Genomic DNA, 45843 nt, shown 5'->3' with positions numbered 1-45843 from the left:
AAAGACTGTTAAGAAATTGTTAAGAAAATTTTACTATCTCTTTAACGACTGATCTAGGATCTTGCGTAGACCCAAAGGGGCTTGTCATTAGACATCATTAAGTAGTGTGCCGAAATTTAGTAGATGCTCCCGTCTGCTGCTTAGACTTCACGCCCTTGACGAAAGCGCATTGCAACATTCCAGCATTCTGTTACTAATTGATGCCAAGGCATTAACGTTGCCATATCAATTCCGACTTGTTTATCAGTAGCATTAAATAGCATCTTCGCCGTATTTAGTTCATCCTGCGCTTGCTTAACTCGCAAGAGCAAGTCAGATTGCTCTTGGTGACTCATAAATGATAGTTGCTCGGTTTCGAGTAAATGGCGTGATCGCGTAAACCAATGCTGAAAATCTTCCAGCAGGGGGTCTAAAACCGTTTTCAACAACTCAGTCCCTGGTAAATTCGAGTCTGACATAAATGAGAAGGATATTTCAAACTTGCTTACTAATATTAACGTTATTTATGTTTCTTAACATATTTTTGATTTCTTTCATAATTCAAAGGATGTAATAAATTGTAACAAATAACACATAATTGATTATATAGTCTTGATATCGGGTTTGTACAGTTCCTTTGGAGAGGCATCTATAGGCATAGCTGACACCGAGTTGCAATTCATAAGATAATTTAGTGATCGCGTTGAATCCTGAATTTGACAATCAGGTAAGCAATCAAAAATTTATCTTTATCCCTGATTAAAAATTAATTCAGTAGTTGGAACATAAAGCCGGACTGGCAAAAATCAAAGTCGTTATAGTTGAATAAGCCTACAGATTCAGATAAATCACCTTTTGTAATCACTTCGCCAATGGTTCAGCAGCCAATGTCGCTAAAATCATCGAATCAGTCAGAACCCTCAGAACAAGTTGAAAAAATTTATTTACCGCGTACCAGCGAATCGGACAACTTAAAAAAGATTCGCCACACTGCTTCCCATGTAATGGCAATGGCAGTACAAAAGCTGTTTCCCAAGGCACAAGTTACAATCGGCCCTTGGATTGAAAACGGTTTTTACTATGACTTCGACAACCCAGAACCATTTAGCGAAAATGATCTCAAAACCATCAAGAAAGAGATGGTGAAGATTATCAATCGCAAGTTGCCAGTTATTCAAGAAGAAGTCAGCCGCGAAGAAGCCGAACGCCGGATTCAGGAAATTAAGGAACCTTATAAGCTAGAAATCCTGGCAGATATCAAAGAGGAACCAATCACAATTTACCACCTGGGAAATGAATGGTGGGATTTGTGTGCGGGGCCTCATCTGGAAAATACCAGTGAATTAAATCCGAAGGCAATTGAACTAGAAAGCGTTGCTGGCGCTTATTGGCGTGGGGATGAAACCAAAGCCCAACTGCAACGCATCTACGCCACCGCTTGGGAAAGTCCAGAACAACTCACTGAATATAAGCGACGCAAAGAAGAAGCCCTACGGCGAGATCACCGGAAACTGGGTAAAGAACTAGGATTATTTATATTTTCTGACCAAGTGGGGCCGGGTTTACCTTTGTGGACACCCAAAGGTACTCTGTTACGGAGTACTTTAGAAGACTTCCTCAAGCAAGAACAGATAAAACGGGGTTATTTACCTGTAGTAACACCTCACATCGCCAGAGTAGATTTATTTAAAACCTCTGGACATTGGCAGAAATATAAAGAAGATATGTTCCCCTTAATGGCGGATGATCAGCAGTCAGCTGCCAAAGAAGAGGGCTTTGTCTTGAAGCCGATGAATTGCCCTTTTCACATCCAAATATATAAGAGTGAGTTACGCTCCTATCGGGAACTACCTTTGCGATTTGCAGAATTTGGTACTGTTTACCGCTATGAACAATCAGGGGAATTGGGCGGCTTAACGCGGGTGCGCGGTTTTACTGTGGATGATTCTCACCTGTTCGTCACTCCAGAACAGCTAGATAGCGAATTCCTCAGTGTAGTGGATTTGATTTTGTCGGTGTTCAATAAACTGCAACTGAAGAACTTTAAAGCTAGACTCAGTTTCCGCGATCCAGCTAGTGATAAGTACATCGGTGACGATGAAGTTTGGGACAAAGCCGAAAGTGCAATTCGCCGTGCAGTTGAAACCTTGGGGATGGAACACTTTGAGGGAGTTGGGGAAGCGGCATTTTATGGGCCAAAACTTGACTTTATCTTTAGTGATGCCCTAGATCGGGAGTGGCAATTAGGAACTGTGCAGGTAGATTACATTTTGCCAGAACGGTTTGATTTGGAGTACGTCGCTGAAGATGGTGTTCGCAAACGCCCAGTAATGATTCACCGTGCGCCTTTTGGTTCACTGGAACGGCTAATTGGGATTCTAATTGAAGAGTATGCAGGTGATTTCCCTTTATGGTTAGCGCCATTGCAAGCTAGATTACTGCCAGTGGGTGACACACAGCTAGACTTTGCTAAAGATGTGGTGACGAAAATGAGAGCGTTGGGCATCCGTGCAGAAGTTGATACCAGTGGCGATCGCTTGGGTAAACAGATTCGGAATGCAGAGAAAGAAAAAATACCCGTGATGGCAGTGGTGGGAGCAAAGGAAGTGGAAACCAACACCTTGAGTATCCGTACCCGCGCTTCTGGGGAATTGGGAGTCATACCCGTAGATGAGGTGGTAGATAAGATGAAGGATGCGATCGCTAAGTTCGAGAACTTTTAAAATCTAACCGCAGACGCACACTAATCACAATTGGTGTGCGTTTTGTTTAGTAGGTATAGAGGCTAGTACCGCTGCGCGGAAGTCAAAAGTCAAAAGTCAAAAGTCACGCATAATTGTATTTCGGGCTTTTGCGCCATTTGAAATGGTGAACCAGCGCTGCAGGAGGGAAACCCTGCCGCAGGCGACTGGTGAACCCGAAGGGTATGTTTATTTCCGCCGTGTTGTACTAGCTGGTAGGTTTTGGCAAAGGTGCAATGTCTACGACGAGCTTCTCTACGAGACGCTACGCGAACGCTTACGTAATGTATTTAATATCACGTTAGTTCCACGAACCTCTTCCTGCCTTGAACTAATTTCAAGTCTGTGCTTGTGGAAGTCGGAGAGGGACGGTTTTGCGTAATAAAACCTCTTATATCATGTCCGCTTGATTACTTATTAAACCCCAAGAACCCCACCCCACCAAAGCGTAGCTGTCTCCCCAAGGCTCATTAATGAAGTTTAAAGACTCGTTAACGGAGTTGAAAGACTCATTCACGAGTATCAAAGACTCGTTGACGGAGTTCAGAGGTGTATTCATCCAGTTCAAAGACTCGTTTCAATTTTAACTCTTCACTGCATCTGGAAAATCAAAAAGTATCACAGACAACAAAACCTTTCTCAATCACTGCACCCAAGAAAACTTTTTGAGTTATTCAAGATTGATAGGATTGATTCAAACACTTGTGGAATCTGCTTTTCCTAAACAGACTGGATTTGCATAAATTACTATCAACAATTTTTGACTGACATCATGAACCGCTTTACCTCTATCTTGCTCGCTGGCTTGATAGCATCTGCATCAGCTTTGGGTATTTCTCCAAAAGCTGATGCTAATGCTAATACACCAGTGGATTATCTTGCTGGGTTAGATAGCTACGGCTATCAACACAACGATGATGGTAACTACGAACTTCACAGTAGTCACCACAGACATGGTGATTATTACCGCGAGAACGACCTTCTCAACATTCGTTACAATGACCACCGCTATGAGCGCGATTATAATCGCCGTTATGAGCGTGATTATAACCACCGCTATGATCGCCATAATATTCGCAGAATTCGTGATCAGAACTACCGCTATGAGCGCGAAAATTACTACCGTTATGAGCGCTATAACAACCTTCGCAACATTCGTGATCATAACCGTCACCATGAGCGCGATCGCAACTGGGGTTGTGGTTAATTCCTCCGCCTTCATTTATTAAGCTTGGTTCCAGGTCAAAAGAGGCAGGGGAGCTCTTAGCAGGGGGCAAGGGGGAGAAACTGAGACGGAGCTTGTACTCCGCCCCAGATGAGCACTCTCTTATGAGCGGGGCTTCATACCCATGTTCCGCAACGCTTGTCGCAGAGGGAAAACAGAAAGTCGGCGGGAAAGCCCACTCCTTCAAGGGTGGGATGAGCTTAATTACGAATTACACCCTTGGGCGCAACAATTGCACGAAGGTATCGCTCACAGTATGGTCTTTGGTATCGGCGGCATATTGAACTAATTTTTCGTCAACGGTTTTATCCTTGAGGATGTTAGCGATGTCTTTGACGTAGGGTTTGGCTGCCTCCCCCAGATTTCCCAATGCTGATGCTGCACCTCTACGAACATAATTGTCAACGGTTTTATCCTTGAGGATGTTAGCGATGTCTTTGACGTAGGGTTTGGCTGCCTCCCCCAGATTTCCCAATGCCGATGCTGCATCTCTACGAACATAATTGTCAACGGTTTTATCGTTGAGTATTTTGGCAGCTTTTTGAGCAATATCCTCTGGTTTTTGAACCACCAATTTCAAATTTTTTAGATCATATTCATTGAATTTATTAAAAGCGAGTTTCTTTACTCCGTCATATCCATCATCAAGGGCAGCAACGATACTGTTAATCTGCCACGCTTCTGGTTCGGGCTTAGGCTGTTCTTTTGCACTTACCAAAGGCAGGGCGAGGAGGAAAGTCAACACCAGGGTAAAGAGAAAAAGGAAAAAGGGCAACGCAAATGCATTAGTATAATTCGTAATTTCTTTAGTAATAAAAGCTGTTTCTGCCCTTTTCTTGGTAGGGAAAGAGAAGGGAGTTAGGTTTTTACTAATAAATCAGGAACCGCCACAGTTATCTTTTTACTGTCTGATAACTCAACCTAGCTAGAAATGGAATATTAATGTAAATACTACAAGAATTTAAAAAGATACGCCCAAAGTATAATAATGAGCTTGCTTGAGCGATGGTGCGATGCCTACTCAAACCACTGCACGAGATAATAACAATACCTCGTTCGATTGTTGGCGATCGTCAATGTCCTTTGATAACCTCTGCAAACTACTGTCCGAAAAATATCCAGAACGTTTTGCCAGTTGGGTTTTGGGTACACCACAAACTTCCGTCAAAGTCCTCAAAACCGAATTGAGCATTGAACCAATTTGCGCTGATTATGTAACATTTTTACAACTACAAGGACGCATTCTCCACCTGGAATTTCAAACCAAACTAGAATCTACGCCACCCCTACCTCTGCGGATGCTAGATTATTGGGTACGCTTGTATCGTTTGTATCGTCTACCAGTAACATAAGTTGTCGTATTACTGCTTCCCCCTGCACCAGAAACGGTAATTGAAACTGCCTTTACAGTCGAAACTACTCATCACGAATATCGCGTGATTCGCTTATGGGAAGAAAATCCTGAACCATTCCTCAACGATCCAGCTTTGTTACCATTAGCACCACTAGCCGCAACCACGCAACCCCAAGCTTTGTTACAACAAGTTGTGGTAAAAGTTAATCAACTTGAACCAAGACAACGACCAGAAATTTCCGCTTACACCCAAATTTTAGCGGGGTTAAAATACAATCAAGACTTGATTCGACAATTATTTCGGGAGGGTATGATGCGCGAGTCAGTAATTTATCAAGAAATTCTCGCTGAAGGCGAACAACGCGGCGAACAACGAGAACGAGCGCTGATTCTCCGTCAGCTTACTCGAAGGGTGGGAGAATTACCCCAAGAGGTGCTAGACCGTATTGAAACTCTCTCCTTAGAACAATTAGAAAATCTCGGTGAAGCATTGTTAGATTTTCAGGCGATTCCCCAAGGGGGAACGGCAAAGCCGAACGCGGATTTAGAAGCCTGGTTTAGTACATTAGACATAGGAGTAAAAAAGACGTAGGCACTATTTATGAATTGTGCCTATCAGGGATTTCGGGCAACGCATAATTAATTTCACTCCTATGTCTATTATATGAATTTTTCCATTTGAGCCAATGTTTGATAGCGCTAGGGGAAAAAATAGTTTCAGAAGAATAAAAACGGGTTGAGCTTGTCAGATTGCCACATTAAAGTTCAATTAACTTGAAGCCCCAAGGTTTGAGAGCCGCTTCAGCTATTTTTGTATTTACACCTTCATAAACCTCCCATTCCAAGGGATGCTCTTTCGGATGTCCGTCGCCGACATTACCTGCAACTTTGATTATCGGACAGTTGGCGATGCGATCGCGCTCCAACCCTTTTGGCACTACTAACTCGATTTTGTGACCGACAAACTTCGCTGTACTTTCATTAGCTATAGATTCACGGATTAAACAAATATCACCAGCAGTCCCCCAAGTAGTTTGGTAGATGTGGAAAAACGATATATAGGTTGTTGGTTTGATGGATCTTTTTAGAACTTTCATTATCTGTAATCCTTATACTATGAGTGAAAAATCATATGAGTATTTTCTATCACGTTCGTAGGGAAGAATGTTTTTAACTCACATTTTGCACCTAGCCCAGGCAATTAGAAACCGCCTGGTGGAATATATGTGAAGCTCAAAAGACGATAATTGCCCACATACTAACTCCCAATCTAATCACTGCTAGGTGTTGCAGCATGAGCGATCGCTTCGCTAACCCCTTTGGTGTACGTACTGGTTGCCTTGCTCGTTCCTAGTCAGAGACTAGGAATGCCTAAAATGAAGCTCTGCCTCCCACAAAAGCGGCAGAGCCGCAATGAAGGTGCATTTCCAGGTAGAACCTGGAAACGAGATAGCCTTGGTGATCTCAAAAGACGATAATCGCCCACATACTAACTCCCAACCCAATCGCTGCTAGATGTTGCAGCATGAGTGATCGCACTGGTTGCTTGGCAATCTTTTGCGTTAATAATATAGTCAGCAACACTGAGAAAATTATCGTCGCACCTTGCAAAAAGGCAATCACAGCCGGGTGAGCAACCAATATTGGCAATTGTTCACCACTCAACCCAAGAGTAGCAAAGGTCACAGGTAAAATCCGCCCGCCTTCGCCTAAGCCTAAGCGCAGATAGTGAGCCAAATTTCCTCCTAAAACTAATGGTAGGTAGCCATAGGCAAGCTCTACAAATGATTTTGGTTTCCGGTTAAAGTTCAACAGTTTCAGTAAGCCATATACAGCAAAGGTAAAAATCGCTGGGATAATTAACACTAGCAGCGATAATCCCAAGTGCTGCCAAAAGTTAGTTAAATCCAGTTGTAACCCCAACCAAGATTGCAATTCTGGCAAGCGATGCAGATATATCCCACCCAACAGCAAAAACAATAATGCTACTTCGTAGGTACGGGGTACATGAGTTGTCCACAATTCAATACCAGGGGGACGCAAGTTAAACTCAACGGAACGATGGGGACAGGCTTTCAGACAAGTCATGCACAGTACGCAATCTCGGTTATCTTCCAACTGCGCTGGGTGGGAATATAAGGGACATCCATTAGTTTCCAGCCCTTCACCCTTTTGCGGCCCGCCTTTATAGCACTGATAAGTGGTGCAAGTGGCAGAGCAAATACCTTGCTGTGCGCGGAGTTCTGTCATTGAGAGTTTGGCAAATAAACCATTCATCCCACCAATGGGGCAGAGATAACGACACCAAAACCGCCGCTCAAAAATGGCAGAGAAAATCATTGCCCCAGCCGTAATTAACAGCAGTAAACATGCGCTAAGGTAAGCAGTATTTTCTAAATGCCAGAGTTCTTCCCATAAAAAAATCAGGGTAAATAATCCAAAGAGAAACCATCCGCCCCATTTCTCAGCTTCTTCTCTCGGCCAGCGCTTGAGTTTTCGAGGCCACAGCCATAAAGATAACTTTTGGGTAATTTCCCCGTAAATCATGAAGGGACAAACAGAACACCAGATACGTCCTAAAAAGGGAAAGAGAAATAAGAAGAAAGGCCACCACCAAGCCCAAAATAGATTTAATACGAAATTGCGATCGCGGGTTTGCGGGCCAATAAATAAGACTGCAACAATAATTGCAAAAGCCGTTGCAGTAAAACCATAGTTAATGCGATCGGGCCACCAGGGACTACGTAAAAACCGCCGCAAACGAGGAGAGGCATTTAACAGATTTACCCGAAATCGTTTTTTCTTAATTTCGGCTGGCCAGAAAATTTCTTCTGTTAATTCATTGGCACCTTCCGCTTGCACGATCGCCCGTTCTACCAGATTTTTCAATTCTTTGAGGTTGCCAGGAAAATCATACGACTGGAGGCGACGCACAGCTTCTGGAGTGATGTGCGGTTTCGGAACGCCTCTAGCCCGAATGTAGAGACTAGTATAATATTCAACCTGTGCCTGAACATCGGTTTTCCGCACTCGTAGCGGCGGTACTTTAATAATGTGACCAACAGAACGTTCAATTGTCGGCTGAGTTTTTTCTGAAACAATCAGAATTCTGGCTTTACTGGGGCGAGGTTCAGGTGCTGGTTCTCCAGAACGAGCCACGGGGGTATATGTGCCAGTTTTGAGTAAGTGCGTCACTGGAGGTAATAATTCTTCGGGCAATTCTTGAATGTTGTTGAGAACTAGAGTTCCTTCCCCCAACCATTCCAACAGTCCTGCTTTGCCGCCAGCGCGACCGAATAAATCTGCACCACTAGTTTGGAGAATACCACAATTTACTTTAATAATTGGTTCTCGCCGTTTCGGAGAACCAAAATGGATTAGGGCTGCTATGTTGTCTTTTTCTAACCCTGGTTCTCCAAAAATATCCACTGATTTGCGGTCAGCAGCCGCTTCTCGAATTTGCTCCCGCAGCCGCACCGCATAGCGACTTGTACCGATAATTCCGCGTTGCGCTTTGGTAACTAAATATGGTCGCAAGGCAATGGAACGTTCTTGTTCGTAGCCAAGTGCAGATGTCACCTCAGCTAACTCTTGAACCAATTGGCGGGAAAAAGCCAGAGCAATTTCGGGGTATTGGCTGACTAATTCACGGAATTTATCACCAGGCACAACCCACAAGTGACATTCGGTTACCGTAGTAATTGTGAATGGAGTTAATTCATCCAACAGCAATTCTTGAAGTTGAATCACTGCTCCAGGGAGGAATCCACAAGCTAAGGCTGCGTTGGTTTCATTGGTGCTATTGCTTTCGAGTTGACCTTCTACAAGAATATAAAGCGCTTCTGGAGGAGTGCCTTCGCTAACTAAGTCAGTTTCGGGTGGCACAACTTGTTCTTCAATTACTTGAGCGATCGCATTTAACACCTCAGGCGAGAGAATTCCTAAAGTCGTCCGTTCTTGTAGCCATGTAACTGTTTCTGGAGATGTCATATTAAGTTCTCCGTGTAGGCTGCTGTATAAGAAGAATTATCTCTTGAAAGAGGATGTCAAAATATCTGTGTTCAGTTGTTATTAATACACAATGTACAATATTTGTTGTTGCTGTTAAGCTAAAAACCTTTGTATTACACTCGTATTAAGCGTAAACTAAATTTGCACAGTGACAAAGGCTGATATCAAGGTAGCAGCAAGGTAGATTCGTCAAAACGAACTCACAACAGAAAGCAAAAGTGTGGGTAAATGAAATCAATGACGCTGTTGCATCCCTTGATACCTTTCCGGCGAGATGTGCCTTGGCTGCAATTGATGATGCCTTTGAAGAAGAAATACGGCAACTCCTTTACGGAAAGGGAAAGGGAGTATACCGGATTCTTTTTACCATTTAAGATCAAACCGTTGTAGTGCTTTGTGTGCTTCACAGCGCACGAGATATGAATGCAGAGTTATAGCAAGACTATTAAGGGGACGAATTATGACAATTTATCTAGACTCAGCGATCGCATCGGAAGCTGAAGTTGTTAAGCTTTGGGGATGGGTGAAAGGCATTACCACAAATCCCACGCTGTTGTCTCAAAGCGATACTCCACCAGAAACCACGCTCAAAAAATTGGTTGGCTTGACTTCTGGTCCTTTATACTATCAACTTGTGGCATCTGATAAAGCTCTTATGCTAGCTGAAGGTAGAAAAGCTTTCGAGATTATTGGTTCACAAACAATTTTGAAGATTCCCGCAACACCGTTAGGTTTTGAAGTGGTGGCGAGTCTATCACCAGAAATTACCTGTTCGGTAACAGCAATTTACAGTGCAGCACAAGCAGCAGTAGCACGGGAAGCAGGAGCTAAAATTGCCATAGCTTATGTAAATCGCGCGACTCGGTTGTTAGGTGACGGTATTGCTTTGGTGCGGGATATGGCTAGGGTACTCCAAGGCAGTGATACTAAAATCTTGGCAGCTAGTATTAAATCTCCCGAAGAAGCAGCCGCCTCATTGCAAGCCGGAGCGGATCATTTGACTTTACCATTGGCAATGTTGCAAGCGATCGCTACTCATGAATTTTCAGAAAAAACGGTTGAAGAATTTGCTAAAGGAGGTATTGGCTTAACAATTTAAGTTTTTGTGCTAACGACAGAAGTTAGTTTAGTAACGACAACTTGTTGTGTGATAACGACAGAAGTTAGTGTGGTAACGACAACTTGTTGTGTGATAACAACAGAAGTTAGTTTAGTAACGACAACTTGTTGTGTGATAACAACAGAAGTTAGTTTAGTAACGACAACTTGTGCATTATTACAGCTATTTTCAGGTAAATAGACTACATTCTACGGGCACAGCATTGCTGTGCCCCTACGAAAGATGTGGTTCAAATACATAAAACTGCTGTAACGACCAGCTAAACCTTTCAGTCCTACTTTTTTGAATTAATTATGAGTTTGTCAGATATCCCTAATCTCTGGGTTCCCTTGGTACTTTTAGGTTTAATTATTGTCGCTGCTGTATTTTTCAGTCGCAGCAAGTGATTACTAAGGCATTACAAAAGTTATGTCAGGTAAAGTAGGAGAGCCTTCTGCTGCCTAACAGTACTTTGGTAGTAATCAACAATTTCGTTGTAGTAATCTGTCATCCAATCCAACATTTCTCCTTCAGACCAGTCAATCCAGGGAACTGGTTCTGATTTCTGTGATTCTCGGATGAAACGATTCTGAAACCCCTCTTGTGAAAGTTCTAATAACCCATCAAGAATTTGTCCAACTTCATCACCTGATGATAGATACCGAATCGGCCCATAGCCAGTTTCATCACTAATTTCTGTGCCAGCACCAAAGGCATTAACTAAAGGCATACCATCCCATGCAGAGTTTTCTATTACTAAAAATGGCAGGAAATCTTTCTTATATCCTTTATCTACGATCAATTCTGGAATTTTCCCTTGAGAGGTAGCATAATAGCCAGGAACATACCCAGCTAATAGAAACGTTAATTCCAGCCAATCTTTGTGTAAATCTAGTTCGGGGTTTTCCCATTCAGTAAGAAACTGTTGTTCTAGTAATTGCCAGTCATAATTTTTTTTCCACTGTTTGCGATTTCCAGGAATGAACCTGCTTAAACCCTGACTTTTAGGCAATTTACCAAATCGCGCTTTCACTTCTTGTTTGGTTTTTTCATCTCCTATCCCATAAGTTGATTTTACTAACCATTTAGCATCACGAAATGCAGAAACAAGAAGTGGATCTTCTCTAAGCAATTCAAGTGTTGATTTAGAAATCTGTTTAATCTTACCTATGATTCCCATAAAAGTTTGTTGCAGCGCTTAACAGGCAATTGCAGGTAAAAACCGCATCAATTGGGGCGTTGATCCATCTCCCGATTTGGTGGTAGAGATAGACATCACCAGCTACACGGATGTGAATGACTACCTGTCTTATCGAGTACCAGAAGTTTGGTTGTTGAGGAAAAACCAGCTTGTGATTTACAGATTGCAAGGCGATATCTACACTGTTGAAACCAGTAGCCGCTATTTCCCTAACATCAATGTATCAGAGGTAGTTACAGGTCTTTGAAAATTGCCTACGAACGTAAGGATATTAAAGATGGAAAGATTTGAATTCAGCGTAATATGACTGATGTAGATATTGCGCGGGAATTAGTAGAAATTGGTGTGCCGAAAGAAAATACGTCCGTATACAGGGTATGGAGTAGCTTAAGGGAAAACGACCATAGCATATTGTCGTGCAGACAATCTTCATCAATGGCGGCTACTTGGTACGATAAAGTGCAGAGTGTTACAACTTACTCTCAAGTAAATAGAAAAGGAATGCGTATATGGTAAAAGGGAGATTAGAGGCATTCAGTGATGGGGTGATTGCCATCATCATCACTATTATGGTGCTGGAAATCAAAGTGCCGCATGGGTTCAATTTAGCCGCGCTGCGTCCCCTAATCTCGGTATTTCTGAGCTATGTGCTGAGTTTTATTTTTATCGGCATCTACTGGAACAATCACCATCATCTATTACAGGCAGTCCGGCACGTTAATGGGCATATCCTTTGGGCTAATCTGCATCTGCTGTTTTGGTTATCGCTAATCCCCTTCGTCACTGGCTGGATGGGCGAGAATCACTTTGCTGCTATGCCAGTTGCCCTTTATGGTACGGTATTGTTGTTGGCTGCGATCGCTTACTTCATTCTTACCCGCGTCCTCATTTATCACCACGGTACGGATTCGGCTCTAGCGATCGCAGTAGGTGGAACCTTTAAGGAAAAAGCATCGGTGGTGTTTTATGCTGTGGCAATTCCACTTGCATTTATGAACTCATGGTTTGCCTGTGCATTGTACGTTTTAGTTGCGGTCATGTGGCTTATCCCTGACCGTCGCATTGAAAAGACTCTCATTCCCTAAACGTATTTGTTCAGTATGTGATTGTATCGCCCTACAATGCGATTGTATCGATTCACAATGCGATTGCATCGACTAGCAAAAACAAACCCACCCTTTTTTTTACCTTGCCCTATCTAAAAACCTTGCCCTAATCACACAGAGGTATCCTAATACGGTTCGGATAAGCTGTTGAGGCTCTTGAGGAAAAAGAGTTATTGAGCAATAATTCTTTCTCAAAAACTGCTTAATAACTGCTCTTCCTCTCAAAAACAGCTGGCCTCAACTGATAACTTTCTTGGAGGGTTGAGGTTGGTTATCCCTCAATACGCTTGAGTTAAGCATTTTTTCTCTCCTTCTGCTTCCCCTGCTCACGTTTTGAAACAGACAATATCGCATTCATGAACATAGCTTTGATCATCTCACGCGGTTCCACCGTTTACACGGATGTTTTGCCCAGTGATCCACCTAGCTTCGTCGCTGGCAAGAAATGCTACTACGTCGGCGATTTCTTCCACCTCTCCCAGTTTACCAAAAGCAGCCATTTGGGCTAAATGGTCTATCTGTTCTTGTGTTTTGCCTTCTCGGAATAGTTCTGTATCGGTGGGGCCAGGAGAAATAACATTGACTGCGATCGCTTTTGCACCCAATTCTTTAGCTAGTACCCGCGTGATTTGTTCAACAGCACCCTTGGTTCCTACATAGGCACTATAAGTTGGCAGCATCATCGCCGTGGTTGATGAGGAAAAATTGATAATCCGTCCCCCTTCTGCCATGTGTTGCGCGGCTTGTTTGCAAGTAAAATAAGTGCCTTTGACGTTAATGGCAAAAATCTTGTCAAAATCTTCTTCACTCACCTGACTAATTGGTTTATAAAAGGCAATTCCGGCGTTATTGACCAAAATATCGACTTTACCGAAGCGTTCAAGTGTTTGCTCAAATAACCGTTGGATGTCGGGTACTTTGCTAACATCAGCTTGGATAGCGATCGCTTGTACTCCCAACTTTTCAATTTCCGCAACAACTTCCTGTGCTTTGCCTGCATTACCCGCATAGTTAACGACAATAGATGCGCCGTTCCCAGCTAACTTGAGTGCGATCGCTCGTCCAATTCCCCGCGATGCACCAGTGATAATTGCGACTTTTCCAGCTAAAGATGCCATAGATTAATCTGGTTTTATTTTGGTTCACCAAAGTAATTATCTGCTGTTAAAGTACTGTACCAAGATTAAATTTAGCGATCGCTGATATAGGAATCCGATTTTATTTCTAAAAATATACTGAGACTGAAAAGTCCGTTTTATCAGGGTTTTATCTGAAATTTTGTTCAGAAATTAGATATGAGTCCTATAGAAGGGACTATTTATAGCGCTTCTCAGTATCTCAGTCCAAAGAATGCTGCGTTGATCGAACAAACAGCAAATCAAAATCCCGCCAGTGACTTCAAGTAACCGTCAGGCGGGAGAAATGAAAATACTTTGCAAGAGCAGAGGATACGTGCGCTCTCTTCATGGCAGATTAAGGTTTGATGCGACTTGGCGAATATTGTTGAATATGTTGAGCTAAATTGGATGCCTGAGCGTTCTTTGATCTAAACCCAATCGCCCTACCGAACTTGACAGAATTTCAGTGCTGATAACGCAGGTATTGTCTTGACCATAATCTACAAACATCTTTTATAAATTGTCTGTCTTCGTTAACCAAAAGCTCATCTGGTTTATCAAATCTGCGTAGATTAAATTATTTTAAGAAGGGATTTTGTGAACCTATCCCTTCAATCATAATCGGCGGACATGTTGGCTCAGATAAGCGTGTTCCATTAAATGTAAAAGTAGTGCCGTTGGAATTGATAGCATTACCACTTATCCTCCGATCTGGAATAAAGTCTCCTGTTACTTCACCGCTAAGTGCAATACTTACTTCTGAAGTTGGTTGTGTGACTGCTTGCCAATTTCTCTGATCCTGACCTAGATTTGTACGGCTATAAGTAGCGTCTAGTCCAACAAAGCGTAGGCTGCTACCATCGTTGTTAAATTCAAAACAAGCAGTAAAATTATCTCCCAGACTTGAATTAACATTGACATTGTAACTTTTGCCCTCCACTCCAGCTTGTACTGGCGCAGCAAACAAGATTATTTGTCCAAGTAAACAAGTTAAAACTAAACTACACTTAGATTGGATGACTTGCACTGACATAATTGTTTATCTCCCTTAATTAATAAGTTAATTGTTTACCTTTACCTATTGGTGACAGGTTAAAGTCATTAACCATTTGTCAATAAGTAATGGGGCTTAAAATTCGTCAAAATCCAGGTTAGAAACGCAAATTTTCAGCCTGCGATGCCGTTCGGATAGCGTATAGTAGAGAAGGCTAGCTACGCTTACGCGTCACATTTAAAAGTATCGTTCATCCTTGCGTTAAAGCTTAGTATAAAGCTTAATTAGATACTCGATAGCATAGATAATTTACAGCGTAATCACTATTAATAAAACGAGTTATATCTTAAATTTTCATGAATGCTCTCTCTTAGGAGAGAGGTCAGAGTGTATTGCATACAAAAGATAAGCGCTATAGTTAACGCTCTTGGGTGAGCATTGGTAGGAGACAAGATTGAGAACTTCTCCCCTACTCCCTCATCTCCCCACTTTCCTTAATTAAGATTCTGGAACGATCGCAACACCATCCCTGAGATTGAGCAACCCTGAAATAATAACTTTATCTTCTGGCTGTAATCCTTCAATAACTTGGTAATTATTACCTTTAATTTCGCCTAGCTTCACTCGCCTTTGCCGAGCTACTTGTTGGGATACACCTTGGGGAGATTTTTCGGTTTCAACTACATAGACAAAAGTGTCCCCAGCTACACGAGTCATTGCTGTTGTGGGGATTAAAACTCCGGGGCGCTGATTCCAGAACACTCTAGCCCTTACTAATTGATCTGCACGTAGCTGACCATTAGGGTTGTTAAAAAGTGCTTTGATCAGTATTCCTTGTGTTTGATTACTGGCATTAGGTGCAATGAAATATACCCTACTTCTACCAAGCTTTTGACCTTGTGTGTTCATGACCTCTACTGGCATTCCTTTACGCAATAGGGCCCCTTGCTGTAGTGGCACTGAGATATTGACTTCTAAAGGTCGATTTTGTGTGATATTAACTAATTGTGTGGAAGTATTAACTAAATCACCGACTTTCACTGTGATGTTGCCAACTGTACCACTAAAGGGAGAGGTAATTTTGTCATACTGAAGTTGGACTTGTTGTTTTTGAGTATTTACATTACCTTGCTGCAAGGATTTTTCAGCCTGCAATATGGTGGTTCGTTGTGCTTGAATTCTGGAATCAATTGCATCAAGATTAGTCTTAGCATTGGCGAGGCGATCAGCAAACTGATTGCGAGTCTGCCGAGACACGGCTCCTTCCTCAGCTAGGGTGACAAACTTTTCGTAATTCTGCTGGTACAATTGCACATTCGCAACGTAGGATGGTCGTTGTGCTTCCAGAGATTTGAGTGTAGCGCGGGCATTTTCCAGTTGTAGTATAAATGCTTGAGGCACAGCATTGCTTGGAGCGATCGCTGCTTGTGGCGTAGAATCTACTTGGAGAATTGCCGTTCCTGGTGCAACTGGATCTCCCGATTTGACAAATATCTGGGTAACTTGGCCCTGAATCCTCGGTTGGAGCGTGAGTGAGCGTTGAGACTTTAGGCTAGCAATAAAATCTGAACTTTCTTCAATTATGCCGCTTTGTACTGTCGATATTTTTACTCTTACCCCTAGAGGTTGAGCATTTGCAGTTGAAGGTGCTGAATTTTGCGGAGTGAGCAAACGCCAAGCTATAGCTGTTCCGCCCCCTAACAATAGTAGTGCAGGTAAAAATAACCAAAGCCACCGCCGTTTTCCAGAAGGTGGCTCAAATGAGTTTTGCGGAGGTTTATCTCCAAAATCAGTTTGAGGCTCAGGGGATGTCATGGCTGATGAGGAACTTAAGGAACAAATTAACTAGAATTCAATCAAAATTACATCTGTTGATATTGAAATTACTGATTTGGCATGAGGTTTTGTGGCTAATTATGTGTTATCTCATCCAAATATACAGTTTTGATGATTCTGTCTAAATCTACCGAAAGGTGAATCCCTAATTTTCCATCCACCTATCATGGACAAGGTTTGGTGATGCTGGCATACCTATCTCCAAAAGCGATCGCTGCAACAGTGGTAGGGCAGTGGTGAGGTAGCGAGATGACTTGCTCTTGAATTGGCGAGGTAGGAGCTTTAGCTGAAATGTCCAGATTGTAAGGCTTCTAAATACTTTTTGGTTTACTGAATCTTGTAATAATGTAAATTTTTATTTTAAGAACGCATAATAACACATGAAAATATTAAATATGTTTTTTAATAAGTTGATTATTTTCAAAGATTAATTTATTATTCACCCTCTCCAAAAGGTTGATTTTACGATTTTTATAAAAATTGGGAGTTTATCAAATATGCAATTAAAAGCTATCGCAACAAATTTAATAAAATTTAATCGGATCGCTACACTGCTAGCAGTTGGAATAACAGTTTCTATAGGATTACCTGCATTAGCGGGTGTTTTATGGACTCCAGGAAAAAGCGGAACTTTACCTCGTAATGCTGTTGTAGGTGGCAGTCAAAATGGAACTAAACTATATGTTTGTCAAGCTATACATGATGGGGAGTATACACCTGGAAAGATTGCAGCACCAAATTATAAATATTGCTACATTCCGTGGGGAGGTAAAGAATATCATTACACAAAATATCGTGTACTAACAGGAAATAACTGGAAATGGATAAATTTTCAAAGTTCGTGGAAGAAGTTGCCTAATGATCGAGTTTGGGGGGGCAATGAAGATAATGGTAAAAACACATTATATGTTTGCAGAGCCATCCTTTCTACGGGATATGCACCTGGGAAATACTATCCACCAAACAAAATCTGCTACGTTTCATACGGAGGACTAGAGTACCAATATAAAAGCTATTTCCAAATACTAACTGCAAAATAAACTGGTACTTGACAACTTTTATTGAAGATGGAGAGAAGAAAAATGGCATGAGCAGATCCTCAAAAGGTCAACTCCAAAGATCATGCCAGCAAGAATTGTCGGCCAGTAACGCTATTTCAGTCCCTACCATACATTTAGGGACTGTAAAATCCGTGAATGCTGGACGCTACAAACTGGCTGCATATTTGTAGGTGAGAAGTCGATAAATATGATTTTTTATGGCTTGTGAGAAATCCAGGTTTGGTTCAACTCACTGTAATAACTGTTCCCACACTCTCATTCGCTAATCTATCCACTGCACATACAGCATAAGTTCCCGCTTGTTGGACGGTAGCGAAGGTTGTGCCAGCAGACAAAATTCGCTGAATTGTCCAAGTATCGCCAGTTTGCCGATAAAGTGTCCAAGAACGAACTGGCTGATTATCACCAGGCTGCCAACTCAGTTTGCGGTTATTGACTTGTAGTCCAATAGGTGGAGGGGGTGGTGTTGTATCTTGCCAAGACAAAGTTGGCGGGAGCGCAGGTTTATTATAAAGCAGACTTTGGAATTTATCAGCAATGCCCTGACTATTTTCCGTCAAAACAGCGAGATTAAAGAAGATATTCCCCAGTGACAACTGTCCAGCTTGGCTACGACTAATTTTCACCTGCTTTTCAATCTCATCACTCTCCCGACTCTTGTTGCTTGGTTCTGTCAAATTATTACCAGCGTAAACGTGTCTTTGCTTTGTATTTACCTGTGTCCACCACTTTAGCAACGCTGAATAACTTTGTTGTGGTTGATCTGTGCGCCAATAAAGTTGAGGCGCAATATAATCAATCCACCCTTGTTCTAACCATTTCTTCGAGTCAGCATACAGCACGTTGTAAGCATCCAACCCAGTAATACCAGCGGGTTGTCCGGGGCGATAAATCCCAAAGGGACTAATACCAAATTTAACGTCGGGTTTGGTTGTTTTAATTCCCTCCCAGAGGCGCTGTACCATTTTGTTAACATTGTCCCGTCGCCAGTCGCCAAGGTTGAGTGTACCACCAGCTGCTTTATATGCAGCATAAGTTTTGTTATCAGGGAAAGACTGTCCCTCGATAGGATATGGATAGAAATAATCATCTAAGTGAATGCCATCAACATCGTAGCGCTTCACTACGTCGATAATTACGTTGTAAGCTCTGTCTTGAACTACTTTCAGTCCTGGGTCCATCCAGCGTTGAGTTTTCCACAAATAAACGCTTTCTGGATTGGTAACTGCTATGTGGGGACGGACAGTTTTGGCTGGGTCGGTGGAAGTGCTAGCGCGGTAGGGGTTAAACCAAGCATGAAGTTCAATATTGCGCTTGTGACATTCTGCGATCGCAAACGCTAAAGGATCATAAAATGGTTCTGGTGCTTGACCCTGAGTTCCCGTAATCCAAGCACTCCAAGGCTCTAATTTGGATTCATATAAGGCGTCTCCCTCCGGTCGCACCTGAAACATAAGGGCATTGAAGTTTAACGCTTGTAATTTACTAATAATCTCGCTAAGTTCGGCTTTTTGTTGAGCAACAGAAAGTCCCGCTTTGGAAGGCCAATCACCATTCCACACAGATACTACCCACGCTCCCCGGAATTCCCGGCTATGATTTACCCTTACACTACCGACAGGTGTGGGTGTAGGTATTGGTATTGGCGTTGGTGTGGGTGTAGGTGTCGGCGTTGGTATCGGTGTAGGTATTGGTATCGGTATTGGCGGCTGCACTAGGTAACTAGAAGCAATTTTTTCTGCTTCACCTAAATACACCAAAGCTTGATAAATAATCACTGCCACATCTGCACGGGTGGTTGCGAGATTGGGATTGAGTAATTTCACATTTGGGAAACTAACCACCAATCCAGCGCTGGTGGCAATAGCTATGTGATTTCTACCATACTCAGGAATCTGAACAGAATCTTGATAAATTTCTGGGAGTGCTGAGAGAAGGTCAGGTTTTACCTTGGTGGCAATTTCTAAGCCTCCTACCAAAGAAACTAAGACTTCTACTCTAGTAATTCGGTTAGCGGAACGGAAACTTTTATCAGGAAACCCGCTAAGAAATGCTTTTTCGTAAGCTGCTTGAATGGCAGCTGCTGCCCAATAATTAATAGGTACATCAACAAAGGGGACATACTGCCGTTTCTTGGAAACTTTCCCAAATGCGTTGGCAATGATGGCGGCAAATTCAGCGCGGGTGAGTGAGTTATCGGGGCGATACGTGCCATTAGGCAACCCACTAACAATACCACGTTGGGCTAAGGCTGTAATAAATGAGCGTGCCCAATGGTTTTGAATATCCGAGAAGGGAATAGCAGTAGATACCATTGTTGATTGCAGCTAGATGGCCTTGATTTTGATTTCCTTAGTTAATTTAGCAATTTTGTTGGCGTAGGCGTAGCCAGCCGTAGGCATCGCTGCTGCAATGTACTTATGAAAAACTCCACGCCACTTGCAAGATGGAGTTTCTCGCCGCTTTCAATAAACTTTGACTATTGAAGTTTGGGTATGGGACTTTGGGCATTGGGTTTTGGTAATTGCTTTTCCCCATGCCCCATCTACTAAGTGCCTTTTGCAGTTTGGTCAGAAGGATTCAAAGTAGAACGCGCATTCAACGCCAGCATCACACGTGAAATGCCAGTGAAAAGAATGCTGACACCGACTAGTATACCTAGCAGCCAGGGCGCATCAAAGGGCCACTGGAACCAAATCATTGCGCCTAAGACCAGCGTAATAATACCATCACTTAGTATCCACGTCCAGTTTTGTTGCGGACGTAACTGGAATGCCAGAATTAACTCAAATGTGCCTTCAGTTAGCAAAAAGGTACCAAGCAACAGAGTTAATGTGAGAACACCTGTAAAAGGATAAACAAACAACATCACGCCCGTTGCAATATAGAGTCCGCCCAATAAAAGTTTCCAAATAAAACCTCCTCGCTGGCGGGTTTGAGTGGCGTAAACTAGTTTTGTAAATCCCGCAGAAATCAAAATCACTGCAACCCAAGTCTCGGCGAATATAGTCGAGATACTAGGCAGTGCGATCGCAACAACCCCCAAAACAGTCAGCAGAACACCAGTTATCAGCGACCCATTAACATCCTTGTTAATATCTCTAGAAACGTCAGTTGTCATACAAATTTTTTCCCTATGCTTAGACTCAACTCTACATTTAGATTAGGGAATTTATAAGTTACAGGGTATGAACCCTAAGATAGACTCATCAGTATTAACTTAATCCTGCTCATGATTAAAATTTCTGATTATTGATGTGATGCACCAAATCAATCATCTAATGATAACTGTATTGTCTCTAAGTAACCCTCATAAGAGTTCTGCAAGATTGCTTAGGCGTTCATAAACTGAGATCAGACGATCTCCTTCAAGTTCAACAGAAGTATTTGGATAATTCTGAATGGCTCCAAGCAGTGTAACTTCACCATTTTGTTTAATAGAAGCACTTAAAGCGCTTCGCAGGGCTTGCTGATTTAGTTGTCCTGCGGGAGGGTGAACTACCTCACCAATTTGGTCTACCAAAATGGGCCCAGCCCAGCTAGACAGTAAGCTATTTAAAAAGGCAGGATCGGCTTTGATTGGGGCTTTCAGTGCCTTACGAGCTAATGCGGGGTCTTGTTGGGCCGCTTGCAAATAAGCTGTTAACGTCGAGGTAGTCTTGCCAGTTTCTGTAAACTGACTTAATTCTTTAACAGATATTTGCCCCTGAAAAGTACCATATTTTAAAACAACTTGCTCGGCAGCATTAGCATTAGTACTTAAGAGCAGAACAATAGTACTTACGCCTAAAGCTACTGTTTGAGTGAGTAAGTTAGTAAATTTTCTATTGTTTAATCGATTGAAAAGTTGATAAATCTGCATTCTGTTGAACTTTATAATGGTGTGGAGCGTACATAGGCACAAAATGCCCAAGCGTTATATACTATTTTACAAAATCTCTGCTACAGATACATGATCAGGGGCGTACAGATGTACGACCCTACAGCCAATTTATTTGTTGCAAAGATTTTTGAAAATGGTGTTATAAAGCTTTTTCATTAGGCGAAGGTGCATGAGGTAGTATGGAGCGTTCTTCGTCTAAGGTTGGTATAGGTATGCCCAAATGCTTCCTTGCAGATTCTTCAGCTAGCTTTCGGTCTTGCTCGTTATCGAACTGACTCTCATCTAACAAATGAGAGTTTTTTGCCGCTTCATCTCTGCTTGGTCGATAGCCATTTTTCCACCTGTACTTCCAGTCCATAATTTTAAAGGCAGATATACTGCAATTTGATTTCCTAGTTCTTTATAGTAAGCGCTTAATGAAAGATGATACTCCCGCTATAGGTTGAAGAGGCTCATTCAGAGGGTACAAATTTAACATCATTAGACCTCTTGCAAAAGTTCCAAATGCATGGGACAAATGAGGTTAGAGTTGGGTAGCACAAATGACCTACGAACAAGTGAAAAGCTTAAAGCTAGAAGACTTTAAACGCTTGTGTGGTGTACGCTCGGAGACTTTTAACCAGATGTTAGAGGTAGTGTAAGACATAAATTTAATTGTTGGTTTTAATTACCCAACCAGGAGAAAGGTTATCAAGCGATCGCGGTGTAGATGTTGCTTTGATGGTAGGATTTTGAGTTGTATTGAAGCACCCGGGAGAGTTGAAGCGCCCGTATTTGACTGAGTTTGAGGAAAGGCTTTTGAGTTTTATAGAGCTTGAAAGTGGAATTAGTAACCCACAAATAGACTAAATATTGACTGGGAGTAAGCTAGCCGCATAATAGAAAGGTAAAATGTATGTTTAGAGTGATGATGAAGTAAAAAGTTTATGGCCAGAGCAATCAAAAAACTCACTCTGGACGAGTATCTTGCCTATGATGATGCCACAGATGTTCGCTATGAACTTGTGGATGGAGATTTAGTTGAAATGCCACCGGAAAGCGATAAGAATAACTTGATTTCTCTCTATCTACTGTCACAGTTTCTCAAGTTTGCCCCGATTCAACTCATTCGCCATAAAGATACAGAACTCGTGGTCATAGGCAACCAGACTCGTGTACGGCTACCTGATTTAATGATATTGACACAAGAGTTACTAGAAGCGATGGCAGGCGGACGAGCGACGATCACTCCAGATATGCCTTCTCCAATATTAGTGGTTGAGGTGGTCTCTCCTGGAAAGGTGAATGAGGATAGAGACTACCGCTATAAGCGCTCTGAGTACGCCGCACGAGGTATCTCTGAATACTGGATTGTTGATGCCCAAAAAGCCCGAATAACCCTGCTGACTCTGGTAGATGGACTATATGAAGAAACTGTATTTCAGGAAACAGACATTATTAAGTCAGCGACTTTTCCACTGCTAGATGTGACCGTAACCCAAGTATTGACGGCTGGACAAATGCAGTAATATGGACTGACTCTGAGCAATGGGTAAGATTTTGGGCGTCGCTATGCAATGTCCAAGATGTGCATCAACCCACCTTCGTAAAAATGGTCGGCAACGTGGTAAACAAAACTACATACAGCAGATTGCAACTTCTCTACGAGAGGCTACGCCAAGGTGAGGTACAGATTATCGTAGGGAACATGGCTGTGCCCCTACCCGTGTACTTCATTTACCTGCAATACGCTGTATATATTCAATGTGGTCGTCAGTTTATCGATTCCTATGAATCAAAAGGTTATTCTGAAGAATTTAAACGTGAGGTGCCTTTGTTGGCTCAAGGATGGCGTTCAACACAACTTAAACCACAGTGTTAGTCATCAACATCGCGATGTTTGTCATCAACATTGCGACATTAATCATCAACATCGCGATGTTTGTCATCAACATCGCGACATTAGTCATCAACATCGCGACATTAGTCATCAACATTGCGATGTTTGTCATCAACATCGCGACGTTAGTCATCAACATTACGATGTTTGTCATCAACATCACGACATTAGTCATCAACATCGCGCTTTGCGAGATATTGGTACATCTGCCAACGTGCATCTACCTCAGCTTGCGCTTGTTCTAACAAGTGCTTGGCTACGTCGGGTTTGCTCTTGGTGAGCATTTTGAAGCGATTTTCTTGATACATCGAATCTTTTACCGATTGCTTAGGCGATCGCATATCCAATTGCAATGGATTTTTACCCTGGTTGAGCAACTCTGGATTATGCCGATACAGCAACCAACGACCTGATTCTACCAGAGTTTTCTGATGATTCATCCCTGTGGTCATATTAATGCCGTGGGCGATGCAATGGCTGTAAGCAATAATCACTGATGGCCCATCATAAGCTTCTGCTTCCAAAAATGCTTTCAGGGTATGTTCATCTCTAGCACCAAGAGCTACACTCGCTACGTAGACATTTCCGTAGGTCATGGCAATCATTCCTAAGTCTTTTTTAGGTGCAGGCTTACCACTGGCAGCATATTTAGCAACTGCTGCTCGTGGCGTGGCTTTGGAAGATTGACCGCCTGTATTAGAATACACTTCTGTATCCATGATCAAGATGTTGACATTTCGACCACTAGCGATTACATGATCGATACCACCAAAATCAATATCATAAGCCCAACCGTCACCGCCAACAATCCAGACGCTTTTTCTCACCAAGTAGTTTGCAAGGGATTTGAGATTTTGGATTTTAGATTTTACATTAGGATCGAGAGTTACGATTTCATCTAACTTCTGCTGCAACAGTTCTATCTTTTCGCGCTGTTCCCAAATGTCAGCTTCAGATTTTTGTTCAGCTTTCAGGATTGAGTAGACAAGGTTTTCATCTATTTCACTCCCCAATTCTTGCAACAATTCCGCCGCAATCTCAGCTTGTTTGTCGAGGGAAAGGCGGAAGCCATAACCGAATTCGGCGTTATCTTCAAATAAATTATTAGACCACGCTGGCCCGCGTCCTTCGGCGTTGGTTGTCCAAGGAGTTGTGGGGAGATTCCCACCATAAATTGAGGAACAACCTGTAGCATTGGCGATGACAGCGCGATCGCCAAACAATTGTGTTAATAATTTCAAATAAGGTGTTTCACCACAACCTGCACAAGCACCAGAAAATTCAAATAAAGGTTCTTGCAGTTGTTGTTGGCGAATCTGGTTTAATTTTAGCGATCGCCTGTCAGGATTAGGTAAACTCAAAAAGAAATCCCAGTTTTTCCGTTCTTGCTCTTGCAATGGCAACTGCTGTGCCATATTAATCGCTTTTTGCGATGGCTCAGATTTATTTTTAGCAGGGCAAATATTTACACAAATCGTGCATCCCGTGCAATCTTCTGGGGCAACTTGAATAGTAAATTGTTGATTGGCAAAGTCTTTATCTTTTGCACCAGTTGACTTGAAGGTTTCTGGTGCATTAACTAACTCATCCGCTTGATAAGCTTTTGCACGGATGGCACTGTGCGGACAAACCATGACGCACTTACCACATTGTATGCAGACATCCGGCTCCCATACAGGTATCTCTTCGGCAACGTTACGTTTTTCCCACTTGGCAGTACCTACAGGAAAGGTGCCATCAACAGGTAGTGTACTAACAGGTAAGTCATCACCTTCCCAGACCATGATTTTGCCCAGAACTTCCCGGACAAATTCGGGAGCATTAGAGACGCGATTAATCGCGTCTGTACAGGAGTGAGGATTTTGGATTGTCTGTGGTACATGTACTTTATGCAAGTTGTCTAAGGTGTTGTCTACAGCTTGCAAGTTCATGCGGACAACTTCTGCGCCTTTTTTACCATAAGTCTTGTCAATCGCTTGTTTGATTTTAGTGATCGCTTCTTCTTGTGGCAAGACACCCGCTAAGGCAAAGAAGCATACCTGCATGATAGTGTTAATTCTTCCACCCATGCCACTTTCACGGGCAACCTGGCTAGCATTGATGATATATAACTTCAAATGCTTATCGATAATTTGCTGCTGCACCTTCAACGGCAGATTTTCCCAAACGATATCTGCATCATAAGGACTGTTAAGCAGCAAAGTTGCCCCAGGAATAGCAGCTTTCAAAATATCTATGCGTTCCAGAAATCCCCAATGATGGCAACCAATAAAATTGGCTTGGTCAATTAAGTAGGTGGAGCGAATTGGCTCTTTGCCGAAGCGTAAGTGAGAGACAGTCATCGAGCCAGATTTCTTGGAGTCATAGACAAAGTAGCCTTGGGCGTAATTGTCGGTTTCTTCACCAATAATCTTGATGGAGTTTTTGTTAGCCCCAACAGTGCCATCAGCACCTAATCCATAGAACATTGCCCGAACAACGTTATCCGATTCGGTAGAGAAATTAGGGTCAAAGCTCAAAGAAGTATGACTAACGTCGTCATTAATCCCAATAGTAAAGTGATTTTTTGGTTTAGCTTGGGCAAGATTGTCAAAAATGCCCTTCACCATCGCCGGAGTAAATTCCTTAGAAGAAAGACCGTAACGCCCACCAATAATTTTAGGGGATAAGAAAGTATTTTCTCCCCCTGCCTCCCCTGCTCCCCCTGCTCCCCCTGCCCTGTTATCTTCCCACGCCTCATGGATAGCAGCCACCACATCTAAATACAACGGTTCCCCGGCGCTACCTGCTTCTTTAGTGCGGTCGAGAACTGCGATCGCTTTTACACTAGTTGGCAATACTGCAACAAACCTTTGGACGTCAAAGGGGCGGTAAAGTCGCACTTTCACTACACCAAGTTTTTCACCACGGGCGTTAAGATAATCTACTGTTTCATGGACGGTTTCACAACCTGAACCCATAAGAACGATAACGCGATCAGCATCGTTGGCGCCGTAATATTCATAGATTTGGTAATGCCTTCCCGTGCATTCTCCAAATTGATCCATGATCCGCTGGACAATTTCTGGACAAGCATTGTAGTAAGGGTTAGCGCCTTCACGTCCTTGGAAATAGACATCGGGGTTTTGGGCAGTACCCCGCAAGACTGGACGATCTGGGGTAAGCGCACGGCTACGATGGGCGAGTATGAGGTGATCGTGGATGAGCGATCGCAAATCGTCATCTGAGAGCAGTTTCACCTTCTGCACTTCATGCGAGGTGCGGAAACCGTCAAAGAAGTGCATAAACGAGACTCGCGTCTCTAGGGTAGCAGCATGGGCGATGAGAGCAAAATCTTGACTTTCCTGCACCGAAGCGGAACACAGCAAAGCAAAACCAGTAGCACGAGCTGCCATCACATCGCTATGATCACCAAAAATTGATAAAGCATGAGTAGCCAAAGAACGGGCTGCAACGTGAACTACGGCGCTAGTCAACTCACCAGCAATTTTGTAGAAATTGGGGATCATCAACAATAATCCCTGAGATGCCGTGAAAGTGGTACTCAGAGAACCTGTTTGCAATGCCCCATGCACAGCACCAGCAGCCCCACCTTCGCTCTGCATTTGCACGACGCTGGGAACAGTACCCCAGAGGTTGGGACGACTTTCTGCTGACCAAGCATCAGCCCATTCACCCATCGCTGAAGAGGGAGTGATGGGATAAATGGCAATCACTTCATTTAATTTATAAGCAACACGGGCGACAGCCTCATTCCCGTCGATAGTTGCAAAAGTTTTGTTCATAATATGATTTTTGTCCCCGCCTCTAAGCTGCATTATCAGAACACGTGAATATAAGAATCAGAAATAGCCAGAACTAGAAAGTGAGTGGATTATATACATTAAAGAATTATCGGTAGGATTTATTCCGTGTTTAAAGGATAATTTATTGATGGTTTTTAGCTCTTACAGCAGTTTTCATGTATTTAAACTACATCTGTCGTAGGGGCACAGCAATGCTGTGCCCGTAGAGCGTGGTCTATTTACCTGAAAATAGCTGTAAGTTAACTTTCAACAAATACTGCATCTATTAATATCTCATCCGCAATTCTGCATCTATTAATATGCATTAATAATGTACTCAATAACTGAAGTCTCTGTTTTATAAGACTTTAAGACAATTTATTCTTTTTTGTAGGGTATGGGGTCGGGAATCTTTTTCCGATGATCAAGCATCATTTCCAATCGCATAGCAACTAAATCAGATGGCAATAAAAATTACATCGCTAATCGCCGATTTCCATACCATTGACTCAAATCATCCTCAATCGCCTCAATAATCGCGATCGCCTCAGTGATTGATTTTGCATCGGCAGCTAAAAGTGCAAACGCTTGCTCAACCCGTTGTTGATAGTCCTGTGGGCAAATAGCAAATTTATTAGCGACTGCCATCGCCCCCTTTTCATTCAACAGGTAATCTTCATTCAGCGCGAATAAAACCTGATTAATACACGCCACGCTGCGGAAACAACAACCTGCTGCATAAACAACATCATCGCGTGCAATCGCCTTTTTTGCAACCAACAGCGAGAAACTTATTTCCCAGGCAAAAGTATCAATAGTTGCCTGTTTTAGCCCAACTGGATAAGGCTTTGTTTTTGCCTTCAAAGCTTCTAAAACACCATCAGGGTCGTAAAGTGCCTGACAAAGAGCAATTTCCCCCATATAAATAGAGGACACAAAGCCATGAGGATGTCCTGGTTGATAATCAATACTAATGTGTCCATTATGGCAATCATCAATGACACGATTGACTTTCGCCAAATCGCGATAGAGAAAATCTACACCTACACCTTCTACCACAAGCCAACCGCCGCCGTTAATCCACTTTCCCCATTCCCCAATCGCAGTAATCAAATTTACGCGGCCTTTATCATCAAGCTCACAGGCGAGGCCATTTAAAGCAATTAAATCGGGCGGGTTTTCTAGATTGTAATAAATCCCCAAATCCACATCTGACTTTAGGGTATGGTTACCCCGCGCCCGTGAACCACCCAGTGCGATCGCTGTAATTTCTTCAATTGACTGCAAACTTGAAACAATATGGTTGATGAATTGAGGCGATTCTTTATTTATAGATTTTTGCATTGCTGCCATAAAGTTTAACCAAAGGTAAACCTTTATTGGGAATACTACTAAGAAAAAGTTGTTTAATATCGTTCGACTTATATGATAATAAAGAACTCAAGACTGCAATGATGGTTGATATCAATACCAAACTTAGGTGAATACCTGTCAAGATAAAAACCAATGTTAAGAGTGCAAATATCAAAGTGCAAATATTAGAAAATCTTTGTACCTTTTCTATAATAATCAGAGAATTACGACAACTTGGACAATGCTTTGTATGTCTATGCCATCGGTCATATAGTTGTTCATTATTCAATTGTTTAAAACTGCCTTCTACACACCCTTGCCATGAAGGACTACCTCCAGCAAATTCGTCTAGCCATTTTCTGAAAGTTATGATGCCCACGTCAGCCGGAGAAGGCATAAAGTATGCCTTTTGCCATTTTGTATCTAACAATGACTGATTCACTTCCTGAGAATGCATAGCTGATAAATCTTGGTCACTTAGCTTGTATGTAGATAAGTGCTGTAACCCAGTTTGTAAATCCTTTGGGAGAATCTCAAGCCAAAAATTTCTTTTAACTAAACTTCCATCAGAAATAAACTTGCCAATGTACCTACAGTAACCTGGTTGTGTAGGAACAAAATACAACTGAAAAATATTAGTTTTGCCGTTGGGGTAACGATATATCGTAGTATTACAAGAGGGTGGAGTAAACTTCCGCATCGCCTCCATATCTTTGTTGAAGAAATTGTAGCCTTGATGTTTGAGAGTAAAACCTTCTTGAGCAGATATTTCTCCAACAGATTCAAAATGTTCCATAGGCACAGCTGTTTTAGGTGAAAAAATACCTATTCCTTCATGAAGAAATTCTGCATGAGAAGGATCAAAAGTACTTTCAACAGACACAGTATAACCAACAGGAACTTCTGTCATGTGCCAGGAGGTGGAAGATATATCTAGTTCAGACTCAGGTATGATAGCTGGCTGCTTGGAGTTACAATCCTCAAAGGCTGTTGAACTATCATCTGGCCATACCCAAAGCAATTCTTGAATCACTTGTGTAGGATATGTTGTAACTTTTGACCTTAAACTATCACAAGCAGTTACTTCTGCTTGGCTACCAGCCAACATAGGAATTTTAGTGCATTTCCCTTCACCGTTAAAACACCAACCGTGATGTCTACACATTAAGTTTCCATCTTCAGTGATGCTTCCCATAGATAGTCGCGCCAACTTATGAGGACAAACATCATCCATTACTATCCACTTTTGATTTTTGTCTCTCCAAATCACCAGCTTTTTCCCCAGAAGAGTGATAGGAGTGGGATTCAAAATATCTAAGTAGCTTAAAGGAATAATAGGATACCACTGTTTAACCCATGAAAACTGAGTTGTCATAACAAGAGCTAGAAACCTAATTTATAAAACTATATTAATACAGTAAGCCGTTGAACGATTTTTCCTGAATGAATCAAAGGCGTAGGCGTAGCCCGTCGTAGCGAAAAGTTGGATCGGAGGAAACCTCCGCTCCAAACTTTTCAAGGCAGACATCGCAAGCTTCCGGCTCAACGATACACCAAAATGAATGTGTGAATTACTCAAATGAGAAAGTAATCAAGCATTTAAAGAAAGCAATATGCTTTTTTGCTTGCTGAATCTACCGAAATGAGAAAGCAATCAAGCATTTTGAGAAAGTAATATGCCTTTTTACTTGCTGAATCTACCGAAATGCTTGCTAAATCTACTGAAATGAGAAAGCATTCAAGCATTTTGAGAAAGTAATATGCCTTTTTACTTGCTGAATCTACCGAAATGAGAAAGCAAACAGGCATTTTGAGAAAGCAATTAGGTATTTTGCTTATTAAATTTGACTTTATCTTTACTTTTATTTTATAAATGACCTCTCAGCAGCCATTATTACAGCTATTTTCAGGTAAATAGACTATAACGGGCACAGCATTGCTGTGCCCCTACAATATATATGGTTCAATTAAATAAAAACTGCTGTAAGTAAGTTTAACGAATTACGAATTGGTATTACTTGCTGTTGTAGTAGAATCGGTGCTATCAGTCTTCAGCTGACCATCTTTCATATAAATGATGCGATCGGCAATATCGAGGATGCGGTTGTCATGGGTAACTAGCAAAATTGTACAGCCTTGTTCTTTAGCTAGCTTCTGCATTATTTCCACAACATCGCGCCCAGATTTTTTATCTAGTGCAGCAGTGGGTTCATCTGCTAAGACAATTTTAGGATGGCTGACTAAAGCACGAGCGATGCCTACGGCGGGCTACGCCAACGCTACCCGTTGTTTTTGCCCTCCAGATAGTTTCTCTGGGTAGTAATCTACACGATCTGCTAAACCGACAGTTGACAAAATGGCGATCGCTTTGGCATTGATATCCTGATTCAGAAAATCGTCATGCAACTCTAGGGACATTCGCACATTTTCTCTTGCTATCAAAAAAGTCATCAGGTTATGAGCTTGGAAAATATAACCAATTTGGCGGCGAAGTTTCGTTAATTGCTGCTTTTTCGCACCACAAATTTCCTCTCCTAAGATTTTGAGGCTACCTTCTTGGGCAGAACGCAGTCCACCCATTAGGGTCAACAGGGTGGTTTTCCCTGATCCGGAAGGGCCAGTCATAATGACGATTTCCCCAGCGTTAATCTTCAAATTAATGTTGAATAATACTTGTTTACGAAGCGCCCCTTCACCAAAGTAGTGGTTGAGGTTATTGACATAAATCACGGGTTCTGAAACAGAAAGCGTTGAGTTGGAATTTACTGTTAAAGATTTTTGCAACATAGGATTTTACAAATAATTTTAGATGAAAAGACTTCGATTTATGCAGAAATATCAAATATTGTATTTTATTCAATTGCAAAGGTTATTAATTGTATATAATACATTCTTACTTGGGGCATTAAAAAACTCTCTATTCTCACTCCTAACTATTGACATTAAAAAACATCCGCCGGGTCAGCAGATCGTAACTTCCGCATAGCGATCGCATTTTCAACTTCTGTCTTGGCTGCGGCTACATCTACAGGTCGGACTTCTGCAATACTAGTGAGCGTGGCTTTGGCTTCACTAACTTGCTTGTTCCCAGTGGCATTAGTGCGGGCGAGTGCTGCTTTGGTTTCAGCTAATTGTTTGCTAGCAGTGGTATTAATCCGGTTCAGAACTGCTTTGGCTTCGTCTAGTTGCTGTTTAGCAGTTTCTACAGTCAAGCCCTTGCTGTCATACAAAGAATTAGAAACTGCTCCTTGAGAATATAGCTGCTGATAACGTTGATATTCGGCTTCGGCATTTTTGAGTTCTGCCTCTAGCTTCTTGATGGTTGCCTCTTGCGCTATTTTGTCTCCTGACCACTGTGCCTCTATGCGGAATATCGCTTCCTGTTGCGCTGTTTTGTCTCCTTGAGACTGGGCTTCGAGGCGTTCAACACTTGCCTGCTGGGCGTTAATTTTTCCTACTTTTGCTCCAGCTTGCACTTGAGCAAGTTTAGCTTGGGCAACTCTGACTTGTTGTTGGGCTTGTACTACAGCAGTTTGTAAGCGAGCGCGGGCGTCTAAAATTGCTACCACCTGTCCAACTTTAACGCGATCGCCCTCTTTGACTAAGATTTTGGCAACGCGATCGCCATCCAATGTTAAGGGCGCAAACAAGCTAATTACCTCTGCTTCCGGTTCTAGTCGTCCTAAAGCAGCCACTTTTTGACTTTTGGGCGTGGTTTCTACTGGCTCAGATTTATCAGTTTGACCAACTAACCCAAACTGATAAATCCCATAAACAACAATTCCAACTGTAATAGTAGTAGCTGCAATTACTAATATAATTAATCCTTTTTTTGAAGCTTTTATTGACAGCTTTTTAACATCTCTTTTGCTCTCCTAAACAAAATATTTTGTTTGTATCAAATGAACTAACAGTGTTAAAAACTAATTTAAAATTCTCATTTATTTATAGATAAATAATTACATTATACATACAGCATTTTGCCAATAAGCAGTAGCTACATAATCTAGCTCTACAAGCCTGATATAAAGGCTGTTTTATTCCTGAATACTGCCGTATGTTGCGGCAAATATGCCGTCAGCATTTTGCCGAGTAGCGCACATTGTTCAATAAAATCAATTGTTTCATCACCCCATAATTTCTCTAATATTAAACCATTTACAAAGCTCAAAAAAAAGGAAGCTAATACCGCATCTTGAATACCAAAAAATTCACAAGCAGCCTGCTGATACCGTTTATTAGTACGCTTAAAAACACTATTTTGCAACATTTTCTTAGAGTCTTTATGTTGACAAAAATCAACCCAAATATAAGTCCATTTAATGAAGTAATCTTCATTTTTCACCAGATATCTTCCTAGTGCTTCCATTCCCTCTTGCAGCGTTTGCGCTCCTTCCAATTCAGCTAATGCTGCACTTAAATCTTGCTCACATATTTCTTGAACCAATTGCTCAAATAGAGCTTGTTTGCTAGGAAAATAGTGATACAACGTACCAGTAGAAACCCCTAATCCTTCAGCAATTTGGCGCATAGTGATGGAACTATAGCCTTTTTGGGCAAATAAATCAAAGCACTTGTCAAGCAGCTCTTTACGGTATTGCTCATGGTCAACAATCTTAGGCATGACTAAACTTTCTTTATATCGAACGCTAGTTATACATTATTTGAAAGTTTTTATTACTGAAATGTCAAAGCATACTTGATTGATTTAAATCAAACATGCGTTATAGCTTAACCTAGTTTTGCGCTAGATGTAATACTTATCGTCACTTAGTATAATAATATAAATTAACTTTAATATAACCGTATATATACTTAAGGAAAAAAAGATAAATTCTTGTAATTCTGTGTTAGCGTTAGTGCAGCGTTCCGCAGGAAAGCTTAGGTAAAGGGGAGATAAACGGTAGCTTTGGCTCTTTGGGGTGCAATAACTGTGAAAATTATAACTAAACCTTAAAATGTATCAAAAATTATTATGTAATCTAATAATCTGTGTTTTTTATTAAGTACAATTTATGCATTATCGAAGAAAATTTTTAACAACAGCAGGATACACAAGCCTTTTTGCCTTATTGACTATGGGGTTTTTACAAAAGGATAGGCAAAAAGAAGACCATAGCACGAATGCTGATATAGCAAATTATACAAATACTCCCCTTCGGCAATTAGCCGCTGCCAAAGGAAAGCGTTATGGCACAGCAATTTCTGGTGAATTTTTGCAAAAACAGAAGGGTTACGCTGACCTAATTGCTCGTGAATGTTCGATTGCGACACCGAATGGTGAATTAAAATGGGACGCCACTGAAACACAGCCAGGAAAATTTACCTTTGAATCAGCAGATGCGATCGCTGATTTCTGCCAAAAGCATAATATGGAATTGCACGGGCATACCCTTTTCTGGCATATGGGAAAACCAGACTGGGTTCCTTACCCCCCCACTCTTAAGATGATCGAACGCCATGTTACCGGAGTCATGGGGCATTATCGTAATAGCCGTGTTTTAAAGTCTTGGGATATTGCTAATGAAATTATTGCTGATAATGAAAAAGAAACTGACAACGCTACTTACGGTTTGCGTAAAGGGGTAAAACCAGAATTGATTCGAGACTTGTTTTTAATTGCCGCTTCAGTTGATAACAGCAAGAAATTTTACATAAACGATTTCGGCATCGAAGGCGCTACATGGAAATCAGACCATTTCTTAAAAATGGTCGAATATCTCAAAAATAATGGGGTTAAAATTGACGGGGCAGGTATCCAGTCGCATCTATGGTTTTCTACTGCCTATGCTTTTGACGAGAAAGGATTTAATTCCGTCTTAAAACGGCTTAATGATCTTGAAGTTAAACCAATAATCACAGAATTAGATATTATCATTGATACCCCACTACCCGATAGTATCAAAAAGCTAGACCAGATGGTAGCCGACAGTTACAAGCGATATCTTGATCTGTGCTTTGCCGCTAAAGTTGATACTGTGATTACATGGGGGCTTACCGATCGTCATACCTGGATACGTCATCACGACTGGATGCCAAGAAAAACCTTTAGAGACAATCCAAATCTCTGGAAATTTTTGCGTCCGCTTCCCTTCGATGAGAACCTGCAACCTAAATCTGCTCGCAATGCTATTGCCCAGGCTTTTCAGCAAGCAACTCCTTCATAACCAGTAAAATATACTCCACCCAGGCGTAAATAGCGCTTTTAAGTATCATTCTGAGCGAAGTATATGGCGAGATTCTTCGCTATTCACGAGCATAGTTGAATAAGCCGTGCTTACTAATTAATCATTAAGCCTTAGTAGAACATTTTATAAATTCGTGACCAACTAAGCGACCTACCTGACTTTTCCACCTGACGTAAAAAGTCTGAAAAGTCAGGTATTAGAGCAGTTTTAAATTACGTAGACTATAACAAATAGTTCGTTATTGTAGGGTGGGCATTGCAATGCCCACCCTACTTACTGTGGTCTATTCAGATAGAATTCGCTGTATGGCTATTGAAAATCGCTCTAAGTTACCCTTAAACCTTAGACGTGAGAAATCTTGATATTTCTGCATGTGCCAACACAGCACCAGGTTCACGCTGGAGAGCGTTGTAATACTTTCTCTCGAATGTATTGCCCGTCTCTAACGGTACAATCAGCGTGCGGACATCAGCAATCAACTTTTCAAAATCGTCCAGCGCTATCGGTTCATCTGCTTCGAGCATTTCATCAACTTGCACGACCACCTCTGAAATGCGATGTAGCCAAGCAAATTGTTCATGAGCGATGACAAGTTGAAGTAGTTCTCCGCTTGATACTCGTCCACTAACCTGTTCGTAGGCAATGCGTTCTGTCTCCAGCAACATTTTGTGAAGGTGGAGTAACTTGTTTCGTAAATCACGCAGATATTGATGTTGACGTATTCTTTGTGAAAGTGTGTTAGAAGTCAATGTTATCCTTCCTTTCGTTACGATAGTCTTCAATGGCTTAAATAATTTCTGCGTCGGGATTCATCACAAATAGACTGTAGCGAACAACTGGTTTGTTGAGTCATACGCTAGCGATGAATAGCATATTTAATGGTGGCGTAGACGCTTGCTAGGAGGCTTGCCGCTCTTATCAGAACTTCTCCCTTCTCTTCTCTTGAAGACGCTCCATTAACGGGAGCGGCACTCAACCTACATCGCCACTTCCTCGCTGTCTTGTGCAAACAGCACCATTAGCCATCTGCTCAACCTCAGTTCATGTATTTCGTTTCCTTGCTAAGAAGCATTATAGTCAACATATCTTTTTATAGCCGTTATATCTTATATTAGATTAATCATATATTAGCATAAACTTATAACAAGTACATAGTGTAGGACCTATCGAGAAAATGTCAATTATGGGAAAACTGTCTTCATGTCCCTAGCATATGTAATTCTAGGTCTTCTTCAGCAGCAAGAAATGACAGGCTACGACCTCAAAACGAGCTGCTTTGATCAATGCATTGCCCATTTGTGGCCAGCAGACCAGGCACAAATTTACAGAACTCTCGATAAGCTAGTTGAGCAAGGCTGGATTACCTGTAAGATTGAGATTCAGCACGATCGCCCCAACCGAAAAGTCTACAGTGTGACGGAGCCAGGGAAAGCCGAATTCGCCCGATGGCTTGGGACTCATCAACCCTTACCGACTTTAAGAGAACCTTTGCTCGTCCAGTTACATTTTGCAGATCAGTTGTCGAATGAAACCATCATTCATCTACTGGAGCAAGAAGTGGCAGCTCGAAGCAAAAAGCTTGCTGAATGTGAAACTATCGATTTGCCATCACTCGCTGATGAGTCTGCCAACCGTGAGCAGGTGATGCAAAGGCTCGTGCTAGAGTTGGTGATCCGAAGAGAACAGACTTATATTGATTGGGTGAAGATAGCGATCAATGTTATCACTCATCAAAAGTCATATGCATCACATTACCAGATTATTTGACACTTAAGAGCACTAAGGCTACGGGATTCTTGTTTCAACCGTCTTCTCTAAGATGATTGGCTCTAGCTCGTTTTTCTGTAACTATCATAAATCAAGACAATGGTAACAATAGCAGTCAATCCCTATCTTGATCACAATTTTGCTCCAATCTGTAAAGAAATCACCACCGACAAATTGCCAGTCATCGGTGAATTACCCTTTGATTTATCGGGGATGTTTGTCCGGAATCGACAAAACCGATATGGCTACACCAACAAAATAGCGTTAAATGCAGACGGATGCATTGGCATTGCCCAAGGACGCATTGGCATTGTAGAAGAACGCATTGGCATTGTAGAAGAACGCATTGGCATTGTAGAAGAACACGTTGGCATTGCAGAGGGATGCATTGGCATTGCCAAATTTAATTCGCTACGAATTAATGAAATGCTGTACTAAGCAAGGCTTTACTCGGCTGCACGGTTTAAAACAAGGGGCAAAATCCCCTTGTTTTCTCTTAAGCTTTTGTTTGTGTAGCCGCGAATTCCATTCGCTATTCCCCACTCATATTATTTTTCCCTATACCCTCCAGCGTAGTCAATTACGCAGATTGTTCTATATGATTTGTGAGTTCCATAAGCAACGCCAGACACTTTAAAAGCGCCGTTAAAAATATTTTTTCTATGACCGCGATCGCTCACACCATCATCAATAATTAACTGCATGACGATATCTTGGGCAGTGTTTGGGCCATAACTGATATTTTCGCCTGCGGTTGTTTGCCATCTACCATAGCGGTTGATGCGAGTAAAGGGGTTGCTACCATCGCTACCATCATGACCTGTAACACCTTTTGGGCCTTGGTCTTTAACATGGTCTTTTGCTCCTAAAGACATACCCTTAGATGCAGTCAACGCTCCCACAGGACGTGCTGATTTCAGAAATGCGATCGCCTCATCGACTGCTTTGACTCCTTCTTGAGTCTGTAAATAAAAATTATTAGAAATTTTGACTCGGTTACCTTGGAAGCGCTTTCTATAGTTTTCCAGAATCGGGAGGTATGCTTTGGGATTTGTTCGTACCTTATTTGTTTCAACAATTACCTGTTGTTCCAGTGGTGAAAGATAACTCGCCTTTGCTAATAAAGTCGGACTAGCTGGCTGAACTACTGCTGGGTTAGAGTTTGTCACAGATGGGTTAGATTGAAACACTTGATTTGAGCAGCCGAATATCAGGGTAATCGGCAAAAATACCCAAAATTTCATGGGATGCATTCATTACCTCACAATTTTTTTATGGATTAATTTAGTGAATTAGAATAAGTAAGAATTTTCAACACACAGAGAAGTTTGTAGACGCTTCTTGATTCGGAATTTTAGAAGCAGTTTGTTGTCAGACATCAGAACTTCGAGCAGTTCCCTAAGAAGAACGAAAATGAGTTGATTAAGAGTATAGATAACGCTGCGATTATCTTTGTTCCTTGAGTGTTAAAAATTGATTAGTTAATATTTGTTGTCACCTAGCTAACACTTTACGGAAAGCGCAAAAAAATATTATGCAAATACAAACTTTGCATATTTGCGTTTGACAGAAAAACGCAGAGATTATATCATGTCAGATTAAATAACTGTCATTGCAATCGTTCTCAGTGTTCCCCCTATTTAAGGAAGCAAGCCCAAAAAAAACCTTGCAATTGCATCGTTTCACTCGCAATCAGATATTACGGATGATTTGCCGGATATCATAATTACACTTTGAGAAACCAACGTTGTCGATACATCAGAACACCAACAGCCCACCACAACAACACGGTGACTATGGCAAACAACAGGGAACCATTTAGGACTCCCGCCCAAGATGCGAAAAAATTATGGTAAATCCAATTGTAGGTACTAGGAGCGTCTTTGCCTGTGCCGATAGTCGTTTTCACTAAGATTTTAATCAGCAAAACGGATGGAACGAAAAGAGCGATCGCATTTAAGCCCATAATTTCAAAAGGTTTACTCCAGCGACGATTCAGCCGTACTTCGATAAGTTCATAACAAGCTGCTAGCAAAAGTAACGCCCAACCACTGGTGAAAACTACATAGGAACTTGTCCACAGCTTTTTGTTGATGGGGAATGTCCACCCCCACGCCCAACCGATAATTAAACAAGCAATTCCAAATAATCCTAACCCGATACTTGTACGTGACTGTACAGGTTGGCTGCGTATCCATTGTCCAGTAAAGTAGCCAGCAAGGACGCTTACTATCGCAGGAATAGTACTGAAAAGTCCCTCTGGATCTCCCATAAAGTTGAAACCATCACCTTTATATAAATGTGCTTTGGGAATAATCAGGCGGTCAATATAAGCACCGAAATTACCTTCCCGCGTCAGCACTCCTGCACCATAATCAGGCACTGGTAGATACATCATCGTTAGCCAGTAGCCGATGAGTAGCACTGCTGCCAATATCCATTGACCTTTACGCGGGAGGTTGAGAACAGCTAAAGAAGCCAGCAGATAGGTAACGCTAATGCGCTGCAACACCCCCATAATCCGGATGCTACTCAAATCAAAAGTCCAAACACCTTGATTCCAAAAGCCATTTAGTAGCAATCCCAAAGCAAAGAGAATGGCAGCACGGCGTAAAATGCGCCTGTAAATAGTTGAGGTTGGTCTATTAGCTTCGGTGTACTTTGACAGCGAGAAAGTCATCGCCACACCGACAATAAAGAGAAAGAAGGGGAATACCAAGTCAGTTGGTGTGCAACCGTGCCAATCGGCGTGGGCTAAGGGAGGATATACATCATCTGCGACTCCCGCCATATTGACGAGAATCATTCCAGCAATGGTAATGCCGCGAAAAACATCCAATGAAGTCAGGCGCATAGGCGGAATTTTATATTAGATGAGTATCTAAGCTACCCCGCTTGATCCAGGTAATCAAGCAAAATTTATAGACTTGGATACAAGGTAAAATTTTATTAAGTAATTACCACCACTCGCTATGCCAATCAAAGTTGGAGATACCGCTCCTAATTTCACTCTACCTGCCCAAAACAGCTCAACAGTTAGCCTCCAAGATTTTCGTGGCAAAAAAGCTGTTGTTCTATATTTTTACCCCAAGGACGACACACCTGGGTGTACGACTGAATCCTGCGCCTTTCGCGATCAGTATGAAGTGTTTAAAACTGCTGGTGCTGAAGTTGTCGGCGTCAGTGCTGACTCCAGCGAATCTCATCAGCGATTTGCTGCAAAGTACAATCTACCTTTTACCCTGTTAACTGACAAAGGCGACCAAGTACGGAAGCTATATGGCGCAACAGCGGCTTTTGGCTTATTCCCTGGTCGCGTTACTTACGTCATTGACGAACAAGGAATTGTGCAATACGTGTTTGACTCAATGTTTAACTTTAAAGGACATGTTGAGGAAGCACTGAAAACTTTGCAACAGCTTGCGGCTAAGTAAAAAGTTTGGCGTTGCTGAATTAGGGGATGATTTCGCCCAATTAGGCACGGATTTTCAATGGTTTCAACCGCCAATTCATCCCGCATTTATGCAACGCCAAAAGTTTTTAAACGCAAAGGTTAATGCAAAGAATACTCTGCGAACTTTTGCGTTAATCTTGCGCCCCTTTGCGTTTTAATTAGACTTTATTCGAGTGCGACTTTTCCGGCATGACAATATTAGTGTGGGTTGACTTGCCATTCTTGCCGTTAGTATGACCGTTACTATTGCGGGGATGGATCACACCATAACCACCGTGGTTACGTTCGTAAATTACATTAATCTCTCCAGTTTCAGAATTGTGAAACATATAAAAGTCGTGTCCCACGAGTTGCAGTTGTTCTAAGGCTTCTGCAAGGGTCATCGGCGGCATGGAAAAATATTTGGTGCGAACCACTTCGTTGGGTAATTCTGGGGTGCGATCGCCAATTAAATCTGTGACTATCGACTCTGTAACAACTACTTCTGTTGGTTGGGCTTGAGTTTTCTGGTCTTGACGCCGTTCTTTGTATTTCCGCAGTTGACGAGCAATTTTATCTGCAACTAAGTCAATGCTGGCATATAGGCTTTCGCTGCTTTCTTCGGCACGGATAACGTTACCATTAGCATAAATAGTTACTTCAGCCGCTTGTCTAGGACTAATTCGGGGATTACGGGCTACGCTAAGATGCACATCCACTTCATTTGTAATGCTCTGAAAGTGACTAACTGCTTTTTCAATTTTTTGATGTACATATTCACGAATTGCATCGGTGATTTCAATATTTTTGCCGTGGATGACAAGCTTCATGTAAACTCTCCCGGTGAATATTTGGATGTGTGAATTTGCTTTGTATGAAAATAAGTTGCGGTAATATCTATTACTCCCGCCAAAACAAATTGTGAACTCTTTGTATGTAGTACTGGTAAGCTGTCTCTAAGCTTCCTGCATCTAAGTTGTTGTCAAGTATACCCTTGATTTCCCTCCTCATCTCTGCGCTGATATCCAATTGGATTCCACATAGAACTCTTTTGTAAGGAAATTTGAGTGGTAGCTCCCGTGACTACCTTCTCTTTTCAGGAACGCTTACAGAACTGTTGATAGTTGCTCCTTCTGTGTTCGATTGAGGTTTGCTTGTTGTTCAAGAACACGAGTTGTTGCGGAAGTTTGATTCTGTTTTAAATGCAAACAATATAATTAGAGTCATCAGCCAGTACATTCGTTCTTATTGTCTTGGCGTGATGCTTATTGCAGAGAATTCCTCCTAAAAACCTATTGAGGTTAATATTCAAGCTAGCACTTTGTATTTTCTAATGTAGCTTCCCTTGACTTTCCTTTAAAATCCTTTGCAAAGCTTGACAATTGTTGACTCAAATCTTCTAACTTGAAATATATTTTGTTCCCAATTTCAGTTGATTTTTGGCATGATCCATAGTAGAAAACCACACCAAAACCGTTGTTTGCTGTATAACCAAGGATTAATGCCTTACTTGGATGCTCATGGATGGCAGCGATCGCTCCTGACTGAGCGTATCCATGACCCTAGTCTAGATGACGTGTTAATTTTGCTAGAACATCCACCTGTCTATACTCTGGGGCAAGCAGCCAACTCAGATTTTCTCAAATTTGATATTGACAAAGGTGAATATGATGTGCATCGAGTTGAACGAGGCGGTGAGGTTACTTACCATTGTCCCGGTCAACTGGTAGGGTATCCTATTTTAAATCTGCAACGTTATCGTCAAGACCTCCATTGGTATTTACGGCAACTCGAAGAAGTAATAATTCGCGTATTGGCAGTTTATGGATTGCAGGGAGAAAGAATTCCGGCTTTTACTGGTGTTTGGTTAAAAGGGCAAAAAGTTGCGGCTATTGGTATTAAAGTTAGCCGTTGGATTACCATGCACGGCTTTGCATTAAATGTTTGTCCTGATATGACAGGGTTTGAGCGCATTGTACCTTGTGGTATTTCTGATAAACCCGTAGGCAGTTTAGCCGAATGGATTCCAGGAATCACTTGCCAAGAAGTGCGTTTTTATGTAGCACAGTCCTTTGCGGAAGTCTTTGACGTGGAATTAATCCAGTCGCAGCTTCAAGGATTTTCCGGTCTGAGTAAATTCAGCTTGTAATTATGTAATAAATACTATAGCAGTCCTATTTAAATTGTGAGACACTCATGAGGTATAGGACTCATATCTGATTTTTGAATAAGATTTCAGATAAAACCCTGATAAAACAGATTTTTCAGTCTCAGTATATTTTCAGAAATCAAATCGGATTCCTATAGTTCATATTTAATAGTATCAAAATAATTATTTAACTTCGGTTATCAAAGCTATAATCTGATTATTTCCAAATTTTTATACTAACTTTTTACGGCTCTCAAGCACAACTTTGCGCGTGAATTACTCAAACAATCTCCAGGTATATGCCCCATCGTTAACGTCTTTGAGAGAACGTGATTGGACAGCTTTGATAGAACTATTTGATAGAGACGACAGTGATGAAATTGAAGCCGACATTGACAGTAGTTTGTTTTGGCTGATACCTGAACCTTGTTGGGAAGATGATCCTTTTGATTTCTTACGCGAGTACCTTTAAATAGTTATGTGTGAACAGTTATGAAAAAACCTTTAATTGACAACTCCTAACTCCTGTACAGACGCGATTAATCGCGTCTCTCCTCCTAACTCCTGTACAGACGCGATTAATCGCGTCTCTCCTAACTATCTAACGTTGAGGCGACTGAGGAAAATACGTAGGCGATCGCTTTGGGGATTGGTTAGCACTTCATAGGCTGGGCCTTGTTCTGTGACAATACCTTGGTCTAAAAATATTACCTGATCAGCTACTTCCCGTGCAAATTGCATTTCATGGGTGACAACCACCATTGTCATCCCTTCTGCTGCCAATTGTTGCATGACTTGCAAAACTTCGCCGACGAGTTCGGGATCTAGGGCGCTAGTGGGTTCGTCAAATAGCATGATTTGGGGGTTCATACATAAACTACGGGCGATCGCTACTCGTTGCTTTTGTCCGCCAGAAAGTTGTTCGGGATAAGCAGAAGCTTTGTCAAATAAGCCGACTTTTTCGAGATATAACTCCGCTAGTTGGGCGCTTTCTTTCGGTGTTTTACCCAATACTTTACGCGGCGCAAGTGTCATATTTTCCAAGACGCTGAGATGAGGAAACAGGTTGAACTGTTGGAAAACCATACCTACTTGTGTTCGTAGTTGCCGCAGTTGACTGTAGTTGACAGTGGGTCGAGATAAGTTGATCCCGCTGATTATTAAACGCCCGTTGTCAATGGTTTCTAGGCGGTTAAAGCAGCGTAGTAGGGTACTTTTACCACAGCCGGAGGAACCGATAACTGCAACGACTTCTCCCCGGTTGATTTCGCCTGTGATTCCTTTGAGGACTTTTAGGGAACCAAAGTTTTTTTCGATATTGTCAAAAATAATGGCGGGGATGGTATTGTTCATGACTTATGTCAAGCTGTTCTACAGTTGATTGTAATGTTTTTAATGTAGACACGCAGCAGTCCTAAAAAAGGCCTCAGAATGAATTCTGAGGCTAATAGTTAAAGTCTTCTAAAGAAGACTAAGTAAGGGTTTTAGCATACTGAGGTAGACTTTAGCTAAAAGCCTGTGAAATTTATTTCTTGGCGGGAGATTGGACAGTTGCAAGATATAACTTGAACGAACCGCAGAGGCGCAGAGAGCGCAGAGGGGGAGAGAATATAATATGGCTAAATTTAATTTTATCTGTTGGCTGCGCTGGTGTGTGGTTGTAGGTTTTAGCTGTTTGTTACTGGCTGGCTGTGGTGTGAATCCTAGTGCTGGGAAAACTCTACGGGTTGCTACTGAGCCGGCGTTTCCACCTTTTGAGTTTCAAGGACAAGGTGGTAAGTTACAGGGTTTTTCCATTGATTTGATGAATGCGATCGCTTCCTCTGCTAACTTTAAAGTGGAATTTCAAAGTCTGCCTTTTGATGGTATTATCCCAGCTTTGGGAGCCAAAACAGTAGATGCGGCGATTAGTTCGATCACGATTACAGAGGAGAGGGCGAAGACGATTTCTTTTTCCCGCCCTTATTTTAAAGCTGGGTTAGCGATCGCAATCAGTGTAGATAATCAAAATATTACTGGCTTTGACAGTCTCAAAAATAAAAAAATTGCGGTACAAGTTGGTACAACTGGGGCTGCAAAGGCTAAGAGTATTCCTGGAGTGCAAATTCGCAGTTTTGATTCCGCACCTTTAGCCCTGCAAGAATTGCTCAATGGTAATGTGGATGCGGTAATCAATGATGCGCCAGTGACTTTATATGCTATTAATACGGGCAATCTCAAGGGAATTAAAATAGTACAGCAATTGTTGACGGAGGAGTTTTACGGGATTGCTACAGCTAAAAATTCGCCGAATTTGGCATTAATAAACAACGGTTTGGATAGGGTACTGAAAAATGGCACTTATTCCCAAATTTATCAAAAATGGTTTAAAACTAAGCCGCCATCATTACCAGTTAAATCACCATTTGAGAACCAGACTAGCGCTAGCGTACCTAAAATATTTACCTCAATTGGCGTGATTTTGCAGGCTTTTCCGACTTTATTACAGGGAGCTTTGGTAACGTTGCAATTGACGCTACTTTCTGTAGTGTTTGGTTTAATTGGGGGTTCCCTGATTGGTATTGTCCGCCTTTCTCATATTGCACCTTTGCGCTGGGTGGCGAGGGCGTATGTGGATTTTTTCCGGGGAACGCCTTTGTTGGTGCAAATTTTTATGATTTATTTTGGATTACCTGCAATTTTGCAAGAACTTGGTTTAACATTTACTTTTGATCGCTTGGTAGCTGGGGTAATTGCCTTAAGTTTGAATAGTGCCGCATACATTGCTGAAGTTGTGCGTGCTGGGATTCAATCGATTGAGCCAGGACAAGCAGAAGCAGCACAGTCATTAGGTTTGAGTCCTGTGCAAACAATGAGTTATGTAATTTTTCCCCAAGCTATCCGGCGGATGATTCCACCCTTAGGTAATGAGTTTATCAGTTTGTTGAAAGATACAAGTTTAGTTGCAGTGATTGGTTTTGAAGAATTGTTTCGCAAAGGACAGCTAATTGTCGCCGATAATTATCGCGCTTTTGAAATTTACGCGGCTGTAGCTTTGGTGTATCTGTGCTTGACGTTACTTTCTTCACAGGCATTTAGTCGCTTAGAAGCGTGGATGAATCCGGTTAAACGGCGCAGGAAGTACGATACCTAATAATTTTTAAGTGATTTTTTCAACTTCCTTTAATTTAGGATTGCTAATGTCAATTAACTTTTAAGGTAAGCACTAAGTACAGTTTTGCGTAAAAGCGTAGCGTTTTTAATGCAGGGGAACGCATTAACAATGTAATCTGACGCATTGGCATTGCAGAATATTGCAGGGTATTGCCAAATTTCATTCGCTACGAATTAATGAAACCCACAAACAATTTTAGATGTATCTGTTGGTTCGATAACAGGCTTTACATAGATGCTGGATTTCCGGAAATACAAATATTTCAAATTAATGTTTGGTATACTTTCAAAGTTTCATTTAACATCCGTTCAAGAGTAAAGTGTGTTTCGTAGCGTTTGCGTCCAGCGTCTCCCATACGAATCCTTAAATCAGCATCAGTTATAAGTTGAGTTAACCTTTCTTGCATAGCTAATACATCTGCTTTGGGCACTAAAAAACCAGTTTCTCCCTCCATGACTACCTCACCAACCCCTCCAACATCAGAAACTATAACTGGTAATCCAGCCCGCATTGCTTCAACTGAAACT

The 45843-nt window shown here is 41.8% G+C and carries 38 protein-coding genes and 4 pseudogenes (1 of these 42 cut by a window edge); 17 read left to right on the top strand and 25 right to left on the bottom strand.

All coding sequences use genetic code 11. The annotated features are described in order from the left end of the window. Positions 1-140: 140 nt before the first annotated feature. Positions 141-458 carry a DUF2605 domain-containing protein gene (locus V7L29_RS06120; protein ID WP_334734865.1) on the bottom strand — a complete coding sequence of 106 codons (318 nt, stop codon included), beginning with the start codon at positions 456-458 and terminating at the stop codon, positions 141-143. Positions 459-851: 393 nt separating this feature from the next. Here V7L29_RS06120 and thrS point away from each other — a divergent pair, with 393 nt between their 5' ends. Beyond that, the gene (gene thrS, locus V7L29_RS06115; RefSeq protein ID WP_334734864.1) at positions 852-2702 is read left to right on the top strand and encodes a threonine--tRNA ligase; all 1851 of its coding nucleotides are present in this window, start codon (positions 852-854) and stop codon (positions 2700-2702) included. Positions 2703-3480: 778 nt separating this feature from the next. Beyond that, complete coding sequence (locus V7L29_RS06110) at positions 3481-3927, top strand: hypothetical protein (RefSeq protein ID WP_334734863.1); 447 nt, start codon at positions 3481-3483, stop codon at positions 3925-3927. Between the two features lie 229 nt (positions 3928-4156). On the opposite strand, the gene V7L29_RS06105 is transcribed toward V7L29_RS06110, so the two are convergent. Then, entirely contained in the window at positions 4157-4747 is a 591-nt protein-coding gene (locus V7L29_RS06105) for a HEAT repeat domain-containing protein (RefSeq protein ID WP_442944143.1), read from the bottom strand. Positions 4748-5021: 274 nt separating this feature from the next. Here V7L29_RS06105 and V7L29_RS06100 point away from each other — a divergent pair. Further along, a pseudogene (locus tag V7L29_RS06100) lies at positions 5022-5891 on the top strand (Rpn family recombination-promoting nuclease/putative transposase). A 166-nt stretch (positions 5892-6057) separates the two neighbouring features. Here V7L29_RS06100 and V7L29_RS06095 read toward each other — a convergent pair. Continuing rightward, positions 6058-6396, bottom strand: a complete 339-nt coding sequence (locus V7L29_RS06095) for a hypothetical protein (protein WP_334734861.1) — start codon at positions 6394-6396, stop codon at positions 6058-6060. A 367-nt stretch (positions 6397-6763) separates the two neighbouring features. After that, the gene (locus V7L29_RS06090; protein ID WP_334734860.1) at positions 6764-9289 is read right to left on the bottom strand and encodes a cyclic nucleotide-binding domain-containing protein; all 2526 of its coding nucleotides are present in this window, start codon (positions 9287-9289) and stop codon (positions 6764-6766) included. A 481-nt stretch (positions 9290-9770) separates the two neighbouring features. On the opposite strand from V7L29_RS06090, the gene V7L29_RS06085 reads away from it, so the two are divergent. Next, a complete protein-coding gene (locus V7L29_RS06085; protein ID WP_334692341.1) occupies positions 9771-10409 on the top strand; it encodes a transaldolase family protein in 639 nt (212 codons plus the stop codon). Positions 10410-10836: 427 nt separating this feature from the next. Here the strand turns inward: V7L29_RS06085 and V7L29_RS06080 are convergent, their stop codons facing one another. Next, entirely contained in the window at positions 10837-11589 is a 753-nt protein-coding gene (locus tag V7L29_RS06080) for a DUF1877 family protein (protein WP_334734859.1), read from the bottom strand. Between the two features lie 79 nt (positions 11590-11668). Between V7L29_RS06080 and V7L29_RS06075 the strand changes: the two genes are divergently transcribed. Together V7L29_RS06075 and V7L29_RS06070 are read left to right on the top strand one after the other, a co-directional pair. After that, positions 11669-11857 (top strand): hypothetical protein, encoded by a 189-nt coding sequence (locus tag V7L29_RS06075; protein ID WP_334734868.1) that lies wholly within the window; start codon positions 11669-11671, stop codon positions 11855-11857. Between the two features lie 262 nt (positions 11858-12119). Next, entirely contained in the window at positions 12120-12695 is a 576-nt protein-coding gene (locus V7L29_RS06070) for a TMEM175 family protein (RefSeq protein ID WP_334734858.1), read from the top strand. Between the two features lie 398 nt (positions 12696-13093). Here the strand turns inward: V7L29_RS06070 and V7L29_RS06065 are convergent, their stop codons facing one another. From V7L29_RS06065 to V7L29_RS06055, 3 genes are all read right to left on the bottom strand, one after another. Further along, positions 13094-13834, bottom strand: a complete 741-nt coding sequence (locus tag V7L29_RS06065) for an SDR family oxidoreductase (RefSeq protein WP_334734857.1) — start codon at positions 13832-13834, stop codon at positions 13094-13096. A gap of 577 nt (positions 13835-14411) precedes the next feature. Further along, entirely contained in the window at positions 14412-14867 is a 456-nt protein-coding gene (locus V7L29_RS06060; RefSeq protein ID WP_334734856.1) for a hypothetical protein, read from the bottom strand. 459 nt (positions 14868-15326) lie between these two features. Continuing rightward, positions 15327-16643, bottom strand: coding sequence for an efflux RND transporter periplasmic adaptor subunit (locus tag V7L29_RS06055; RefSeq protein ID WP_334692350.1), 1317 nt, complete (start codon positions 16641-16643; stop codon positions 15327-15329). A 518-nt stretch (positions 16644-17161) separates the two neighbouring features. Here V7L29_RS06055 and V7L29_RS06050 point away from each other — a divergent pair. Then, a complete protein-coding gene (locus tag V7L29_RS06050; RefSeq protein ID WP_334734855.1) occupies positions 17162-17704 on the top strand; it encodes a DUF3421 domain-containing protein in 543 nt (180 codons plus the stop codon). Between the two features lie 245 nt (positions 17705-17949). On the opposite strand, the gene V7L29_RS06045 is transcribed toward V7L29_RS06050, so the two are convergent. The 4 genes from V7L29_RS06045 to V7L29_RS06030 form a co-directional block, all read right to left on the bottom strand. Then, on the bottom strand, positions 17950-20040 hold the full coding sequence (locus V7L29_RS06045; protein WP_334734854.1) for a glycoside hydrolase family 10 protein: 2091 nt from the start codon (positions 20038-20040) through the stop codon (positions 17950-17952). A 233-nt stretch (positions 20041-20273) separates the two neighbouring features. Then, positions 20274-20846, bottom strand: a complete 573-nt coding sequence (locus V7L29_RS06040) for an HdeD family acid-resistance protein (protein WP_334692353.1) — start codon at positions 20844-20846, stop codon at positions 20274-20276. 189 nt (positions 20847-21035) lie between these two features. After that, positions 21036-21587: an alpha/beta hydrolase gene (locus tag V7L29_RS06035; RefSeq protein ID WP_334692354.1), complete on the bottom strand. Its 552-nt coding sequence runs from the start codon at positions 21585-21587 to the stop codon at positions 21036-21038. Between the two features lie 160 nt (positions 21588-21747). After that, positions 21748-21966, bottom strand: coding sequence for a bromodomain-containing protein (locus tag V7L29_RS06030; protein ID WP_334692355.1), 219 nt, complete (start codon positions 21964-21966; stop codon positions 21748-21750). A gap of 568 nt (positions 21967-22534) precedes the next feature. Here V7L29_RS06030 and V7L29_RS06025 point away from each other — a divergent pair. The 3 genes from V7L29_RS06025 to V7L29_RS35430 are packed head-to-tail and all read left to right on the top strand — an operon-like array spanning position 22535 to position 23469. Continuing rightward, positions 22535-23116, top strand: coding sequence for a Uma2 family endonuclease (locus V7L29_RS06025; RefSeq protein WP_334734853.1), 582 nt, complete (start codon positions 22535-22537; stop codon positions 23114-23116). A 19-nt stretch (positions 23117-23135) separates the two neighbouring features. Next, complete coding sequence (locus V7L29_RS35435) at positions 23136-23273, top strand: IS1/IS1595 family N-terminal zinc-binding domain-containing protein (protein ID WP_442944141.1); 138 nt, start codon at positions 23136-23138, stop codon at positions 23271-23273. 22 nt (positions 23274-23295) lie between these two features. Then, positions 23296-23469 (top strand): hypothetical protein, encoded by a 174-nt coding sequence (locus V7L29_RS35430; protein WP_442944140.1) that lies wholly within the window; start codon positions 23296-23298, stop codon positions 23467-23469. On the opposite strand, the gene V7L29_RS06015 is transcribed toward V7L29_RS35430, so the two are convergent. From V7L29_RS06015 to V7L29_RS05985, 7 genes and pseudogenes are all read right to left on the bottom strand, one after another. After that, on the bottom strand, positions 23453-23641 hold the full coding sequence (locus V7L29_RS06015; protein ID WP_334734851.1) for a hypothetical protein: 189 nt from the start codon (positions 23639-23641) through the stop codon (positions 23453-23455). The genes V7L29_RS35430 and V7L29_RS06015 overlap by 17 nt on opposite strands. Positions 23642-23654: 13 nt before the next feature. Next, positions 23655-27272: a pyruvate:ferredoxin (flavodoxin) oxidoreductase gene (nifJ, locus tag V7L29_RS06010; RefSeq protein WP_334734850.1), complete on the bottom strand. Its 3618-nt coding sequence runs from the start codon at positions 27270-27272 to the stop codon at positions 23655-23657. A 474-nt stretch (positions 27273-27746) separates the two neighbouring features. Beyond that, entirely contained in the window at positions 27747-28616 is an 870-nt protein-coding gene (locus tag V7L29_RS06005) for a nucleotidyltransferase family protein (protein WP_334734849.1), read from the bottom strand. Then, entirely contained in the window at positions 28597-30000 is a 1404-nt protein-coding gene (locus V7L29_RS06000) for an aromatic ring-hydroxylating dioxygenase subunit alpha (RefSeq protein ID WP_334734848.1), read from the bottom strand. Before V7L29_RS06000 ends, V7L29_RS06005 begins: the two co-directional genes overlap by 20 nt. Before the next feature lie 626 nt (positions 30001-30626). Then, a pseudogene (locus V7L29_RS05995) lies at positions 30627-31412 on the bottom strand (DevA family ABC transporter ATP-binding protein). 173 nt (positions 31413-31585) lie between these two features. Beyond that, a pseudogene (locus V7L29_RS05990) lies at positions 31586-32476 on the bottom strand (HlyD family secretion protein); the annotation flags it as partial. A gap of 161 nt (positions 32477-32637) precedes the next feature. Then, positions 32638-33249 (bottom strand): TetR/AcrR family transcriptional regulator, encoded by a 612-nt coding sequence (locus tag V7L29_RS05985; RefSeq protein WP_334734847.1) that lies wholly within the window; start codon positions 33247-33249, stop codon positions 32638-32640. 454 nt (positions 33250-33703) lie between these two features. Here V7L29_RS05985 and V7L29_RS05980 point away from each other — a divergent pair, with 454 nt between their 5' ends. Beyond that, positions 33704-34792 carry an endo-1,4-beta-xylanase gene (locus tag V7L29_RS05980; RefSeq protein WP_334734846.1) on the top strand — a complete coding sequence of 363 codons (1089 nt, stop codon included), beginning with the start codon at positions 33704-33706 and terminating at the stop codon, positions 34790-34792. 356 nt (positions 34793-35148) lie between these two features. Here V7L29_RS05980 and V7L29_RS05975 read toward each other — a convergent pair whose 3' ends face one another. Beyond that, on the bottom strand, positions 35149-35562 hold the full coding sequence (locus V7L29_RS05975) for a hypothetical protein (protein WP_334692363.1): 414 nt from the start codon (positions 35560-35562) through the stop codon (positions 35149-35151). Positions 35563-36013: 451 nt separating this feature from the next. On the opposite strand from V7L29_RS05975, the gene V7L29_RS05970 reads away from it, so the two are divergent. Continuing rightward, entirely contained in the window at positions 36014-36580 is a 567-nt protein-coding gene (locus V7L29_RS05970; protein WP_334692364.1) for a PadR family transcriptional regulator, read from the top strand. A 99-nt stretch (positions 36581-36679) separates the two neighbouring features. Further along, positions 36680-36817: pseudogene (locus V7L29_RS35425) on the top strand (carotenoid oxygenase family protein); the annotation flags it as partial. A gap of 311 nt (positions 36818-37128) precedes the next feature. Here the strand turns inward: V7L29_RS35425 and V7L29_RS05960 are convergent. Beyond that, positions 37129-37833, bottom strand: coding sequence for a CAP domain-containing protein (locus V7L29_RS05960; protein ID WP_334734845.1), 705 nt, complete (start codon positions 37831-37833; stop codon positions 37129-37131). A gap of 473 nt (positions 37834-38306) precedes the next feature. Beyond that, positions 38307-39434 carry an acyltransferase family protein gene (locus V7L29_RS05955; protein ID WP_334734844.1) on the bottom strand — a complete coding sequence of 376 codons (1128 nt, stop codon included), beginning with the start codon at positions 39432-39434 and terminating at the stop codon, positions 38307-38309. A 118-nt stretch (positions 39435-39552) separates the two neighbouring features. Between V7L29_RS05955 and V7L29_RS05950 the strand changes: the two genes are divergently transcribed. Continuing rightward, on the top strand, positions 39553-40014 hold the full coding sequence (locus V7L29_RS05950) for a peroxiredoxin (RefSeq protein ID WP_334734843.1): 462 nt from the start codon (positions 39553-39555) through the stop codon (positions 40012-40014). 178 nt (positions 40015-40192) lie between these two features. Here the strand turns inward: V7L29_RS05950 and hpf are convergent, their stop codons facing one another. Next, positions 40193-40843, bottom strand: a complete 651-nt coding sequence (gene hpf, locus V7L29_RS05945; RefSeq protein ID WP_334692368.1) for a ribosome hibernation-promoting factor, HPF/YfiA family — start codon at positions 40841-40843, stop codon at positions 40193-40195. A gap of 614 nt (positions 40844-41457) precedes the next feature. Here hpf and lipB point away from each other — a divergent pair. Beyond that, positions 41458-42162: a lipoyl(octanoyl) transferase LipB gene (lipB, locus tag V7L29_RS05940; RefSeq protein WP_334734842.1), complete on the top strand. Its 705-nt coding sequence runs from the start codon at positions 41458-41460 to the stop codon at positions 42160-42162. 271 nt (positions 42163-42433) lie between these two features. Beyond that, positions 42434-42634 carry a hypothetical protein gene (locus V7L29_RS05935; RefSeq protein WP_334692638.1) on the top strand — a complete coding sequence of 67 codons (201 nt, stop codon included), beginning with the start codon at positions 42434-42436 and terminating at the stop codon, positions 42632-42634. Between the two features lie 125 nt (positions 42635-42759). Here V7L29_RS05935 and V7L29_RS05930 read toward each other — a convergent pair whose 3' ends face one another. Continuing rightward, entirely contained in the window at positions 42760-43515 is a 756-nt protein-coding gene (locus V7L29_RS05930; protein WP_334734841.1) for an amino acid ABC transporter ATP-binding protein, read from the bottom strand. A 262-nt stretch (positions 43516-43777) separates the two neighbouring features. On the opposite strand from V7L29_RS05930, the gene V7L29_RS05925 reads away from it, so the two are divergent. After that, a complete protein-coding gene (locus V7L29_RS05925; RefSeq protein WP_334734840.1) occupies positions 43778-45295 on the top strand; it encodes an ABC transporter permease subunit in 1518 nt (505 codons plus the stop codon). A gap of 283 nt (positions 45296-45578) precedes the next feature. Here V7L29_RS05925 and V7L29_RS05920 read toward each other — a convergent pair whose 3' ends face one another. Continuing rightward, positions 45579-45843: the end of a glycosyltransferase family 4 protein gene (locus tag V7L29_RS05920; RefSeq protein ID WP_334692635.1), read on the bottom strand. 818 nt of this gene lie beyond the right edge of the window; 265 of the gene's 1083 nt are visible here — the last part of the coding sequence; its start codon lies beyond the right edge, outside the window — the gene reads right to left on this strand; the stop codon is at positions 45579-45581.

The sequence above is a fragment of the Nostoc sp. genome, assembly GCF_036916575.1.
Lineage (GTDB): Bacteria > Cyanobacteriota > Cyanobacteriia > Cyanobacteriales > Nostocaceae > Nostoc.
Note: the sequence above shows the minus strand (reverse complement) of the source record. Positions and strands in the feature narration are given on the sequence as shown.

Coding starts and splice junctions, on each gene's coding strand:
- V7L29_RS06120 (WP_334734865.1), bottom strand. CDS start 458: ATGTCAGACTCGAATTTACCAGGGACTGAGTTGTTGAAAACGGTTTTA.
- thrS (WP_334734864.1), top strand. CDS start 852: ATGGTTCAGCAGCCAATGTCGCTAAAATCATCGAATCAGTCAGAACCC.
- V7L29_RS06095 (WP_334734861.1), bottom strand. CDS start 6,396: ATGAAAGTTCTAAAAAGATCCATCAAACCAACAACCTATATATCGTTT.
- V7L29_RS06090 (WP_334734860.1), bottom strand. CDS start 9,289: ATGACATCTCCAGAAACAGTTACATGGCTACAAGAACGGACGACTTTA.
- V7L29_RS06085 (WP_334692341.1), top strand. CDS start 9,771: ATGACAATTTATCTAGACTCAGCGATCGCATCGGAAGCTGAAGTTGTT.
- V7L29_RS06080 (WP_334734859.1), bottom strand. CDS start 11,589: ATGGGAATCATAGGTAAGATTAAACAGATTTCTAAATCAACACTTGAA.
- V7L29_RS06070 (WP_334734858.1), top strand. CDS start 12,120: ATGGTAAAAGGGAGATTAGAGGCATTCAGTGATGGGGTGATTGCCATC.
- V7L29_RS06065 (WP_334734857.1), bottom strand. CDS start 13,834: ATGGCATCTTTAGCTGGAAAAGTCGCAATTATCACTGGTGCATCGCGG.
- V7L29_RS06060 (WP_334734856.1), bottom strand. CDS start 14,867: ATGTCAGTGCAAGTCATCCAATCTAAGTGTAGTTTAGTTTTAACTTGT.
- V7L29_RS06055 (WP_334692350.1), bottom strand. CDS start 16,643: ATGACATCCCCTGAGCCTCAAACTGATTTTGGAGATAAACCTCCGCAA.
- V7L29_RS06050 (WP_334734855.1), top strand. CDS start 17,162: ATGCAATTAAAAGCTATCGCAACAAATTTAATAAAATTTAATCGGATC.
- V7L29_RS06045 (WP_334734854.1), bottom strand. CDS start 20,040: ATGGTATCTACTGCTATTCCCTTCTCGGATATTCAAAACCATTGGGCA.
- V7L29_RS06040 (WP_334692353.1), bottom strand. CDS start 20,846: ATGACAACTGACGTTTCTAGAGATATTAACAAGGATGTTAATGGGTCG.
- V7L29_RS06035 (WP_334692354.1), bottom strand. CDS start 21,587: ATGCAGATTTATCAACTTTTCAATCGATTAAACAATAGAAAATTTACT.
- V7L29_RS06030 (WP_334692355.1), bottom strand. CDS start 21,966: ATGGACTGGAAGTACAGGTGGAAAAATGGCTATCGACCAAGCAGAGAT.
- V7L29_RS06025 (WP_334734853.1), top strand. CDS start 22,535: ATGGCCAGAGCAATCAAAAAACTCACTCTGGACGAGTATCTTGCCTAT.
- V7L29_RS35435 (WP_442944141.1), top strand. CDS start 23,136: ATGGGTAAGATTTTGGGCGTCGCTATGCAATGTCCAAGATGTGCATCA.
- V7L29_RS35430 (WP_442944140.1), top strand. CDS start 23,296: ATGGCTGTGCCCCTACCCGTGTACTTCATTTACCTGCAATACGCTGTA.
- V7L29_RS06015 (WP_334734851.1), bottom strand. CDS start 23,641: ATGACAAACATCGTAATGTTGATGACTAACGTCGCGATGTTGATGACA.
- nifJ (WP_334734850.1), bottom strand. CDS start 27,272: ATGAACAAAACTTTTGCAACTATCGACGGGAATGAGGCTGTCGCCCGT.
- V7L29_RS06005 (WP_334734849.1), bottom strand. CDS start 28,616: ATGCAAAAATCTATAAATAAAGAATCGCCTCAATTCATCAACCATATT.
- V7L29_RS06000 (WP_334734848.1), bottom strand. CDS start 30,000: ATGACAACTCAGTTTTCATGGGTTAAACAGTGGTATCCTATTATTCCT.
- V7L29_RS05985 (WP_334734847.1), bottom strand. CDS start 33,249: ATGCCTAAGATTGTTGACCATGAGCAATACCGTAAAGAGCTGCTTGAC.
- V7L29_RS05980 (WP_334734846.1), top strand. CDS start 33,704: ATGGGGTTTTTACAAAAGGATAGGCAAAAAGAAGACCATAGCACGAAT.
- V7L29_RS05970 (WP_334692364.1), top strand. CDS start 36,014: ATGTCCCTAGCATATGTAATTCTAGGTCTTCTTCAGCAGCAAGAAATG.
- V7L29_RS05960 (WP_334734845.1), bottom strand. CDS start 37,833: ATGCATCCCATGAAATTTTGGGTATTTTTGCCGATTACCCTGATATTC.
- V7L29_RS05955 (WP_334734844.1), bottom strand. CDS start 39,434: ATGCGCCTGACTTCATTGGATGTTTTTCGCGGCATTACCATTGCTGGA.
- V7L29_RS05950 (WP_334734843.1), top strand. CDS start 39,553: ATGCCAATCAAAGTTGGAGATACCGCTCCTAATTTCACTCTACCTGCC.
- hpf (WP_334692368.1), bottom strand. CDS start 40,843: ATGAAGCTTGTCATCCACGGCAAAAATATTGAAATCACCGATGCAATT.
- lipB (WP_334734842.1), top strand. CDS start 41,458: ATGATCCATAGTAGAAAACCACACCAAAACCGTTGTTTGCTGTATAAC.
- V7L29_RS05930 (WP_334734841.1), bottom strand. CDS start 43,515: ATGAACAATACCATCCCCGCCATTATTTTTGACAATATCGAAAAAAAC.
- V7L29_RS05925 (WP_334734840.1), top strand. CDS start 43,778: ATGGCTAAATTTAATTTTATCTGTTGGCTGCGCTGGTGTGTGGTTGTA.